Genomic DNA, 55,651 nt, shown 5'->3' on the forward strand with positions numbered 1-55,651 from the left:
CGCCCGCTCGCGCCGCGTCGTCGTCGGCCCGCGCGAGGCGCTGGAAACCCGGCGCATCTATCTGCGCGACGTCAACTGGTTGGGCGACCGTTCGCTTGCCGAGGAAGCGGCGGACGGTTTCGAATGTTTTGCCAAGGTGCGCTCCACGCGCCCGCCGCTGCCGGTAGTGCTGCGCGCCGACGACAACGGCGTCTATGTCGACCTGCTGGAGGGCGAGGCCGGGATTGCGAACGGACAGGCCTGCGTGCTCTACGATGCGCCCGGCAACGAAGCCCGCGTCTTCGGCGGCGGTTTCATCGACCGCTCTGAGCGTTCGGCGGAGGCCGAGGCGGCGCTGAAGAGCCTGATGGACGGGCTTGCTGCGTGAGTGTTTCGCTGCCCGACGGCGGAAAGCCGTCGGATCACGTTGCGACCAGCTCAGTTGATTGGCAAAGCCTATCCCAATCTCCGCCGTCATCTTCGGCCTTGTGCCGAGGATCTAAGCACGTATCAATGCGACCAGCGTCTCGGGCGGAAATTTATTCAAGCCATTCCTAAATGCCAACTCCGCTCGTGTGGAGCGGGATCCTCGGGACAAGCCCGAGGATGACGTCAGTAAAAAGGACAGGTTTGTCAGAGGTGTCAGAGGTTTGAGGCGCTCACGTCGCGATCGGCTCTTTCGCTTCCATGAACAGCTTCAGCGATTCCTGGTAGCCGAAGGTCAGGAGCTGGTCGACATAGGCGATCAGCCGGTCGGCCCAGTCGAAGCCCATATAGGCGGCGAGCCAGACCAGCAGCGCCGCGATGATCAGGGCGTAGATGAAGCTGCGCAGCACCATCAGCACGATCGCGAGCAGCACGAAGGCGATCAGCCCGTAGAAGATCGAGGGTGCCAGTGCAACGCCGTCCTGATGGGCGAGATAGCCCATATAGAGCGCGAAGATGATGCAGACCGCGGCACTCAGCCGGTCGCGGATCTTGCGGTGGGTATAGGACGCGCTTGCCATTCTCGATCTCCCTTTTGATGCGGGCGCTCAACGCTAAGAAACGCGGGCGTCGCAACCCGGTTCCCGATATCTCATGTTCAGCGATGATTGTCGATCAGGATAGCTCTGCAACCAGACGGTTCAAGACCAGCATGCCGGCGGGCGTCGCCCGCAGCCGGTGGTTGCCGATGCGTTCGACAAGGCCGAGGTCGATCAGGAAGGCCTCGCGCTCGACGTCGACCGATCGCCCGGACAGCGACGACCAGCGCGAAAGGTCGACGCCCTCCCTGACACGCAGCCCCATCAGCAGCAGTTCGTCCGCCTGTTCCTCGCCGGTAAGGGTGCTCTGTTCGGAAATGCCGTGGCCGGCTTCCTCAACCATCGAGAGCCAGGTTTCCGGGTGGCGTTCGGCGGCGGTCGCGATTTTGCCTTCGGTTGTCGCAAGCCGGCCATGCGCGCCGGGGCCGATGCCGGCATAGTCGCCATAGCGCCAGTAGGTGAGGTTGTGCAGGCTTTCCGCTCCCGGCCGGGCGTGGTTGGAAACCTCGTAGGCGGGCAGGCCGCGTTCCGCCGTCACCGCCTGCGTGATCTCGTAGAGCTCGGCGGCATGATCCTCATCCGGCACGGTAAGCTTGCCGGCCTTGTGCAGCGCGTAGAACGCCGTACCTTCCTCGATGGTGAGCTGATAGAGCGACAGGTGATCGGCGGCAAGGTCGATCGCGCGGTTGAGCTCCGCCACCCATTCTTCGATTGTTTGGCCGGGCCTCGCATAGATGAGGTCGAACGACATGCGCGGGAAGATTTCGCGGGCAAGCCCGATTGCGCCCAGAGCCTGCTCGACATTGTGCAACCGCCCGAGAAACCGCAACTGTCGGTCATCCAGCGCCTGCACGCCCATGGAAACACGGTTGACGCCGGCGGCGCGATAGCCGCGAAACCGCGTTGCCTCGACGCTTGAGGGGTTGGCCTCCAGCGTGATCTCGATCCCATCCGGCACATGCCATGCCTTGGCGACGGCATCGAGAATGCCGCCAAGCGTCTCCGGTTCCATCAGCGAGGGCGTGCCGCCGCCGATGAAGATGCTGGTGACCTCGCGCGGGCCGGAAAGAGCGCGCATATGGTCAATCTCGCGCGCGAAGGCGGCCATGAACCGTTCCTGGTCGACAGGCTGGTGGCGGACATGGCTGTTGAAGTCGCAATACGGGCATTTGGCCGCGCAGAACGGCCAGTGCAGGTAGACGCCGAAGCCCGGTTCGCCATTGTCACGGGCCATGGTTTGCGGTTCGCTCAGCGTGCCAGCCCCTTTTCCACGAACAGGCGGAAGGCGCGGGCGCGGTGCGACAGCGCGCCGCCATCCTCAGGCCCGCCATGGGTCTTCTCGTCGGTTTCCATTTCGCCGAAGGTCCGGTCATGGCCGGCCGGCATGAAGACCGGGTCGTAGCCGTGACCCTTGTCGCCGCGCGGCGGCCAGACCAGCGTACCCTCGACCTCGCCCCGGAAGGTTTCGGTATGGCCGTCGGGCCATGCGAGACAGAGCACGCAGACGAAACGGGCGGTGCGTTGTTCTGGCGTGGTGGCGCCCTTTTCGATCAGCAGTTTTTCGACCTTTTCCATCGCCATGCCGAAATCGCGGCTGCCGTCTTCCGTTTCCGCCCAGTCGGCGGTGTAGACGCCGGGCGCGCCATCGAGCGCGTCGACGGCGATGCCGGAATCATCGGCAAGGGCGGGCAGGCCTGATGTGCGGGCGGAGGCCAGCGCCTTGATCGCCGCGTTTTCCTCGAAGGTCGTGCCGGTCTCCTCGGGCACGTCGAAGCTCAGTTCCGCGGCCGATTTCGCGGAAAAGCCGAGCGGGCCGATCAGATCCGCGATCTCCGCGATCTTGCCGGCATTGTGGCTGGCGACGACGATGGTCTTGGTATCAAGTGTGCGCATGTCAGGTCCTGATGGCTTCAACTGGCTTTACTTCTTTCCGTCACCCCGGCCTTGAGCCGGGGTCCAGGGCGTCACGAACAAAGGGGCTTGAGTCCAATTAATCAAGCCAACCGTGCGGCCCTGGATGCCGGCTCAAGGCCGGCATGACGGCGGTTGGGGTCGCTAACCACCGTCACAAACCCCAGAGCTTGCCCTCGGCGCATTCCAGGCTGTTGCCGGCGGGGTCGCGGAAATAGATCGAGCGGGCGCCGTTCGGCCAGCGGAAGTCGCTTTCGATGGCGATGCCGTTCTCGTCGAGGCGATCGAGCATGGCGGCGAAATCGTCGTCCTTCAGCCGGAAGCAGACATGGCCCGGGCCGCGGCCGCCATGGGCGGGAACGGGCAGGGCGTCCGGCGCGGCAGGCTTTTCGGTTTCGTCCGGATTGAAGATCAGCAGAACGCCGGGGCCGCAGCGGTAGAAAATATGGCGGTTGCCGGCGCGGGAAATCTTCTCCAGACCCAGCACGCCGCCGTAAAATGCCTCGGCCGCGTCCAGATCGTCGACGTAGATTGCGGTTTCCAGAATGGCGGCGATCGGGCTTTCCATGGCGTTACGCGCCCTCGACGGTCTTCTTCTGGAGATCGACAAGCTCGGCGATGCCGTTTCTGGCGAGGTCCAGAAGCGTCAGGAACTCGTCCTGGCTGAACGGCTTGCCTTCGGCCGTGCCCTGGATCTCGACAATGCCGCCGGTGCCGGTCATCACGAAATTGGCGTCGGTTTCAGCCGAGGAGTCCTCGAGATAGTCGAGATCGATGACCGGCTGGTCGGCGAAGATGCCGCAGGAGATCGCCGCGACATGGTCTTTCAGCACCTTGCCGGTCTTGACCATGCTGCGGGCTTCCATCCATTTCAGGCAATCGTGAAGCGCGATCCACGCGCCGGTGATCGAGGCCGTGCGGGTGCCGCCATCGGCCTGGATCACGTCGCAGTCGACGCTGATCTGGCGCTCGCCCAGCGCTTCGAGATCGACGACGGCGCGCAGCGAGCGGCCGATCAGGCGCTGGATTTCCAGCGTGCGCCCGCCCTGCTTGCCGGCAGAAGCCTCGCGACGCATGCGCTCGCCGGTGGCGCGCGGCAGCATGCCGTATTCGGCCGTCACCCAGCCCTTGCCGCCATTGCGCAGCCACGGCGGCACGCGCTCTTCCAGCGAGGCGGTGCACAGCACGTGGGTGTCGCCGAACTTCACCAGGCAGGAGCCTTCGGCGTGCTTGGAGAAGCCGCGCTCGAACGAGACGTTGCGCATCTGGGTAAGTTGTCTGCCTGATGGCCGCATGGGGAGGTCCTTCCGGTTGCTTTTGGCCGCGTTCTACGAGCATGCGCCCGCTTTTGCAAAGAAAAACGCCTCGCCGGCGTGGGTCAATTGCGCGGCGATGCCTTCGCACTATATTAGGCGGGAAACCATTTCATGTTCCGGCAAAGCTTGGATGACCACGAAACGCAATATCAAGGCCGATATGCCCGCCATCTCGCTCGATGACCGTTCGCGCGAGGTGTTTCGCCGCATTGTCGAGACCTATCTGGAAAGCGGCGAGCCGCTCGGCTCGCGCAATCTGTCGCGGCTTCTGCCGATGTCGCTGTCGCCGGCCTCGGTGCGCAATGTCATGAGCGATCTCGAGGAACTCGGCCTGATCTACGCGCCCCACATCAGCGCCGGACGGCTGCCGACCGAAAGCGGCCTGCGCTTCTTCGTCGACGCCTATATGCAGATTGGCGATCTCGCCGAGGGCGAGCGCGCGGAGATTGAGCGGCAGATGGGCCGCGTCGGCACCGGTCAGCCGGTGGATACGCTCTTGGATGAGGCAAGCCAGATGCTCTCCGGCATGTCGCGCGGGGCAGGCCTGGTGATGACCTCCAAGAGCGATACCGTGCTCAAACATGTCGAGTTCATCCGGCTGGAGCCGACAAAGGCGCTGGCCGTGCTGGTGGGCGAGCACAACCAGGTCGAAAACCGGATCATCGATCTGCCCGCCGGCACCACCTCGTCGCAACTGACGGCCGCCGCAAACTTTCTCAATGCGCATCTCAACGGCCAGACCTTGCCGGAACTGAAGTCGGTGCTGACCCGGCTGAAGGACCAGGTGCGCCACGAACTCGACCAGTTGTCGCAGGATCTCGTGGGGCGCGGGCTCGCCGTCTGGTCCGGCAGCGCCGAGGATGGCAATCCGGGGCGGCTGATCGTGCGCGGGCGCGCCAATCTGCTGGAAGGCGTGGCGGACGCCGCCGATATCGACCGGCTGCGCATGCTGTTCGACGATCTGGAGAAGAAGGACAGCCTGATCGAGCTGATCAATCTTGCAGAAAGCGGTTCGGGCGTCAGGATCTTCATCGGCTCGGAAAACAAGCTGTTTTCGCTGTCCGGCTCCTCGCTGGTGGTCGCGCCCTATCGCGACAGCGACAATCAGGTCGTCGGGGCCGTCGGCGTTATCGGGCCGACGCGGCTGAATTATGCCCGGGTGGTGCCGATGGTGGATTACACCGCTCATCTGCTGTCACGGCTTTCCGGCACGCGCTGAGGCTTCAAACAGTATCACCCCATATCAGACCTTGATTTTTCAAGGCTGAACCTCGATATCGGGGCTCAAGAAATTCACCAATGGAATGAAATCTGCGGAGACGTCATGACCGACGAGACCAAGAAAAACGGAACTGACGAACAAATCAAGGAAACGGTGCTCGATCTCGAAGCCGAGATGGATGCAGCCGCCGCCGAGGATATCGCCGAGGAGGCTCAGCCCGAGCCCGATCCGCTTGAGGTCCTGAAGGCCGAGAACGAAAAGCAGCGCGACCAGCTTCTGCGCCTTGCCGCCGAAATGGAAAACCTGCGTCGCCGCACCGCCCGCGACGTCAAGGATGCCAAGGCCTATGCCGTGACCGCGTTCGCGCGCGACATGCTGGGCGTATCCGACAATCTGCGCCGCGCGCTGGATGCCATCCCGGAAGACAAGCGCACCGAGGAGATCAAGGGCTTCATCGAGGGCGTCGAGATGACCGAACGCTCGATGCTCTCGGGCCTCGAACGCCACGGCGTGAAGAAGATCGAGGCCGAGGGCGCGCGATTCGACCCCAATATCCATCAGGCGATGTTCGAGGTTCCGAACCCGGAAATTCCGTCCAACACGGTGGTTCAGGTCGTCCAGGCCGGCTACATGATCGGCGAGCGCGTACTGCGCCCGGCCATGGTCGGCGTCTCCAAGGGCGGACCGAAGCCGGAAGCCGCCCAGCCGGCTGACGAAGCGCCGAAGGACGAGTGATTGCGCCGGGGCGGCGGGCCTCGCGAGGCTTGCCCTAACGCTCCATCGTGAACCCGGCCTTGAGCCGGGATGAAGGGCGATGCGACGCGCGCTATGGTGATCGTTGGGGCCAAGACAAAGCGCCTGCCCTCAGTTTGCCAAAACCTTTCCCTTATACGGGCGTCATCCTCGGGCTTGACCCGAGGATCCAAGCATCTCGCCACGCGACTGGCGTCTGCGGATGTCGCCATGTTGTTGCGATAACCGGCGAAAATCCGCTCACTCTTCTCGCGACAGACGTGATTAGATGCTCGGGTCAGGCCCGAGCATGACGTAATTTATGGGGCGGGGCTGCAAAAAAGAGGGCAGAAACCTTACGCCGCAGACGAATCCGGGTCCGAATTCAAAAACGCGTAGATCGCGCTGTCGCTGTCTGAGGCGCGCAGTTTGCGGGTGAGCTCCTGGTCGCGCAAGAGGCGGGCGACGCGTGAGAGCGCTTTCAGATGGTCCGCGCCGGCGCCTTCCGGGGCCAGCAGCAGAAAGGCGAGGTCGACGGGTTGGTCGTCGAGCGCGTCGAAATTCACCGGGGTTTGAAGACGCGCGAATACGCCTGCAATGTGGTCGAGCTTCGGAAGCTTGCCGTGGGGAATGGCGATGCCGTTGCCCACGCCGGTCGAGCCGAGACGCTCGCGCTGCAGCACCACGTCGAAGATTTCACGCTCCGGTATCCCGGTCACGGCTTCCGCCCGGGCGGCGAGTTCCTGCAGCAATTGCTTCTTGGAATTGGCCTTGAGGGCGGGGATGATCGCTTCCTGTTTCAGCAGGTCGTCGAGTGCCATGTCCTGGTATCCTGGCGTGAGAAGCGGACGCCTTGCGGCGTCCGCCGGTTGAAGGTCAGCCCTGAATGCCGGCTGTGTCGATCCAGCCGATATTGCCATCCGGGCGGCGATACACGATGTTCAGCGTCTTGTTGTCCGGGTTGCGGAACAACATCAGCGGCTTGTCGGTCATGTCGAGCGCCATGACGGCGGTGGCTACGGCCATGGTGCGCACCTCGGCCTTGGCCTCGGCGACGATCGCCGGCGCGTAGTCTTCCGGGATTTCTCCGTCATCCTCGGGCGGCGTATCCATCACCGAATAGGCGAATTCGGCGGAGCCGGCATGGCCGTTGTGGTGATCCTTGAGCTTGCGCTTGTAGCGGCGCAGGCGCTTGGCGATCCGCTCGAAGGCTGCCTCGAAGGCGGCCTGGGGATCGTGCGCCTTGCCGGCTGCGTGCAGCACGGCGCCGCTGTCGAGGTGGACCTTGCAATCGGCCTCGAAGCCGCCGCCGGCCTTTTCAACGGTCACCTGGCTGGAATAGCCGCCGTCGAAATATTTCGTGACCGCTTCCTCGATCTGATCCTCGATTTTTTCGCGGAAAGCCTCACCGACTTCCATTTGTTTGCCCGAGACGCGAACACTCATGGTTATGCCCTTCTTCTTGTGTTTCCACGAGCCACTTTAGGCCAAGCTTCGATCTCCTCCAAGAGGGTCGGATGATTGGCCCGATTGGCAGTGCGATGACAAACGGTCATCAATATCTATTTGGGCTTTTTTCAGCCGTTTGCCAGCGGGAAATCTGCAATTCGTTCCGCGTTTTTCGTGCCGTCCGTCCGTTGGGCTCGCCTTATCCGGCGCCGGCGTCCGGTCACGAAACCATTCAAGTGTCGGTTCGCGCCCTTTGCGGCGGATGCTCTATCGTTCATGGACCGCGAAGTCAATGCGGGCCTTGTTTGTCCGTTCTAATCGGTTCAACCGGCCGCAACCCGCGCAAGCGCCCGCTTTTCCCGGCGGCGCTGGACGGAGGAGGGGATGTTCATCGCCTCGCGGTATTTGGCGACCGTCCGGCGGGCGAGTGTGATGCCGTCATTCTTCAGCACCGCGGCGATATCGTCGTCGGACAGCACCGCGGCCGGCGTCTCGTCGTCGATCAGCCGCTTGATCCTGTGGCGCACGGCCTCGGCGGAGTGGCTGGCCGCGTCGTCATCGGCGCCGGCGATCGAAACGGTGAAGAAATAGCGCAGTTCGAACAGCCCGCGCGGCGTGAGGATGTATTTGTTGGAGGTGACGCGGCTGACGGTCGATTCATGCATCTTGATCGCCTCGGCCACCGTCCTGAGATTGAGCGGGCGCAGATGGTCGACGCCATGCCGCAGAAAGCCGTCCTGCAGGTGCACGATCTCGCCGGCGACCTTCATGATGGTGCGGGCCCTTTGGTCGAGACTGCGGGTCAGCCAGTTGGCGTTCTGCAGGCAGGTGTTGAGAAAGGTCTGGTCCGCTTCCGACATGCCCCGCGACGCCTTGATCTCGGCCAGATAGGGGCGGTTGACCAGCACCCTTGGCAGCGTGTCGCTGTTGAGCTCGATCTGCCAGTCGCCGCCGGGCCGCGCTGTGACGATCACATCGGGCAGAACCGATTCGCAGGCATCGCTGGAAAAGGCGCTTGCGGGTTTCGGGTTCAGCCGGCGCAGCTCCGCCATCATGTCCAGCAGATCGTCGTCGTCGACGCCGCAGATGCGTCGCAGCTTCTGGAAATCCCGCCGCGCTGCCAGATCGAGATTGTCGACCAGCGCTTCCATGGCCGGGTCCAGCCGGCCGCGCTGCCTGAGCTGCTCGCGCATGCAGTCGGACAACGACCGGGCGAAGACGCCCGGCGGATCGAGCGATTTGAGCCTTTCGAGCACATGCGTCACATCATCGGTGCCGATGCCGATATTGCCCGCGATCTCGGATGGTTCTCCCCGAAAATAGCCGGCGTCATCGAGATAGTCGATCAGGTGGCGCGCGATCGCCTGGGCGCGCGCATCGCGGAAGGTCAGGGCGATCTGGTCGGTCAGATGGTCGCGCAGGCAGGGCCGGCTGGCGACGAACTCGTCGAGGTCGACATGGTCGTCGCCGCCCCCGCCGGGCATCGATTTCCACTGGCTCATCAGCTCTGGCGCGTCGGGTCGCGACGTTGGCGCATCCTCGGTGAAAGCGCTGTCGTAATTGCTGTCGAGGCTTTCCTTCAGCCGGTCGGAAGCCTGGCTGTCCTCCCGGAACCAGTCGCTTGACGGCTCCGGATTTTCGTGGGCCGGAAGCTCTGCGGCTTCGGGTCTCTCGTCCCCGTGGCCTTCTTCGCCGCCCATTTCCAGAAGCGGGTTCTTCTCCACTTCCTGCGCGATAAAGGCGGTGAGCTCCGCATGGGGCATCTGCAGAAGCTGGATCGACTGCATCAATTGCGGGGTCATGACCAGCGACTGGCTTTGTTTCAGAAACAGTTTGGCGCCAAGTGCCATGTAAACGCAAAACCCCCAAAAATGCGCAGCCGGCAGGGGCCGGCCATTTCAGGCCGGGAGATTGGCATAAAAATTGCTTGATGATCAAGGCCAAATCGTGCGCGCGGACGAGCGTCGTTCGATATCTTTAGAGGCTGAAATTGTCGCCGAGATAAAGTCTGCGCACATCGGTGTTGGCGACGATTTCCGAGGCCTTGCCGTGGGTCAGCACCTCGCCAGCGTGAATGATATAGGCGCGGTCGATCATGCCGAGCGTCTCGCGCACATTGTGATCGGTGATCAACACGCCGATGCCACGCTGTGTGAGATGTCGGATCAGTCCCTGGATATCGGAGACCGAAATCGGGTCGACGCCGGCGAAGGGTTCGTCAAGCAGCATGAAGGCCGGGTCGGTGGCCAGCGCGCGGGCGATCTCGAGCCGCCGCCGCTCGCCGCCGGAAAGCGCGACCGCTGGCGATTTCCTCAGCCGCGCGATGCCGAACTCTTCCATGAGCTGTTCGAGCTTGTCTTCGCGCTCGCGCTTGTTCAGCGGCGTGAGCTCCAGAACGGCGCGGATGTTGTTTTCCACCGTCAGGCCGCGGAAGATCGAGGCTTCCTGCGGCAGATATCCGACGCCGAGCCTTGCGCGGCGATACATCGGCAGGCCGGTAACATTGCGCCCGTGCAGCGCAATGCGGCCCTCATCCACCGGAACGAGGCCGGTGATCATATAAAAGCAGGTGGTCTTGCCGGCGCCGTTCGGGCCGAGCAGGCCAACGGCCTCGCCCTGGCGCACGACCAGCGACACGCCATTTACCACGCGGCGATTGCGGTAGGACTTGGTCAGGCCTTCGGCAATCAGCGTGCCTTCGTAGTTGACGGGCGGGCGGCCATTGTCGGTCTTCGGCTGCGCGGGGTCTGCGGCCGGGGCAGCCGGCCGCGGCGCTGCGGATTTTGCCTTGTTCACATGCACCCCCGGATCAGTTGCCGGGCCGCGATTGCGGGTTGAGGCGGATCTGGACGCGCTTGCCGCAGGCGTCAAGCTTGGCCTGGCTGGTCGCCATATTGACCGTTAGCTTGCAGCCGACAAAGACATTGCCGTTTTCCTTGAGCACGACTTCCTTGCCTTCCAGCACGAATTGCTGACTCGGCATGTCGAAATGGCCGGTATCGCCGGTCGCCGACTGGGTGTCGGTGTCGAGGCGAACCCCGCCGGTGAGATCGATCCGGTCGATATCGCCCTGGCCCGAGGCAATGCCGGTGGAGCCGCCTTCGTAACGCACCGTCATCTTGGCGGCGCGCACTGTGTTGACGCCCTGCACGGCAACGACATTGCCGGAAAAGGTGATGAGTTTGGTCGCATCATCGACCTCGAATTCATCGGCATCGATATCGATCGGCTGGTCGCCGGCGAGCTGGAAACCGGTGGTCTCGGTGGCCTGAGCAAAAGCCGTGTCGGCCGGCAGGCTGGCAAAACAGAGCGAGGCGATTGCGATCGCCGCCGGTGCCATGCCGGTTCTGAATTTCAAGATGCCCAAATCCATCGATAACCTCACTGATTGCCCTGACCGAGAGCAGACGGAGAAAGTGTAACATGAACACCGCCCCCGAACCGAATTTTCTGTCCGTTATCGGTGATATTTATGTTTCGGGCAACCACCGAGGCCTGCGGCGCGGTCACCGTGACGGGGTCGTCGCTCTGGAGCGTGCCGCCCTGGATGTCGATCGCGGCGGAATTGAACTCCGCATGCATGCCGTTCGAAAGCTTGATGGTGAAGGGCTCGTCGATATTGAGATACTCGGTCGCCCTGTTGTAAAGCGTGCGCGCCGCATCGACAACCGCCGTCACCGAATCCTCGACCGGCACCTGCGCCGTCACGTTTTCCAGAAGCACGGTGCTGTCATCGGGATTGGCGGCGGGCAGAAGCGCCCGGTCGGCCTTCAGCGAATAGGGTATGCCGTCGCGATTGCGGCCCGTTATGCCGGGGTTGGTCATGACGATCATCCCGTCTTCAATCGTGGCGGAGCCAAGCGAGACGTTGTCAGGCACTAGCGACTGCACGAAGGCCATGGCGATCAGCGCGATGGCGATCGCGAAGGCGGCGATCGGCAGCAAGATCTTCAACCGCCGCACGGTGCGCGTATGCTTTGCCGCCCTGCGGAAAGCCTGGTCGATCGATGCCCGGTCTGTTGCCTCGGAAACTGTCATGCCGTGTCGTTTCGGTGTCCATTGCGTGCGCGCACTCGAAGCCCCACGGTTATTATGTTTCGCGGTCGAGAACAAGCTGACCATCTAGGCATTGGCGGGGCCGCAATCAAGCAGCAAGCCGGTGCCTTGTGGCATCGCGGCGACATCCCGCCAGCAAGATGCGCCTGCTTGCCAAATCGCGTCATCTTGTGTCTTCGGCCACTTGAACTCGGTGACGCGTATAACGTAAACAGGTCGAGTTTGCGGCTTTCTCAGCCACAACGGATTTATAAAGGCGATGGGGCGGGGCGAAATCGTCCCGGGGCGGATCGGACTTGTTGACGGGCCATGGTCTGTGGGGCAGACTAATTGGCAATGAAAATCATGGATTTGAGGGGTCGAATGTGATCAAGTCGGAACTGGTTCAGATTGTTGCGGCGCGTAATCCGCATCTCTATCACCGCGATGTCGAGAACATCGTGAACGCCATTCTCGATGAAATCGCCGATGCGCTGGCCGCGGGCAACCGGGTCGAACTGCGCGGTTTCGGCGCGTTTTCGGTCAAGAACCGGCCTTCGCGCTCGGGCCGGAACCCGCGCACCGGCGATGCCGTGTTCGTTGAAGAGAAGTGGGTGCCGTTCTTCAAGACCGGCAAGGAGTTGCGCGAACGCCTCAATCCGGACCAGAAAAACGGCAATTGACGGCGGAAATTAAGAACAGGGCGCGCATCATGACCAAAAAACTGATCAACATTCTCATTCTGGTGCCGATCGGGGTCGTGCTTATCGTGCTTTGCGTGGCCAACCGCCAGTCGGTGACCATGGCGCTCAACCCCTTCAATGCCGCAGATCAGGTGCTCTCCGTCTCCGCGCCGTTCTTCGTCTATATCTTCATCGCCTTCATCCTGGGCCTCGTTTTCGGGTCGCTGGCCACATGGTTTTCGCAGCGCAAGCACCGCAAGACCGCGAAGGCCAAGAAGCGCGAGGCCGCGCAGTGGCGCGCCGAGGCCGACCGCCAGAAGACCCAGCCCGCGGAATTGCCGCAGACCCGTCCGCTCGACCGGCTGCCCTCGGCTTAAATCAGCGGCAGCCGACAAGACTTGCCATTTTCCCGGCAGGGCTGATAAACCGCGAGCTTTCGACCAATCCGGGATAACGGCCTCTCATGACGCCTCCGAAACAGGACAAGACACGCCGCAAGCCCGGCAGGAGCGAGCGTCGCAATGCGCCTTCGTCCAAGCCGCAGCGCGGCCAGGCCCCGCGCCGCCGCGACGAGGCCCGCGAACCGGCCGAGCGCAAGAGAAGTCAGCCGGAGCCGCAATGGGTTGCGATGAAGCCCGGCGAGCGGCCGGCGGAGCGCGTTCCCCATATTCTCGAATCGGTTTCGGCCGATGGCTTTCACCTGATCGACAGCGGCCACGGGCTGAAGCTCGAGCAATACGGCGACTACCGCATCGTGCGCCCCGAGGCGCAGGCGCTGTGGCCGCCGCTTCTGGACGAGAAGGTCTGGGCGAATGCCGATGCGGTGTTTACCGGCGATACCGATGAGGAGGGCATGGGCCGCTGGCAGTTCCCCAAGGCGGCACTGGGCGAGACCTGGCCGCTTCGGATCATGGATATCGATTTTCTCGGCCGCTTCACCGCCTTTCGCCATGTCGGCGTGTTTCCCGAACAGATCGCCCACTGGCAGTGGATGCGCGATGTGCTGGAGACTGCCGGACAGCGCGGGGGCGCAAAGCCGAAAGTGTTGAACCTCTTCGGCTATACCGGAGTCGCCTCACTAGTGGCCGCGGCCGCCGGCGCCGAGGTGACCCATGTCGATGCCTCGAAGAAGGCGATCGGTTGGGCGCGCGAGAATCAGGCGCTGTCGGGCCTCAACGACAAGCCGATCCGCTGGATCTGCGACGACGCGATGAAATTCATCGAGCGCGAGGAGCGGCGCGGCAACCACTACGACATCGTCCTCACCGACCCGCCGAAATTCGGCCGCGGCCCCAATGGCGAGGTCTGGCAGTTGTTCGAGCACCTTCCGAAAATGCTCGATCTCTGCCGCGCGATCCTGAAGCCCGATGCACTGGGTCTGGTGCTGACGGCCTATTCGATCCGCGCCAGCTTCCACTCGGTCCACGAACTGATGATGGAGACCATGCGCGGCTTCGGCGGCGTGGTCGAATCGGGCGAACTCGTCATCCGCGAGGGCGGGCTTTCCGGAACCGAGCCGGGCAGGGCGCTCTCCACATCCCTTTATGCGCGGTGGTTGCCACAATGAGCTTCGAGAAGGAACGCGCGCCGCGCGTCGGCACGGTCAAGGAGGTCACCAGCCTCTCCAACCCGATCATCAAGGATATCAGGGCGCTCAGCCAAAAGAAGCACCGCGAGGAAAGCGGCACCTTTCTGGCCGAGGGGCTGAAGCTGATCATCGATGCGCTGGAACTCGGCTGGACGATCCGCACGCTGATCTACGCCAAGGCTGCCAAGGGCAAGGCCCCGGTGGAAAAGGCCGCCGCCAAGACGGTCGCCTCCGGCGGGCTGGTGCTCGAAGTCTCCGAAAAGGTGCTTGGAGCAATCACGCGCCGCGACAATCCGCAGATGGTGGCCGGCGTCTTCGAAAGTCACTACAGGCCGCTTGCCGAGATCGCGCCGCAGAAGAACGAGACCTATATCGCGCTCGACCGGGTGCGCGATCCGGGCAATCTCGGCACCATCATCCGCACGGCGGATGCCGCCGGCGCATCCGGCATCATCCTGGTCGGCGAGACCACCGATCCGTTTTCGCTGGAAACGGTGCGGGCGACGATGGGATCGGTATTCGCGCTGCCGGTCTCGCGCGCCGAGCCGAAGGCCTTCCTCGACTGGGCGAGGAAAAGCGGCGCGGAAATCGTCGCGACCCATCTTGCCGGCTCCGTCGATTACCGCACCATCGATTATGCCAAGAAGCCGATCGTGCTGCTGATGGGCAATGAGCAGCAGGGCCTGCCGCCTGACCTTGCCGAGGGCGCGGACAGGCTCGCGCGCATCCCGCAGCAGGGCCGGGCCGATTCGCTCAATCTGGCCGTCGCCACCGCGGTGATGCTCTATGAAGCCCGCCGCCATCTTCTGTCGCTTGAGGAGCCCGGCCGATGAAGTTTTCGCTTTCCCGCCCGGGCCCCGCCGTCCTGTTCATCGTGATCGCCGTTCTCATCGACGCGGTGATCAAATACGCGGTCGAGGTCTATCTGCCGCTGCACCGAACCTATGACGTGCTGCCTTTTCTCGGCCTGTTCAAGACCTACAATCCGGGGATCGCGTTCTCGCTGCTCTCCGACACCAATGGCTGGGCGCTGGTGGCGATGCGGCTGGTGATCGTGGCGGTTGTGATCTATCTCTGGCGTCGCACCGCGCCGGGGCAGGTGTTCGCGCTTATCGGCTTCGCGCTGGTGGTCTCAGGCGCGCTCGGCAATATTCTCGATCATTTCATCTATGGGCACGTCGTCGACTATATCCGCTTCCATGTCGGCGACTGGACGTTTCCGATCTTCAATCTCGCCGACAGCTACATCACCGTCGGCGCGGTGATGATCTTCATCCAGGAGTTCCTGCTAAACGGATCGGGCAAGGACAGGGCCTGAGGGTCAGCGGCGGGTATATTAGCAGAAAACCTTGCCATTCAATGAGTTGAAAGGCCCTCTGGCCTGACACCGTTATTGGCGTTTCGTCAAAAGCGGCTGGACCTCGCCACCGCCATGTATTACAGTTTCTTCCAGTCGGGCGGTTGCCCGGATAGCACGGAAACGGCGCGGGGAGGCGTTGAGCCAGACCTTCTCCCGCCCTCAGAATACGGGATGCGGCTGTCACGAACCTGTCGCAGTAAAGTGCTTTATGACACCCAAGACAAATGATCCGGAACGTGCGATGACGATGGAAGTCCTTGATCTTCTGCAACCATCGGTCCCAGCAGACGCTTCGATCGCGGTGGCCGGTAACAACGTGCTTGGCCGCATCGGCAGTCTGGAGACCCGGATTGCCGAGACCGCCGCGGAGATCGATGCCGCTCAATCCATACGTTACCGCGTTTTCGTGGAAGAGATGCAGGCCCGCCTGCCGGAAGAGGCGATGCGCGCCAAGCGCGATTTCGACCGCTGGGACGATATCTGCGACCATCTTCTGGTCGTCGACCACAAGATCGAGGGCGTGCCCGAAGACCAGATCGTCGGCACCTACCGCCTGCTGCGCCACGAAGTGGCGATGGAGCATGGCGGGTTTTACTCCGATTCCGAATTCCAGACCGCCGACCTCGTCGCCCGCCATCCCGAAGTCCGCTTCATGGAGCTTGGCCGCTCCTGCGTGCTGCCCGATTACCGCAGCAAGCGCACGGTGGAACTGCTCTGGCAGGGCAACTGGGCCTATGCGCTGAAGCATGATATCGGCGTGATGTTCGGTTGCGCCTCCTTCCATGGCACCGATCCCGCTGACCACGCCATGGCGCTGTCCTTCCTGCATCACAACGCCCGCGCCACCGGCGACTGGGCGGTTGCCGCCCGGCCTGAACTCGCCGTCGACATGAACCTGCTGCCGGCGGAAGAGGCCTCCGGTCGTCGCGCGCTCACCGGCCTGCCGCCGCTGATCAAGGGCTATCTGCGTCTCGGCGCGATGGTGGGCGATGGCGCGGTCATCGATCACGCCTTCAACACCACCGACGTGCTGATCGTGCTTCCCATCAGTTCGATCTCGGACCGCTACCTGAACTACTACGGCGCCGACGCCGGTCGGTTCGCAAGCTGATCAGACTTCGGGCGTAAACCGCATAGCCCCCCAACAATCTCCCCCCTTGAGGGGGAGATGTCGCGAAAGCGACAGAGAGGGGTATGGGCATAAGCCGCAAGCGCTGTGCTCTCGGATAGGTTTCACCCCTCTCTGCCCCTGTCGGGGCATCTCTCCCTCAAGGGGAGAGATTGTGGGCTGCCAAGCCCCGGCGGCAATATGCCCCGTAAAATCGGCTGAACTTCCAGCAGGAACGCATCGGACCGCCTGCGATCACCCCCACCATCACGTTTTGCCCAGCTTTCTTGCCGCCGACACTTTCGAGCCGCAAGAAATCGTGACAGATGAAGAGGGCAATTCCCTTCATTTCGAGCGTGCGCCGTGGCAGACGATAATCGTATTCCGACCGAAGAACTGATCTCCGAGGAAAGCCGGGCATCGGCAACGCCGATGATGGAGCAGTATATCGAGATCAAGGCCGCAAACCCCGATCTGCTGCTGTTCTACCGGATGGGCGATTTCTACGAGTTGTTCTTCGACGATGCCGTCGAGGCGGCCCGCGCATTGTCGATCACGCTCACCAAGCGGGGCCAGCATCTTGGCCGCGATATTCCGATGTGCGGCGTGCCGGTTCATGCCGCCGACGACTATCTGCAGAAGCTCATCGGCCTCGGCTTCCGGGTCGCCGTTTGCGAGCAGACCGAGGACCCGGCCGAGGCCAAGAAGCGCGGCTCGAAATCCGTGGTCCGGCGCGACGTCACGCGGCTGGTGACGGCCGGCACGATCACCGAGGACAAGCTGCTCGCGCCCGGCGAAAGCAACTACCTGATGGCGCTGTCGCGAGTGAAGGGCGGCGAGGGGGAGAGCAATTACGGCCTTGCTTGGATCGATATCTCCACCGGCGTCTTCCGCGTCTGCGCCTCCTCAGAAGGTAGGCTCGCCGCCGACATCATGCGCGTGGAGCCGCGCGAACTTGTCGTCGCCGACACCGTGTTTGCCGATGAGAAGCTGCGCCCGATCTTCGACCTTCTGGGCCGCGCGGTCTCGCCGCAGCCGGCCGTGCTGTTTGACGGCGCGACCGCGCAGGACCGTCTTGGCCGGTTCTTCGGCGTTGCCACGCTCGATGGCTTCGGACGGTTCTCTCGGCCGGAGCTTTCCGCCGCTGCCGCGGCCGTCGCCTATGTCGAAAAGACCCAGATCAACGAACGCCCGCCGATCGGCATTCCCGAGCAGGACGGCGCGTCCGGCGCGATGTTCATCGACCCCGCCACCCGCTCCAATCTCGAACTGGTGCGCACCATGGCCGGCGGGCGCGACGGCTCGCTCCTGAAGGCGATCGACCGCACGGTGACGAGCGGCGGCGCGCGCCTTCTCTGCGAACGGCTGATGTCGCCGCTGACGGACGTCGACACCATCCATGCGCGGCTCGATTCGGTCGGTTTCTTTCTTGCCGACGTGGCGCGCTCGGATGCCGTGCGCGACCATCTGAAGCAGTTGCCCGACATGCCGCGCGCGCTGTCGCGGCTTGCGCTCGATCGCGGCGGCCCGCGCGATCTCGGCGCGATCCAGCGCGGTTTCACGGTTGCCCGCGCGATCGCCGATGTGTTATCCGGGGCTGAATTGCCGGCCGAACTTTCCGCAGCGCTGGCATCGCTTGAGGCGCTGCCGCATGACCTTGAGCAGCAGCTTGCCGCAACCCTTGACGAGGAGCTGCCGCTCCTCAAGCGCGATGGCGGTTTCGTGCGCGAAGGCGCGGACAACGCGCTCGACGAGGCGCGGGGGCTGCGCGACAAGTCCCGCCGGATCATCGCCGGGCTGCAGGCGCAATATGCCGAGGAAACCGGCGTCAAGGCGCTGAAGATCAAGCACAATAACGTGCTCGGCTATTTCATCGAGGTCACCGCCGGCAATGCCCGCGCGCTGACCGAGGGCGATGCGGCCAAGGCGAAGTTCATCCACCGCCAGACCATGGCGAACGCGATGCGCTTCACCACCGCCGAGCTCGCCGATCTGGAAAGCCGGATCGCCAATGCGGCCGGCGAGGCGCTGGCGATCGAGCTGGAAGCCTTCGAAACGCTCCGCCGCAATGTCGTGGCGGCTGCCGAAAGCCTGAAGCAGGGCGCGCATGCGCTCGCGATCCTCGATGTCTCGGCAGCCCTTGCCGTGCTCGCCGAGGCGGAGGCCTATTGCAGGCCGCAGGTCGACGGCACCACCGCCTTCGAGATCGAGGGCGGACGGCATCCCGTCGTCGAGCAGGCGTTGCGCAAGCAATCGGCAGGGCCGTTTGTCGCCAATGATTGCACGCTGTCGCCGGTTACGGGCGATAACGGCTGCCTCTGGCTGCTCACAGGTCCCAATATGGGCGGTAAATCGACCTTCCTGCGCCAGAACGCGTTGATCGCCATCCTCGCCCAGATCGGTGCCTATGTGCCGGCGGAAAAGGCCCATATCGGCATTGTCGACCGGCTGTTTTCGCGCGTCGGCGCCTCCGACGATCTGGCGCGCGGGCGCTCGACCTTCATGGTCGAGATGGTCGAGACGGCGGCGATCCTCAATCAGGCGGGCCCGCGCTCGCTGGTGATTCTCGACGAAATCGGGCGCGGCACGGCGACCTTCGACGGGCTGTCGATCGCCTGGGCGGCGGTCGAGCATCTCCACGACGTCAATTGCTGCCGGGGCCTGTTCGCGACTCATTTCCACGAACTGACCGCGCTTTCGGAAAAGCTTTCGCGCCTTGTGAACGCGACGATGCGGGTCAAGGAGTGGAAGGGCGACGTGGTTTTTCTGCACGAGGTCGGGCCGGGCGCGGCTGACCGCTCCTACGGTATTCAGGTCGCACGGCTCGCCGGCCTGCCCGCCGCTGTGGTCAAGCGGGCGAAGAACGTGCTGACGCGGCTGGAGGACGCCGACCGCAAGAACCCGGCCGCGAGCCTGATCGACGACCTGCCGCTGTTCCAGTCCGCCATGCGCGCGCCCGAGCCCGCGCCGAAAGCCTCCGAGGTCGAAGCCATGCTCGCCGATATCCGGCCCGACGACATGACCCCGCGCGAGGCGCTGGAAACGCTCTACGCGCTGAAGCGGAAAATGCAGGATGCCGTTTCCATTGATGAGTGATTTGCTTTAAGAAACCTGCGGCGGCGCAAGAACCGCCGATGAAAAGGCAGGTCTATGCAGACAAAACGGGCAGAGCAGCGCGAGCGCGCGGCGCAGAACACTGTTAAGAGCGCGCCGCCACAAGCCGATTCCTATGCCATGACGGAGGTGTTCGAACCTTCGGCGCTTCGCAATGAACTGCGCGCGATCGCGCGCAAGAATGACGGCAATCCGGATGCCGCGCGCCAGGCGATACTGGCGCGCCTCAAGGAGGTCAACGCCACCGGTCGCGCCCGCGCCTATGAATTGCTGAAAGCCGATGGCGGCGGGCTGGAATGCGCGCGGCGCATCTCCTGGCTCGAGGACCAGATGCTGATCGCGCTGCATGATCTGGTCACCCGCACGATCTTTCCCGATACCCGCAAGGAATTCGCGATCACCGCCGTCGGCGGCTATGGCCGCGACACGCTGGCGCCCGGCTCCGATATCGACCTTCTGTTCCTGATCGAGGAAACCGACCGGGCCGATACGCTGAAGGCGATCGAATATATTCTCTACATGCTCTGGGACATGGGCCAGAAGGTCGGCCATGCGACCCGCAGCGTGACGGAGTGCATCAAGCTTTCCAAGGCGGACATGACCATCCGCACCTCGATCCTGGAAATGCGCTACATTATCGGGCGCAAGGCGCTGGCCAACACGCTGGAGCGGCGCTTCGACAAGGAAGTGGTCGCCGATACCGGTCCGGATTTCATAGCCGCAAAGCTCGCCGAACGCGATCAGCGCCATCAGAAATCCTTCGATACCCGCTATCTCGTGGTCCCCAACGTCAAGGAGGGCAAGGGCGGGTTGCGCGACCTCAACACGCTGTTCTGGATCGCCAAATACTACTACCGGGTGCGCGATACCGCACAGCTTGTGGAGCTCGGCGTTCTGTCTCGCCAGGAACTGAAACTGTTCCTGCGCGCCGAGGACTTCCTGTGGACGGTGCGCTGCCACCTCCATTTCCTGACCGGCAAGGCCGAGGAGCGGCTGACATTCGACGTGCAGGCCGAAATCGCCGCCGCTCTCGACTATCAGGACCGGCCCGGACTTTCGGCAGTCGAACGGTTCATGAAGCACTATTTCCTGGTGGCCAAGGACGTCGGCGATCTCACCCGCATCTTCTGCTCCGATCTCGAGGAACAGCAGGCCAAGGCCTCACCGACGATCGGGCAGGTGGTCTGGTCGAAGCTCTACAAGCGGCAGCGCAAGATAGCGGGCTCGCTCGAATTCGTCTCCGACAGCGGCAGGATCGCGCTTGCCGAGCCGGACGTGTTCAAGAAGGACCCGGTCGCCATCATCCGCTTCTTCTATGTCGCGGTGATCAACGACCTCGAATTCCATCCGGACGCCTTGAAGGTGGTGACGCGCTCACTGTCCCTGATCAATGCCGAGCTCAGGGAAAACGAGGAGGCCAACCGGCTGTTCCTGTCGATCCTGACCTCGCGCAACGATCCGGCGCTCTATCTGAGGCGTATGAACGAGGCCGGCGTGCTCGGCCGCTTCATCCCCGAATTCGGCCGGATCGTGTCGATGATGCAGTTCAACATGTATCACCATTTCACGGTCGACGAGCATCTGATCCGTGCGGTCGCCGTGCTGTCGGAGATCGACAATTCGGGCGGGCACTCCGAGCTTCACCCGCTGGCCGCAAGGCTTATCCAGTCGGTCCAGGACCGGACGGTGCTCTATGTCGCGGTGCTGCTGCACGATATCGCCAAGGGCCGCAAGGAAGATCACTCGATCGCCGGCGCTCGCGTCGCGCGCAAGCTCTGCCCGCGCTTCGGCATGACGGCGAAGCAGACCGAACTTGTCGCCTGGCTTATCGAATATCATCTGCTGATGTCGATGACCTCGCAGACCCGCGATCTCAACGACCGCAAGACGGTTGTCGATTTCGTCGACAAGGTCCAGTCGCTCGACCAGCTCAATCTGCTGCTGATCCTGACCGTCTGCGATATCCGCGCCGTCGGGCCGGATGTGTGGAACGGCTGGAAGGGGCAGTTGCTGCGCACGCTCTATTACGAAACCGAGATCCTGCTTTCCGGCGGCTTCTCGGCCGTTTCCCGCAAGGCGAGGACCGAGCGCGCCGTCGAGCTGCTGGAGGATTCGCTCAACGGCTGGGAAGATGCCGAGCGGCGCAAATACGCCAATCTGCAATATCAGAACTATCTTCTCTCGGTGCCGCTGGAAGATCAGGTGCGCCATGCGCGGTTTATCCGCGAGGCTGACAAGTCGCGGCAATTGTTCTCCACCATGGTGCGCACCAATGCGTTCCACGATATCACCGAGCTCACGCTTCTGGCGCCGGACCATCCGCGTCTGCTGTCGATCATCGCCGGCGCCTGTGCCGCGACCGGGGCGAACATCGCCGATGCCCAGATCTTCACCACCACGGATGGCCGCGCGCTCGACACCATCCTTCTGAACCGCGCCTTCGATGATGACGCCGATGAGCTGCGGCGCGCCAACACGATCGGCAAGCTGATCGAGGACCTGCTGTCCGGCCGCAAGCACCTCAACCAGTTGATTGCCGCGCGCCAGCGCGAGCGCCGCTCGGTGCGGCCGTTCTCGGTGCCGACCCATGTGTCGGTGTCGAACAAGCTCTCCAATATCTTCACCGTCATCGAGATCGAATGCCTTGACCGCACCGGCCTGCTTGCCGATGTGACGCAGACGCTGTCGGAGCTTTCGCTCGATATCCAGACGGCGCGGATCACCACCTTCGGCGAGAAGGTGATCGACAGTTTCTACGTGACCGATCTCGTCGGCGCCAAGATCACCAGCGAGAGCCGGCAGGCGGCGATCGTCGAGCGGATGAAGGCGGTGCTCGAAGAGAAGGGCGACGATTACCGCAGGGGCATGCCGCCCGGCATGCTGCTGCCGGCCGAAAACGGCACGCGCGCGCGCCGCGTCGAGGCAAAGGACGGGCGCGAAAAATGAGCCTCGTCGGCAAGTTCGCCACCGTCGGCGGCGCCACATTCGCAAGCCGTCTGTTCGGGTTCGCGCGCGAAACCATGATGGCGGCAGCGCTTGGTAACGGCCCGATGGCCGACGTGTTCTACGCCGCCTTCCGCTTTCCCAACCTGTTTCGCCGGCTGTTTGCCGAAGGCGCGTTCAACGCCGCCTTCGTGCCGCTGTTTTCCAAGGAGATCGAGGAAAGCGGGGTCGAGGGCGCCAAGCGCTTCGCCGAGCAGGTTCTGGGCGTTCTGTTCACGGCGCTGTTCCTGATCACCGTGGTGATGGAACTGGCGATGCCGCTCCTTGTGCGCTTCATCATCGCGCCCGGCTTTGCCGATGATGCCGACAAGTTCGAGATGACGGTGCGGCTGTCCTCGGTGATGTTTCCCTATCTGATCTGCATGTCGCTGATGGCGATGATGAGCGGCATGCTGAATTCGCTGCACCGCTATTTCGCCGCCGCGATCGCGCCGGTGTTTCTCAATATCGTGCTGATCGCGGTGCTGGGCTATGGCGTCTGGGTCAAGGCCGATCCGCAGATGATGGCAGAATATCTTGCCTGGGGCGTGCTTGGCGCGGGCATCATCCAGCTCGCCGTCGTGTGGTTTGACGTCAGGCGCGCGGGCATGCGCTTCACCTTGCGCATGCCGAAGATAACGCCGAAGATCCGGCGGCTCGTCGCGCTCGCCGTGCCGGCGGCGGTGACCGGCGGCGTCATCCAGATCAACCAGTTGATCGGCCAGGCGGTGGCCTCCGGCAAGGACGGCGCGATCTCGGCGCTGCAATATGCCGACCGGCTCTATCAGTTGCCCCTCGGCGTCGTCGGCGTGGCGGGCGGCGTGGTGCTGCTGCCGGAATTGTCGCGGGCGCTGAAGGGCGGTAATTTCAAGGAAGCCGGGCACATCCAGAACCGCACCATCGAATTCGTGCTGTTCCTCACCGTCCCGGCGGCGTTCGGCCTGATGATGATCTCGACCGAGATCACGCGGGTGCTTTATGAGCGCGGCGCGTTCACGCCCGAGACCACGACGCTGGTGGCGGCGATCATGACGGTCTACGCCTTCGGCCTACCGGCCTTCGCGCTCACCAAGGCGCTGCAGCCAGCCTTCTATGCCCGCGAGAACACCAAGCTGCCGATGCGCTTCACCATGATCGCGGTCGCTATCAATTCCGTTCTCGCCATCTCGCTGTTTCCGATCCTCGCCGAACGCGGCATCGCGCTTGCCGAGGTGGTCTCGGGCTGGACCAATGTGGTTCTGCTGGCGACCACGCTTGTGATCTCAGGTCATCTGAAGTTCGACAGCCTGCTGATGCGCCGCATACCGCTGATCGTCCTGAGCGGCGCGGCGATGGCGGCGGCGGTGAAATTCACGGCGGTGAAGCTTTCGGCCTGGTTTGCGCCGGGGGCGCATTTCACGCAGCAGCTTGGCGGGGTGCTGATCCTGATCGCGATCGCCACGGTGGTCTATTTCGGCCTGGTGCTCGCTACCGGCGGTGTCAACCGGGCGCTGATCATGAAGCTCGTCCGCCGCCGCCGCGGATAGGACCGCTTCTCAGTTTGACGCGCCGCGCGCCGCGGTGCATAAGCGCTGCCAGCAAAACCCGACCAACCGGGCCTTCCACCCGTCCGAAAGAGAACTGACATGAGTGAATTCAAGCCGCAAATCTTCTCCGGCGTCCAGCCGACCGGCAATCTGCATCTCGGCAATTATCTGGGCGCGCTCAGAAAATTCGTGGCGCTTCAGGACAAGATGGACTGCATCTATTGCGTGGTCGACATGCATTCGATCACCGCGCAGCTTGTGCATGACGACCTGAAGGGGCAGACGCGCGCGATCACAGCCGCCTATCTCGCCGCCGGCATCGATCCGAAAAAGCACATCGTCTTCAACCAGTCGGCGGTGCCGCAGCATGCCGAACTGGCCTGGATCTTCAATTGCGTCGCCCGCATCGGCTGGATGAACCGGATGACCCAGTTCAAGGACAAGGCCGGCAAGGACCGCGAAAACGCCTCGCTCGGCCTGCTTGCCTATCCGAGCCTGATGGCGGCGGACATTCTTGTCTACCGCGCCACCCATGTGCCGGTCGGCGACGACCAGAAGCAGCATCTGGAACTGACGCGCGATATCGCGATGAAATTTAATCTCGATTTCGAGAAGAAAATCCGCGCGACCGGGACGGGCGTCGACATCACCGTTGGCGACCAGCCGGTGCACGCCTTCTTCCCGATGGTGGAGCCGTTGATCGAAGGCCCCGCGCCCCGGGTGATGAGCCTGAAGGACGGCACCAAGAAGATGTCGAAATCGGACCCGTCCGACCTGTCGCGCATCAACCTCACCGACGATGCCGAGACCGTGGCGCGGAAGATCCGCAAGGCCAAGACCGATCCGGATGCGCTGCCGAGCGAGGTCGAGGGCCTGAAGGGACGGCCGGAAGCCGACAATCTCGTCGGGATTTTCGCCGCGCTTTCGGACCGCACCAAGGCCGATGTGCTTGCAGAATTCGGCGGCCAGCAGTTCTCGCAGTTCAAGCCGGCGCTGGCCGATCTCGCCGTTACCGTGCTTGCGCCGATCACCGCCGAGATGCGGCGTCTCGATGCCGATCCGGGCCATATCGATGCCGTCCTGAAGGATGGCGGCGAGCGGGCAGGGGCCATCGCGCAGAAGACCATGAAGGACGTTCACGAGATCGTCGGTCTGCTCTGACAGGTCGCCGGCGCTTGATTTTCTGCGATCTATGATATGATGTCTGCTTGGCCGCCGGCATGGGCCGGCCCGGTCTGCCGCATTTTGCAGCCGGGCGGAAACGCCCGACCTCCGCCGGAATGCGGCGAAAGCGACGGGATGGAGCGTTTTCCTCGCGAACGCGCTCCAGCCGCAGTCTTGTCTTCAACAGCCGTGCGGGCTTTCTTGAGATTGGTGGGGTGACTCAATGGTTTCCAAACGTCTTTCCGGCGAGGCCGGACATCGCCGAAAATTCATGGCCATCGTCGACGATACGCCCGAATGCATCCGCGCCGTGCGCTATGCCGGCCGCCGCGCCAAGAATTCCAATGGCGGACTGGTGCTGTGCTACATCATTCCGCAGCACGATGCCCAGGAGTGGATCGGGGTTCAGGAAATCATCCGCGCCGAGGCGCGCGAAGAGGCCGAGGCGATCGCCAACCGCTCCGCCGAGAATGTGCGCGAGGCGATCGGCATCGATCCGGAAATCGTGATCCGCGAGGGCGACCGCGCCGAGGAGATCAATGCCGTGGTCGAGGAAGACCGGGATATCGCGATCCTGGTTCTGGCGGCCGGCCCCGCCAAGGAAGGGCCGGGGCCACTGGTCTCGATGCTCGCCGGACGCGGGAATGCGTTCACGATACCGGTCACGGTTCTGCCCGACGGGCTGGACGACGCCGATATCGATGCGCTCTGCTGACCCTTGCGTTTGCCCGCCCAAGGGCCGATATAGGAGCAAAGACGCCTTGCCGGCGCAAACCGGTGCCCGCTGGATGCGCTCCAGCCGCCCGAACTGATTTGGAGATGGATATGTTCATCCAGACGGAAACGACGCCCAATCCCGCGACCCTGAAATTCCTGCCCGGACGCGTTGTCATGGAAGCCGGCAATGCCGATTTCCGCAGCGCCGATGATGCGATCGTCTCGCCGCTTGCGACCCGGCTCTTCGCCGTGCCGGGCGTGGAAGGCGTGATGTTCGGCTATGATTTCGTTGCCGTGACCAAGGGCGCTCCGGAATGGCAGCACCTGAAGCCAGCGATCCTCGGCGCGATCATGGAGCATTTCCTGTCCGGCGCGCCGGTGATGGCCGAGGGCGCTTCGCCGGCGATCGATCCCGACAGCGACGAGGAATTCTTCGATGAAGGCGACGAGACCATCGTGGCCACTATCAAGGAACTGCTCGAAACCCGCGTTCGCCCGGCCGTGGCCCAGGATGGCGGCGACATCACCTTCCGCGGCTATCGCGAGGGCACGGTGTTTCTCAACATGAAGGGCGCCTGCTCGGGCTGCCCGTCATCCACGGCGACGCTGAAACACGGCGTCCAGAACCTTCTGCATCACTTCGTTCCCGAAGTGCGGGAAGTCGAAGCCGTCTGAGGATTGCAATGCTGATCTTGGCGCTCGATACGGCCCAGGCGGATTGCTCGGCCGTGGTATATGATTGCGCCTCGGGCTCAGTCATCGGCCGGTGCGTCGAAACCATCGGCAAGGGTCATGCCGAGCGGATGATGGCGGTGATCGATGCCGCGCTTACCGAAGCCGGCATCAAGCCCGCGGATATCGACCGCATCGCCGTCAATATCGGTCCGGGCTCGTTCACCGGGGTGCGCATCGGCGTGGCCGCCGCGCGTGCTCTGGCGCTGGCGGTGAAGGCCGAGTGCGTCGGCGTGTCATCGCTGGCTTCCATTGCGTATCAGCATCGCATGGCCCGGCCGGACAGCGCCGTGATGGCGACGCTCGATGCCCGGCGCGGCGAGGCCTTCGCCCAGGTTTTCGACGCCGACGGCAAGCCCCTGTCAGAACCCGCCGCCCATGCCTATGACGATCTCGCCGACGTTGCCCGGGAGCACTGGGCGCTCCCGGTCGGTACCGGCGCCATCGTCGCCGGTCTCGCCGAGCCGATGCCGGAAGACCGCGTGACCATCGAAACGATCGCCATTCTCGGCGCAAGCACTGAGCCCGGCCCGCCCGTCTCGCCGCTCTATCTGCGCGCCCCCGACGCCAAGCCGCAACTCGGCTTCGCCGTCGCTCGCGCGTGAGGAGGCCGCTTATGCCTCTCGCCGATACATCAGCCGCAAAGCCCCCCAATCTTCTCGCCCCGGAGGGGAGAGATGTCGCGACAGCGACAGTGAGGGGGGAGAGCCTCCACACGGGCGCCCTCACGCGACTGACGCACTGCTCCACCCTCACTGCCCCTTTCGGGGCATCTCTCCCGCCAGCGGGAGAGAATATCGGGAGCGAGCTCCGGCCTTCGGGTGTCGTCTCATCGCTGGCGAGATCGGCGAGGATGGTTGATGCCCTTGCTCGATCCATCTCCAGTCGCGAGCTTTGTTTCAACGGGGGAGGTGCCCGATGCTGCCTTCCTTCCTGAAGCGTAATCCCGAATTCGATCTCTTTCGGCTTGAGGATGAACATCTGCTGCCTGCCGCCGATCTGCATCGCAAGCGGTTCTCGCCGTCCTGGAGCGCGGGGGAGTTCCGCAAGCTTCTGGCGCAAAGCCCGGTTTACGGCTTTATCGTGCGCCCGGCGCAAGGGCGGGCGGAGGCGGCCGGGTTCGTGCTGGCGCGCAGCATCGGCGACGAATCGGAAATCCTCACGATCTGCGTCGACCGCCAATTTGCCCGCAACGGTCTCGGCTGGCGTCTGATGGTCGCGTCGATGCAGGAGGCGCGGGCGATGGGGGCTCACGCCATGCTGCTTGAGGTCTCGGCGGAAAACGCCGCGGCGCTGTCGCTCTATCGCAAGCTCGGCTTTGTCGAGGTCGGTCGGCGAAAGGCCTACTACACCCACGACGACGGGACGCGGACCACCGCGCTTGTCATGCGGCGCGATCTCGGCTAACCCGAGACCGTGAACGACGCTCGGTCGGCATTGCCGGCCTCAACCGCCGGTGCGCTCTCTATGAACGATCTGACCAAAACGCTTGAGGAAATCTGCGCCGAACGCGGCATGCGCATGACCGAGCAGCGCCGGGTCGTGGCGCGCGTTCTGCAGGAGGCGGAGGACCACCCGGACGTGGAGGAACTTCACCGCCGCGCCGCGCTGATTGATTCGCGCATCTCGATCTCGACCGTCTACCGCACCCTGAAGCTGTTCGATGACGCCGGCATCATCGCTCGCCACGATTTCCGCGATGGCCGCTCGCGCTACGAGACCCTTCCCGAAGAGCATCACGACCACCTGATCGACCTGAAGAGCGGGACGGTGATCGAGTTCCAGTCGCCCGAGATCGAGGCGCTTCAGGAGCGGATCGCCCGCGAATATGGCCTGAAGCTCGTCGATCACCGGCTCGAGCTCTACGGCGTCCCGATCAAGGGCAGGGGCGAGTGAGTCGGGCGCGATGATCTATCTGCGCTATGTCTACGTCGCTGTCGTTCTGTTCCTGACAACCATTATCCTGTCGCCATTGCAGATATTGGCGCTGTGGCGCGGCTGGAAGATCGCCCGCAAGCTGCCGCGCTACTGGCATGTCGTCGCCTGTTTCGTGCTCGGCATCCGCATTCATGTTTATGGCGAGATCGAGCGGCAGCGTCCGCTGCTGTTGTCGGCCAATCACACCACCTGGCTCGATATCGTGGTGCTGGGACGGGTCGCCGAGGTCTCCTTCATCGCCAAGTCGGAGGTCAAGACCTGGCCGATCTTCGGCCTGTTCGCGCGGCTGCAGAATTCGGTGTTCATCGAACGCGCCGACAAGCGCGGCACGGGACGGCAGGTGGGCTCGATCGCCGATCGGCTTGCCGGCGGCGAGATCATCATCCTGTTTCCCGAAGGCACGACGTCTGATGGCAACCGGATCTACCCGATCAAGTATTCGCTGTTCGGCGCGGCCTCCACCGCCGTTCCGCTGTCGCCTACGGGCAAGGTGCATGTCCAGCCGGTGGCGGTCGCCTATACCGGCATCAGGGGGCTGCCGATGGGGCGGTTTCTGCGCCCGATCGTCGCCTGGCCGGGTGATGTCGAGATGCTGCCCTCGCTTGCCGGCGTCATCAAGGCGCGCGCGCTCGATGTTGATGTCTGTTTCGGCGAACCCGTCGTGTTCGATGCCGAGACCCGGCGCAAGGAAGCTGCGGCGCAAGTCGAGGCACGCATGCGCAGGCTCCTTGCCGAGCGACTGCGCGGGCGCTGACCATTTTTTGATTTTGTCTTTTTTGATTTTCTCCGCGGTCAAAGCGCGTTAAAAGGCCGCCATGAGCGAACAGACAACACTTCCGGTCGACAATCAGCGCAAGGTCTTCATCAAGACCTATGGCTGCCAGATGAACGTCTACGACAGCGAACGCATGGGCGAGGCGCTGGCGGCCGACGGCTATCGGCCGACGGAGGTGATCGAGGATGCCGACCTCATCCTGCTCAACACCTGCCACATTCGCGAGAAGGCCGCCGAGAAGGTCTATTCCGCGCTCGGGCGTTACCGCGACCTGAAGGCGGAACGGGCGAAGCAGGGCCGCGAAACAATGATCGGGGTCGCGGGCTGCGTTGCCCAGGCCGAGGGCGAGGAAATCCTCCGCCGCGCGCCGGATGTCGATGTGGTCATCGGGCCGCAGACCTATCACCGCCTGCCGGAGGCGCTGCGCAAGGCCAAGACCGGCGAGCGCGTCGTCGATACCGAATATGCGGTCGAGGACAAGTTCGATTACCTGCCGAAGAAGGAACGCGGCGTTCGCCCGAAGAATGTTTCGGCATTCCTGACCGTGCAGGAAGGCTGCGACAAGTTCTGCACCTTCTGCGTGGTGCCCTATACCCGTGGTTCGGAAATCTCCCGCTCGACGAAACAGATTGTCGATGAAGCGCGCCGGCTTGCCGAAAACGGCGTGCGCGAGATCACGCTGCTCGGCCAGAACGTCAATGCCTGGCACGGCGAGAGCGCTGAAGGGGCCGACTGGGGCCTTGGCGATCTGCTGTTCCACCTTGCCGAGATCGATGGCATCGAGCGGCTGCGCTACACCACCAGCCATCCGCGCGACATGGATAACCGGCTGATGCAGGCCCATCGCGACCTGCCGAAGCTGATGCCCTATCTGCATCTGCCGGTGCAGGCCGGTTCCGACCGTATCCTGAAGGCGATGAACCGCCGCCACACGGCGGAGGAATATCTGGCGCTGATCGAGCGCATCCGCGCCGCCCGCCCGGATATCGCTATGTCTGGCGATTTCATCGTCGGCTTTCCCGGCGAGACCGAGGAGGATTTCCAGGCGACGCTCGCGCTTGTCGACAAGGTGCGCTACGCCCAGGCCTTCTCCTTCAAATATTCGCCCCGTCCCGGCACGCCCGGCGCGGAGCTTGGCGATCAGGTGCCGGAGGCCGAAAAGGCCGACCGGCTGCAGCGGCTTCAGGCGATGCTCACCCGCCATCAGCTCGAATTCGCGCAATCGCGGGTCGGCATGGAAATGGACATCCTGCTGGAAAAGCCCGGCCGCAATCCGGGCCAGCTCATCGGCCGTTCGCCCTGGCTGCAATCCGTCGTGATTGATGGCGGAGAGGCCGAAATCGGCGATCTGGTGCGGGTGCGCATCACCGATGCGGCCACCAACAGTCTCGCCGGCGTGCGGATCGCCTGATTGATGACAGTCCGATGAATTTGTCGGGGCGAAATACAAATCGCTTCACAAAGTTGAGAATCGCGATTAGCCTTCCTATATGAAGCTTGATTGGCGAACAGAGACTCACATTTCTGCCGTTTTCCTTCTGTCTTTGACTGAACGATCCCCTATGTATCGTATCGAAGAGGACGCTGCCGGCCTGAACCCGGACAGCGGAGCGCTTTGCGTTGAACCGAGGAGCAGAACCGCTTGACCGCTACTGAAATGGTTGTATCGCACGGAAAACCGGCCGGCCCGGATGCCAGCCACTTCGTGCTCACCTTCGAGAACAATCGCTATGCCAGCGAATTGTTCGGTCAGTTTGACGAGCATCTGAAATTGCTGGAAAAGGAGTTGGGCGTCGATGCCGTGGCGCGCGGAAACTCCGTGGCGCTGAGCGGTTCGACGCTCGCCACCCACCAGGCACGCCGGGCGCTGGATTATCTTTACGCCCAGCTTCAAAAGGGCGCGCAGCTGGAGAAATCCGATGTCGAAGGCGCGGTCCGCATGGCGCGCGCGGCTGACGACCAGTTGACCCTGCCGACACTGGAGCGCAAGGCCAGGCTTTCGATGTCGCAGATATCGACGCGCAAAAAGTCGATCGCCGCCCGCACCCCGGCCCAGGACGGATATATAAGGGCGATGGAGCGCAACGAACTGGTGTTCGGCGTCGGCCCCGCGGGCACCGGCAAGACCTATCTCGCCGTCGCCTATGCCGCCCAGCTTCTGGAGCGCGGCGCTATCGAGAAGATCATCCTGTCGCGTCCGGCCGTGGAAGCCGGCGAACGGCTGGGCTTCCTGCCGGGCGACATGAAGGAAAAGGTCGATCCCTATCTGAGGCCGCTTTATGACGCGCTTTACGACATGATACCGGGCGACCGGGTGGAGCGTGCGATGACGGCGGGCGTGATCGAGATCGCGCCGCTCGCCTTCATGCGCGGCCGCACGCTGACCAATGCGGCGGTGATCCTCGACGAGGCGCAGAACACGACCTCGATGCAGATGAAGATGTTCCTGACCCGGCTCGGCGAGAATTCGCGCATGATCGTCACCGGCGATCCGAGCCAAGTGGACCTGCCGCGCGGCGTCAAGTCCGGCCTTGTGGAAGCGCTCGACGTGCTGAAGGGCGTCGAAGGCGTGTCGACCACGCGCTTTACCGACAAGGACGTGGTCCGCCATCCGCTGGTGGCCCGCATTGTCGCGGCCTATGAAGGCCGGGGACGCGCGCCGCAGACCGATGAAGGCGGCGCCGCCTGACATGGCCGCATTCGATTTTCAGGTGAGCCGGGAGGCTGAGGGCTGGCCGGACGAGGCGCAGCTGGAAGCGCTGGTGTCCGACGTGATCCGGGTTGCAGCGCTCTATCTGGAAAAGGAGGAGGGGCAGCCGTTTCCAGCCCAACCCGTCGAATTGTCGCTGGTGTTTACCGACGATGAGGCGATACGGGAAATCAATGCGGAGTGGCGTGACAAGGACAAGCCCACCAATGTGCTGTCCTTTCCCGCCTTTCCGATAACGCCTGGCGCAATGCCGGGGCCCATGCTCGGCGATATCGTAATCGCGCGGGAAACCGTGGAGCGCGAGGTCGGGGAGCTCGACAAGAGCTTCGACGATCATCTTACCCATCTTCTGGTGCATGGATTTCTGCATCTTTTGGGGTATGATCACATTGAAAACGACGATGCGGAGGTTATGGAGCGTCTGGAGACTCGCATTTTGGCCACACTTGGCCTATCTGATCCCTATCAGGGCAGCGACCCTCTCTAACGCCTAAGGAACGATGAACCAGCAACAGATAGTGCCGCTCGGTGACAGCGGTCAGGATTCCGACGACGGATCCGAGCTCGACGAGCCTAACAGTCCGGAGACGGACAGAAATACTCAGAAATCGTCAGCCTCGCCCCTCAAGGGCCTTCTCCTGTACTTCAAGCGCAACGGGCACGGTTCTTCGCGCCTGCGCGAAGATCTTGAGGATGCGCTTTCCCCCGACAATTCCAGCGACAACGACTTCTCGCCCGAAGAGCGCGCGATGCTCAACAACATCCTGTCCTTCCGCGAGGTGCGGGTCGAGGATGTGATGGTGCCGCGCGCCGATATCGATGCCGTGGACCAGTCGATGACCATCGGCGAGTTGCTGCTGGTGTTTGAAAACTGCGGCCATTCGCGCATGCCGGTGTTCTGCGAAACGCTGGATGATCCGCGCGGCATGGTCCATATCCGCGATCTCTTGGCCTATCTCTCCAAGCAGGCGCGCGGACGAAGGCGCGGTCGTCCGGCGAACGCCCGCGAGGCCGCCAAGAACGGTACGTTGAAGGCGAACGAGGTCAAGCCGACGGAGAGGCAGACCAAGCCGGCCCAGAACGCGTTCGACCTCGGCAAGGTCAATCTCGACAAGACCATTGTCGAAGCCGGGCTGATCCGGCCGGTGCTGTTCGTACCGCCCTCCATGCTCGCCTCCGACCTGTTGCAGCGCATGCAGGCGGGCCGCACCCAGATGGCGCTGGTGATCGACGAATATGGCGGGACCGACGGCCTGGTGTCGCATGAGGATATCGTCGAGATGGTGATCGGCGAGATCGATGACGAGCATGATTCCGAGGAAGCGATGTTCACCCGCGTTTCCGACGATGTCTATCTCGCCGACGCGCGCGTAGAGCTTGAGGATATCGCCGAGGCGATCGGCCCCGATTTCGAGATCGGGGAGCACGCCGAGGATGTCGATACGCTGGGCGGGCTGATCTTCTCGACCATCGGCCGCATTCCGGCGCGCGGCGAGGTGATCCAGCTTTCGGGCTTCGAGGTTCATATTCTGGATGCCGATCCGCGCCGAATCCGCCGCGTCAGGATATTGCGCAAGCGCGGCCCGGCGCGCCGTCGTTCCGTTGCCCGCGCGGGTAGCCAGGAGGAGGGGCGCGATCAATCCCGGCATGAGGAGCATGACGTGTCCTATGACGAGGACACCGACAGCGAAACGCCTGACGAGCGATAGGCGGCGCTGACCGAGCGGAAGGACTGCTTCTTTGCAACGGCTTTCAGCCTATCTTGCAGACCTTTCGGGCTGGCCGCGGCGGTGGATGCTGTTTGCCGCTGGCGCGGTGGCCACCTTTGCGCTGGCGCCTTTCGGGCTGACGCCGGTGATGTTCATCGCCTTGCCGCTTATGGTGATGGTCATGGACGGCGCGCTTTCGGACAAGGCGCTGAGGCCGCGCCTCAGGGCCGGCTTTGCGGTCGGCTGGTGGTTCGGCTTCGGCTACTTCGTTTTCGGCCTGTGGTGGCTTGGCGTCGCGATCTGGAAGGATGGCGCGTATTGGGCGCTGCCGCTTGCCGTTCTCGGCTTCCCGGCGGGGCTTGCGCTGTTTTACGGACTGGCGGGGGCGCTGGCGGCTTCTTTCTGGCGGCCCGGGCCTTTGCGCCTGATCGCGCTCGGCGCGGCGATGGTCGCGGCGGAGTGGCTGCGGGGCCATGTCGCGACCGGTTTTCCCTGGAACGCGATCGCCTATACCGCCGTGCCGACGCCGCTGTTCATGCAGGCGATCCGGTTGACCGGGCTCTATGTGATGAGCGGCCTTGCCGTCTATGTGTTCGCAAGCCCCGCGCTTCTTGCCGCACGATCCGGCCGGCGTATCGGACTGGCGCTGGCCGTCGTTTTCGTGGCCGTCGATATCGGCTATGGCTGGTACCGGCTCGCTACCGTGCAACCTGCCGACGGGCGCGAGGTGGGGCTTCGGCTGGTTCAGCCGGCTTTTGAGGAGGTCGACTGGCGCACGGAGGAAGGCCGCGAGCGGGTGTTCGCCACGCTGCTGGAGCTCTCTTCCGATCCCGCCGGATATACCGGAAAGAGCCCCGATATCATCATTTGGCCGGAAAGCGTCCTTCCCTTCACGATCGAAGCGCGGCCCGATGCGCGCACCGCGATCGGCGAGATGCTGAAGCCGGGACAGACGCTTGTGTTTGGCGCGGCAAGCTTTGCCGGGCGCAAACCCGATGGCTGGCCTGAATTCTACAACGCCGTCTATGTGGTGGATGATGCCGGGAGAACCGTTTCCGTTTCCGGCAAGACCCATCTCGTGCCCTTCGGCGAGTACCTGCCATTCGAGGATTTCTTCCGCGCGATCGGGCTGGAGGCGCTGACGACACTGCCGGGCAGCTATGTTCCTGTTGATAACCGCCAGATGCTGCTGCTCCCGGATGGCGCCGCGCTGTACCCGCTTATCTGCTATGAGGCGGTGTTCCCGCGGCTGGTGGAGGGGCAGGCGGCCGGTGCGTCAGCGCTGGTAAACGTAACCTATGACGCCTGGTTCGGGCGGACGCCCGGGCCCTTCCAGCACTTCGCCCAGGCAAGATTGCGGGCGGTCGAGGCCGGCAAGCCGTTGATACGCGTTGGCGAGAACGGCGTTACGGCGATCGTTGACCGATACGGCCGCATCATCGACCGGCTGCCATTTGACCGGCGTGGCGTACTCGATGGTAGGGTCAGCTTACGTTAGGAAATTGTGAGATATGCGCCGTCTCGCGTGTCCTTAAATTGCCACACTATTTGCTGAATTAGCAAATCTTTACTCATCTCATGGTTTTATATTTCGCGCAGAATTGACCGCTTTACTCCAAAATTGCATAGTGACCTCACTTGGCACTCAACTATGGCTTTTTGGTCGCTCAATCGACGGGTTGCATAACTCTCCGGCACAGTGACTGGGCCCTTATGTCAGGTTAAAAAAACAGGACGAACAATGACAGAAAACAAGAAGAAGCCGAACCCCATTGACGTGCACGTCGGGAGTCGGATCAGGTTGCGCCGGACAATGTTAGGAATGAGCCAGGAGAAACTCGGCGAGAGCCTTGGCATCACCTTTCAGCAGATTCAGAAATACGAAAAGGGCACCAATCGCGTTGGCGCCAGCCGACTGCAGAACATTTCGACCATCCTCAACGTTCCGGTCTCATTCTTTTTCGAGGACGCACCCGGCGAACAGGGCGTTGGCGCTGCGGGAATGGCGGAGGCTTCGAGCTCGAGCTATGTGGTCGATTTCCTCTCGTCTTCGGAAGGGCTTCAGCTGAACCGGGCCTTTGTGAAGATCAACGACGCCAAGGTTCGGCGTCGGCTGGTGGATCTGGTCAAGTCGCTGGCGGCTGAAGCGGAATGAGGTAACGGGCTGATTTTGACGCATTGTGGGGGAGAGCGCTCCGCTCTCCTCGGGTCAAGGCATGCGTCAAAATTCACCTGGCTTTGAGGACATAAAGATATACTGATATCGTTGTGCGCTTGTCATAGCCACGCGAAGCGTTTATCAAAATCGGGCCAATTTCTATGTGGGGAATCCCGATGCGCGCCAACTATCTTTTCACTTCCGAATCCGTTTCAGAAGGCCATCCGGACAAGGTCTGCGACAGAATTTCCGATGAAATTGTCGACCTCGTCTATCGCGAGGCCGTGAAGACCGGCGTCGATCCCTGGTCGGTGCGCGTCGCCTGCGAAACACTGGCCACCACGAACCGCGTCGTCATCGCCGGCGAGGTCCGCCTGCCGCCGAGCCTGATGAAACTGGACAAGAACGGCAAGGAGATCGTCAATCCCTCGCGGTTCAAGTCTGCCGCGCGCCGCGCCATCCGCAATATCGGCTACGAGCAGGACGGCTTCCACTGGAAGACCGCACGCATCGATGTGCTGCTGCACGCCCAGTCCGCCCACATCGCCCAGGGCGTCGACAGCGCCGCCGACCGGCAGGGCGACGAAGGCGCCGGCGACCAGGGCATCATGTTCGGCTTCGCCTGCCGCGAAACCCCGGAACTGATGCCGGCGCCGATCTACTACGCCCACCGTATCCTCCAGACCCTGTCGGAAGCGCGCAAGGGCGGCGAGGGCGAGGTGGCAAAGCTCGGGCCCGACGCCAAGAGCCAGGTCACCGTGCATTACAAGGACGGTAAGCCGGCCGCCGTGACATCGATCGTGCTTTCGACCCAGCATTTCGACGAAAGCTGGGATTCGCAGAAGGTTCGCAGCGTGGTCGAGCCCTATATCCGCGAAGCGCTCGGCGAACTGCCGATCGCCGATGATTGCGTATGGTACATCAACCCGACCGGCAAGTTCGTCATTGGCGGGCCGGACGGCGATGCCGGGCTTACCGGCCGCAAGATCATCGTCGATACCTATGGCGGTGCGGCCCCCCATGGCGGCGGCGCGTTTTCGGGCAAGGACACCACCAAGGTCGATCGCTCGGCGGCCTATGCCGCGCGCTATCTGGCCAAGAACGTGGTCGCGGCCAATCTCGCCGAGAAATGCACCATCCAGCTTGCCTACGCGATCGGCGTCGCCCAGCCACTGGCCGTCTATGTCGACCTGCACGGAACCGGCAAGGTAACCGAGGAAGAGGTGGAGAAGGCGATCCGCGCCGTGATGGACCTGTCGCCCTCCGGCATTCGCCGCCATCTCGACCTCAACAAGCCGATCTACGCCAAGACCGCTGCTTACGGCCATTTCGGCCGCAAGGCCGGGCGCGACGGTTCGTTCTCCTGGGAACGGCTCGATCTGGTGAAGCCGCTGAAACTGGCTCTGAAAGGCTGATTGCGTAAGGTGACCGGCGACAATCAGAATTCAACCGGGCGGGCGTTTTTCGGCCGCCGCAAGGGCAAACCTCTGCGTGAGCGGCAGGCGCGCAACCTCGCCGAGCTGTTGCCCACGCTCGCGATCGATCCCGGCACGCCGGCACCCGCCGATCTCCGCGACGCTTTCGCGTCGCCGGTGGAGCGGGTGCGGCTCGAGATCGGCTTCGGCGGCGGCGAGCATCTGTTCCACCGCGTCGAGGAAAACCCGGCAACCGGCTTCATCGGCGTCGAGCCCTTCGTCAATTCCATGGCAAAGCTGCTTGGCCGTGTCGAGGAGCGCACGCCGGGCAATCTCAGGCTCTATGATGACGACGCCGTCGATATTCTGGACTGGCTGCCCGATGCCTCGATCGACCAGATCGATCTGCTCTACCCGGACCCGTGGCCGAAAAAGAAGCACTGGAAGCGCCGCTTCGTCTCGCAGCGGAACCTTGAGCGGTTCCACCGGGTGCTGAAGCCGGGCGCGATGTTCTGCTTTGCATCGGATATCGACAGCTACATCAACTGGACGCTGCTGCATTGCCGAAAGCATGGCGGCTTCGAGTGGCAGGCGCGCGGGGCTGCCGACTGGCTGACGCCCTACGACAACTGGCCGGGAACGCGTTACGAGGACAAGGCGAAGCGGGAAGGGCGCGGCAGCGCCTATCTGACGTTCATACGGCGTTGAGGAAAGCCCGAAGGTTGAATGCGGGGCGCTTCAGTGCAGCGTGACCGTCTTCAGGTCGTCTTCCATTGCCTTGAAGAACACGCTGGTCCGGTTTTCGGTCAGAAGCAGCAGCGCGCCATCCGCGCTGAAAAGGGCCCAGAGCTTGTCCGCGGTCTTGAGGTTGGCCGCGTCCGGGAAATGGCGCAGCGCTTCGGTCCGCTCGAATTCGCGGAAATAGCCGAGATGCCCCGTGCCGAATTCTGCGAGACTTTCGAGGGATTGTTCCGCACCCGGGATTTTCATGAAGCGATTTCCTGCAAAAGACTTGAGACATTCAGGCAGACCGTCCGCAAAGGTCGGAAGCCCGTTGTTTTTCCAAGCCTATTGTGAAACGGAAATCTTAATTTTTCGTACCTCCTGAGGATGTTGCGCGAGGTCGATCGACAATAATCCGCGCTCCAGGCCTGCGCGGATCACCTCCATGCCATCGGCAAGCGCGAACTGGCGGCGGAACTGGCGACCGGCGATGCCGCGAAACAGGTATTCGCCCTCGTCGCGTTCCTCCGCCTTGCCGCTGACGATCAGCACCGAGCCCTCGATCACCACATCGAGCTCGCTTGCGGCAAAGCCGGCAACGGCGAGCGTCAGGCGCAGAAAGCCGGGTTCCGCGCCGCCGGGAAACCAGGCGACATCGAAGGGCGGGTAGCCGGATGCGCCTTTCAGGCTGTCCTGTCGGTCGATGAGCCGCGGGTCGAATCTGAGGTCAATTCTGGGCATGGTCGTTTCCGTCTTTTGCCTTGCAGTTTGCCAAGCGCGGTTCGCCTTGACAATCCGCGAACGAGTGTCCATTCACAGCGCCTGCCTGTTCAATTCGGATTTATATAATGAGCCCACGGAAAATCATAATCGATACCGATCCCGGCCAGGACGACGCGGCTGCCATCATGCTGGCGCTCGCAAGCCCCGAGGAGATGGAGGTGCTCGGTATCACGGCCGTGGCCGGCAATGTGCCGCTCGCCAGAACCGAGCGCAATGCCCGCATCGTCTGCGAGCTTTCCGGGCGCCCGGATATCAGGGTCTTCGCCGGCTGCGACAAGCCGATGCGCCGTCCGTTGGTCACGGCGGAGCACGTGCACGGCTCGACGGGGCTGGACGGCACGGCGCTTGCCGAGCCGACAATGCCGCTCCAGAAGCAGCATGCTGTCGATTTCATCATCGAGACGCTGCGCGCAGAGCCCGAAAAGTCGGTTACGCTCTGCACGCTCGGCGCGCTTACCAATGTTGCGACGGCGTTTGAGAAGGCGCCGGATATCGTGGACCGCGTCCAGGAAATCGTGATGATGGGCGGCGGCTATTTCGAGGGCGGCAACATCACGCCGTCCGCCGAATTCAACATCTATGTCGACCCCGAAGCCGCCGATATCGTGTTCCGCTCGGGCATACCGATCGTGATGATGCCGCTCGACGTCACCCATCAGCTGCTCTGCCTGAAGGAGCGCGTCGACCGGATCGAGGCGATCGGGCGTCCGGCCGCGAAGGCGATGGCGGAGATGCTGCGCTTCTACGAGCGCTTCGATGTCGAGAAATACGGCTCCGATGGCGGGCCGCTGCATGATCCGGCGGTGACGGCCTATCTCATCCGCCCAGAGCTTTTCTCCGGACGGCACTGCAATGTCGAGATCGAGACGCAGTCGCCGCTGACCTTGGGCGCGACCGTCATCGACTGGTGGCGCGTTACCGACCGCAAGCCCAATGCGCTGGTCATCGGAAAGGCCGATGCCGACGGCTTCTTCGCGCTGCTGACGGAGCGGCTGGCGCGGCTTTGACGCCTCGAAAGGATCAGCCGGCGAGCTTCGCCGGCTTCGGCCCGCCATAGGCCCAGTCGAGCAGTTCGACGGTGTGCAGGATCGGCGTCTTTGTGCCGCTGGCGATCTGGGTGATGCAGCCGATATTGCCGGTCGCGATGATATCCGGCCTCAGCGCCTCGATATTCTTCACCTTGCGGGTCTTCAGCCTGGCCGAAATCTCCGGCTGCATGATGTTGTAGGTGCCCGCAGAACCGCAGCACAGATGCCCTTCGGCCGGTTCCCTGACGGCAAAGCCGGCGGCCTCCAGCAGCAGTTTCGGCGCGGCCTTGATCTGCTGGCCGTGCTGCATGGAACAGGCCGAGTGATAGACGACGGTGACGCCCTTTCGCGGCTGGTCGTCGAGCGCGAGCCCTGCCAGATATTCGGTGATATCCTTCGCGAGCGCCGAGACGCGGGCGGCCTTTTCGGCATAGGCTGGGTCCTGCGCCAGCATATGGCCGTAATCCTTGATCGTGGTGCCGCAGCCCGACGCGGTGATGATCACGGCGTCCAACCCGCCGGCCTCGATCTCGCGCGTCCAGACATCGACATTGCGCCGGGCCTCGGAAAGCGCCTGCTCCTCGCGGCCCATATGATGGACCAGCGCGCCGCAACAGCCTTCACCCTTCGGCACCACCACCTCGATGCCGAGCCGGGTCAACAGTCGGACGGTCGCCTCGTTGATGGCGGGATCGAGCACCGATTGGGCGCAGCCCGTCAAAAGCGCCACACGGCCTCGCTTTTCGCTCTCGGGCTTGTGCGAGGCGGGTTCGGAGATCGCGGAGGGACGCGGCAGTCGCTTGGGGGCCAGCTTCAGCATCGCCTCGAACGGCTTCAGCGCCTCGCGCCCGGAGAAGAGCCCGGCGAAGGGGCGGCCGAAGCGCGCGAGGTGCAATGCCGCCCGGAACCGTCTCGGATAGGGCAGCACTGCGGCCAGCACCGCGCGGGTGAACCGGTTGAGCGGCGGGCGTTTGTAGGTCTTCTCGATATGCACCCGCGCATGGTCGACCAGATGCATGTAATCGACACCTGAGGGGCAGGTGGTGACACACGAAAGACAGGAGAGACAGCGATCGATATGGGTGACCGTTTCCCTGTCCGCCGGCCGGTCGTTCTCCAGCATGTCCTTGATCAGGTAGATCCGCCCGCGCGGACTATCGAGTTCGTTGCCAAGGGTGACGTAGGTTGGACAGGTGGCGGTGCAGAAGCCGCAATGCACACATTTGCGCAGGATCGATTCGGCTTCGGCGACCTTCGGGTCGGCAAGCTGTTCGGCTGAAAAACTTGTATGCATGGATCAGACAAGCCAGCTTTGCGGGTTCGCGATCGGCTCGTTGCGGTTCACCTTCTGCAGACCGACGACCACGCGCACGATCACCCAGATGCCGGTGGCCACAAAACCGAGCATGCCGATCAGCACAAAGGTCAGCACAAACGAAATCGCCGAAAACAGCAGCGCGATCCAGAATGTGCGGATCGCCCAGGTGTAATGCGTCTTGAGCCAGTCTTCCGCCTTGTCGCGGTTCAGATAGGCCGCAATCAGGCCGATCACGCCGGCGACGAAAATCACGCAGCCGACAAGATAAAGAATGTAGATGAGAATGACGTTGTTCTTGGTCGGGTCCATCCAGCCGTCGCCGAAGCGCTTGGGCGCGTCATATTGCGGGTCGCTCATGCTGCCATCTCCTGTCTTACCATCTTGCCGGGATTGAAAATGCCCCTGGGGTCGAGTTTAGCGCGGATGCGGGCCTCAAGCGCCGCGATGGCCGCCGGCTGCGGCTCGAAGGCGGGCGTCAGCGCGCGCGCTGTCGGGTCGGCGCGCACCAGCGTGGCATGTCCGCCGCCGTGCTTCTTCAGCAGCGCGCGCAGAATATCCGCTTCCGGCGCCCCATCCATCCGCATCCACACCAGTCCGCCCTGCCAGTCGTAGAAGGCGTCCACCGCCGCCTCCAGCCGCATCGCGCCGACCAGCGCCGCCGCCTCGGATGGCGTGACGCTGACGCGCCAGAGCGGTCGGAGCGAGCGGTCCTGATAGGGCGCGACATCGCGGATTTCGCGCCACAGGGTTTGCGTGTCTTCAGTGCCGATCCGGGTGAGGGGGCCGAAGGGCTCGGCATAGGCGGCAAGCTTGTCGAGGCGGGCCGACACCGAATCCGGCAGGCCTTCGAGCCGCAGACAGGTGGCGCTGTCGCCTGCGATCCCGTCGTTCAGAAATGCGGACCTCACGCTATAGGGCAGGTGGCTGGCGCCCGAGACTTCGAGCGGCAGCGCCATCGCCGCGGCCATCAGCTTAACCGCGTCCTCTTCGGTAAGGTCGGAGACAATCAGCGTGGCGGCGGATTTGGGCGCGGGGAGAACCTTGAAGGTTACCTCGGTCAGAAAACCGAGCGTGCCGTGCGAACCGGCGATCAGCCGCGCGAGATCGAGACCGGTGACATTCTTCATCACCCGTCCGCCCGCGCGGATCGCCTCGCCGCGGCCATTGATGAAGCGAGCGCCGAGAAGGTGGTCGCGGGCAGCCCCTGCCAGCGCGAACCGGCGCGGGCCCGAGACATTGGCCGCGAACACGCCGCCGATCGTGGGCGCGCCCTGGCTGCCCATGATGCCGCGATGATCCATCGGCTCGAAGGCCAGGAACTGGCCGTTTTCGGCAAGCGCCGCCTCGATTTCGGCAACCGGCGTGCCGGCCTTCGCAGTCATCACCATTTCGGAGGGTTCGTAGGCCACGATGCCGGAAAGTGCGCGGGAACTCAGCGTAACGTCCGCCGCAACGGGATTGCCGAAGCCGGACCGGGTATCGCCGCCGCACAGGCGCAGCGGCGCGCCGCTGTCGTGATGGCGGGCGATGATCGCGGCCGCTTCGGCCTCGCTTTCTGGCGCTAGAAACTCAGTCATCGCGGCCCTCCAGCGGAAACACCTTGGAGGGGTTCAGCGACCATTCGGGATCGAAGGCGGCGCGCACGGCCATCTGCTGGCGCAGGTCCACGTCGCCATACTGGTGGCGCATCAGGTCGCGCTTCTCGATGCCGACGCCGTGTTCGCCGGTGAGGCAACCGCCGGCCTCCACGCAGAGCTTCAGGATTTCGGCGCCTGCCTCCTCGGCGCGCTGAGCGTCCTCCGGATCGTTGATATTGTAGAGGATCAACGGGTGCATGTTGCCGTCGCCGGCGTGAAACACGTTGGCGACGCGCAGGCCGTAGCGGTCGGTGATCTCGCCGGTCTTCTGCAGCACGTAGGAAAGCTGGCTGAGCGGCACGGTGCCGTCCATGCAGATATAGTCGGCGATCCGCCCGGTCGCGCCGAAGGCGGATTTCCGGCCCTTCCAGATCAGCGCCGCCTCGGTGGCCGACTGGCTGCGGCGCACGGCCATGACGCCATGGGTCTCGGCGATCGCCACGATGCGGGCAAGCATCGCCTCCATTTCTTCCTCGGAACCCTCGACCTCGATGATCAGAAGGGCGGCGGCATCGAGCGGATAGCCGGCATGGGCGAAGGCCTCGCAGATTTCGATCGCCGGCTTGTCCATGAATTCGATGGCGACCGGGATGATGCCGGCGGCGATGATGTCTGTCACGCAGGCGCCGGCGCTTTCGGAGGAGGGAAAGCCGAACAGGACCGGCCGCGCGCCTTCGGGCTTTGCCAGCAGCCGGACGGTCGCCTCGGTGATGATGCCGAGCTGGCCCTCCGATCCGCAGACCAGCGCCAGCAGGTCGAGACCGCCCGAATCCAGCATCTTGCCGCCGAGCTCGATGACCGTGCCGTCGACCAGCACGAGCTTGACGCCGAGCAGGTTATTGGTGGTGACGCCGTATTTCAGGCAATGCGCGCCGCCGGAATTCATGCCGATATTGCCGCCGATCGTGCAGGCAAGCTGGGAACTCGGGTCGGGCGCGTAGAAAAAGCCTTCCGGCGCGACGGCCTCCGAGATCGCGATATTGGTGACGCCGGCCTGCACCACGGCGGCGCGGTTCGGCAGGTCGATGTCGAGGATATTGTTCATCCGCGACAGGCCGAGGATTACGGCATCCTCCTGGCCGATCGCGCCGCCGGAAAGCGAGGTTCCGGCCCCGCGCGGCACCACGGGAATGCCGTTGTCATGGCAGTAGCGCAGAACCTTGGCGACATCCTCGGTCGTCTCCGGCAGGCAGACCGCCAGCGGAATGCGATGATAGGCGAGAAACGCATCGGTCTCGAACGGCACCAGCTCGCGCGCCTCATGCACCAGCGCGTTTTCAGGCAGAAGCGCCTTCAATTCCTCGATGATGGTCTCGCGCCGCGCCAGAATGCCGGCATCGGGTTCGCGAAACGCGATTGTGCCTGTCAAAGCGGACCTCCAGATCGTGTCCGGGCTTGGCTTCCGGACGCCGCACAAAACGGGATAATCGCAGCATCACGGCTGCAACTCATTCTCTAACATTGGCCTGACTGCGAGACAAATGCTAATACTTGTTCCGCAAAGGCAACAATCGCGGTGATTATGAAAAATCTGCAGGATCTGGAAGTGTTCGCGGAGGTGGCCGCGACCGGTAGCATGAGCGATGCGGGCAGGGCGCTGAGGCTCTCGCCGGCCGTGGTGTCGAAAAGCATTCGCCGCCTGGAAGACCAACTCGGGGTGCGCCTGTTGCAGCGCACGACGCGGATGATCACCCTGACGGAGACCGGACGCGGCTTCTACGAGCGCCTGCTGCCCGTGCTGGCCGGGATCGAGGAGGCCGAGGCCTTCGTCGAAGGCCATACGTCGGCGGTTCGGGGCCGGCTCAGGATTTCGGCGCCGACTTCGTTCGGGCGGATGCATATCGCGCCGCATCTGGCGACCTTCATGAATGCCCATGAGGGGCTGGAAATCGAGCTCATTCTCAGCGATGCCTTCGTTGACATCGTCGCGGACGGCTTTGACCTTGCGGTGCGGATCGGCGAGCTTTCGGATTCCACGCTGGTTGCCCGCAAGCTCGCCCCGGTTCGTCGCGTGCTTTGCGCCTCGCGCCAGTATGTCGAGCGCTTCGGCGCCCCCCAAAGCCTGGAAGCGCTGGAAGATCACGTCTGCCTGCCGGCGCATAATGGCGAATACTGGCGTCTTGAAGGTCCTGAGGGGCCGGTATCGTTCCGTCCGGTCGGGCGGCTGGTGACGAATTCCAGCGAGGTTATCCGCGAGGCGGTGCTCGCCGGCATGGGCATCGCGCTGAGGTCGACCTGGGATATCGGGCCGGAACTGGCGGCGGGCGAACTCGTCCATGTGCTGCCGGAGTATAAAAGCCCGGACAATGTCGGGCTTTTCGCGGTCTATGCCTCCAGGAATTTCCTGCCGGCGAAGGTGCGGTTGTTCATCGACTTCATGGCCGGGCTCTACGGCCCGTCCCCCTATTGGGACAAGGCCGTGCTGTGACACTCGGTCAGGCGATGATCAACACGCCGGTGATCAGCGAGATCAGAATGACCACGAGTACGATGAAGATCAGAATCCGGGCGATGCCTGCGGAAAGGCCCGCAACGCCGCGAAAACCCAGCAGGCTTGCGACAGCCGCGATGATCAACAGTATCAGAATCCATTCAAGCATGATGTGTCCTCTCAATATTGGCCGATCCGGCATTTCGACATGTCAACGGCGGCGGCGGCGCTAAAGTTCCGGAGAGGGATATCGGACTTGACAGAAGTCACGCGGAGGACGATTCTCTTTGTTGCGCGCGTGTGCAATCAAAATTCACAAAAGCTTCACGCATCCGTCAGAAACGGTCTGCAATCGTGTGTTAAAGCACACGATCCCGATCGTATTGGTCCCGATTCGCCGGAAGGAACGTCATGCCATCAAGTGAAAACTTGGCAGATGAAATCGATGAAGCCCGCCAGCAATATGCGGCGCTGTGCTACCGGCTGGCCAAAACCAAGAAAAAGAAGACCATCGAGGTTCTGCTGATCACCAGCCGCGACACCGGTCGCTGGGTGACGCCGAAGGGCTGGCCGATGGCCAACAAGGCGCCGCACGAGGTGGCCGAGCAGGAGGCTTTCGAGGAAGCCGGCATCAAGGGCAAGGTTTCCGACAAGCCGGTCGGCAATTTCCGTTATCTCAAGCGCCTCGACGATGGCACATCCGTCACCTGCATCGTCGAGATTTTTCCGCTGCGGGTGCGCAAGGCGAAGGCCCGGTTTCCGGAGCGCGATGAACGCGTGCGCAAATGGGCAAGCCCCGAAGAGGCGGCCGAAATGGTCGACGAGAGCGAGTTGAAATCGCTGCTGATCGATTTCGCCGGTCGTCTGGGCGGCTAGTTGCACTCATTCCCCTGACTGTGCAAAAACTGCGCTAGCCAGTTTATCAACGCATCGTCACGGCGTGCGTCCCCTTCATGCGAGCCTGCCCCATGCGCGCAAATTACCGCCTGCAACGCCTGTTTGTCGAAGCCGATCTCGGGCCCGATGCCGAGATCGAAGCTGACAAGAATCAGTTTCATTATCTCGCCCATGTCCTGCGCGCCACGGAAGGTATGGAACTGCTCGCCTTCAACGGCAGGGATGGCGAGTGGCTGATGCGGCTTACCTTCCCTACGCGCAAGAAGATCACGCTTTCGGCCGTCGAGCAGACCCGTCCGCAACCCGCGCCCTCCGATCTCCATTACCTGTTCGCGCCGCTCAAGACCGGACGCATGGATTACATGGTGCAGAAGGCTGTCGAAATGGGCGCCGGCATCATCCAGCCGGTGATGACCCGCCATGTGCAGGGCAAGGCGGCCAAATCCGAGCGCCTTGCCGCCAACATCATAGAGGCGGCCGAGCAATGCGGCGTGCTGAGCGTGCCGGAACTGCGCGAGCCCGCCAGGCTTGAAGAGATTCTCGAGAACTGGGAGCCCGGCCGGCAACTGATCTTCTGCGACGAGGGGGCGGAAACCCAGAACCCGCTTGCGGCGCTAGAAACGGTGGAGGCCGCGCGGCTGGCGCTGATCGTCGGGCCGGAAGGCGGGTTTTCGGACGAGGAGCGATCACTTTTGCGTGGCCTGTCCTTCGTCACGGCGATTCCGCTCGGGCCGCGAATCCTGCGGGCGGATACCGCTGCGGTGGCCGCGCTCGCCGTTATCCAGGCGACGATCGGCGACTGGCGCTGATGCCGGTTCGGTCGCGGACCCGATAGGGTTTTCGCGCGTTTCATCATCAATCAAAGAAATTGACTTGATTGCCCCGGCGATCCGGTTCAAGAGCGGATTGCGCGGGCTCAGGCCCTGACGACGAAGGCGGTTGCTCCATTCACTGAAATGCGAAACCGCTCTATCTGTTTGTGTTGAGAACGAGGAAGCTTGCATGGCCCGTGACACATCCGACGGGACGCCGATTACCGGCAAGGCGGAACTGGTCGCCTATCTGGAAGCCGGGTGCAAGCCTGAGTCCGATTTCCGGATCGGCACGGAGCATGAGAAATTTCCGTTCTTCAAGGGCAGCAACGCCCCCGTTCCCTATGAGGGCGAGCGCTCGATCTCGGCGATCCTGAAGGGCATGAAGGACAAGCTCGGTTGGGACGCCATCATGGATGGCGACAACATCATCGGCCTTGCCGAGCCCCATGGCATGGGCGCGATCTCGCTCGAGCCGGGCGGCCAGTTCGAGCTTTCCGGCGCTGCTTTGAAAACCCTGCATGAGACCTGTCGCGAATCGAACCGGCATCTGGCCGTGCTGCGCGGCGTCGCCGAACCGATGGGCATCGGCTTTCTCGGCATTGGCGGCAGTCCGAAATGGACGCGCGCGGAAACCCCGCGCATGCCGAAATCGCGCTACGAGATCATGACCCGCTACATGCCCAAGGTCGGCAGCCAGGGTCTCGATATGATGTATCGCACCTGCACCATCCAGGTGAATGTCGACTTCTCCTCCGAGGCCGACATGCGCCGCAAGATGGCGCTGTCGCAGAAGCTGCAGCCGCTTTCCACTGCGCTGTTCGCCTCGTCGCCGTTCACCGAGGGCAAGCCCAACGGCCTGCTGTCATGGCGCGGCGATATCTGGCGCGATACCGACAACAATCGCGCCGGCCTGCTCGATTTCGCCTTCCGCGACGACTTCACCTTCGAGCGCTATGTCGACTGGGCGCTTGATGTGCCGATGTATTTCATCATCCGCGACGGTCGCTACCGCGATTGCACCAATATCACCTTCCGCCAGTTCATGGATGGCGCGCTGAAGGGCGAGATCGATGAATGGCAGCCCACAATGGGCGACTGGACCAACCATATCTCGACGCTGTTTCCGGATGTGCGGCTGAAGCGCTTCCTGGAAATGCGCGGCGCCGACGGCGGCACATGGCGGCGCATCTGCGCGCTGCCGTCCTTCTGGGTCGGTCTGCTCTATGATCACGGCGCGATGGATGCCGCCGAGCAATTGACGGCCGAGTGGAAGGTGGAGGACATCCACCGTCTGCGCGATGACGTGCCGCGCCTGGCGCTGAGGGCCGAAATCGGCGGGCGTCCGCTGGTGGATGTCGCCCGCGATGTCGTCAATATCGCCCGCGCCGGCCTGAAGTCGCGCGGCAACCTTAATGGCGATGGTCAGGACGAAAGCGTGTTCCTCAACCCGCTCGACGAGATCATCGCCAAGAAAACGACCTTCGCCGAGGACCTGCTGTCGCTCTACCACGGTCGCTGGAAAGGCTCCGTCGATCCGCTGTTCGAGGAATTCCAGTACTGATTTTTCGGGCATGGACGGCTTCCGCGCGCCCCGGTATTCTGAGGACGCGATCTGGAGGTTCGAATGGGCGTTACCGGCATTGGCGGTTTTTTCTTTCGCGCGCATGACCCGGAGATGCTCGGCGCTTGGTACGCCGAACATCTGGGCGTAGGCGCCGGGAGCGGCGGCCCCTGGCAAACCGCTGCCGGTCCCTTGGTCTTTGCGCCGTTTCCGGCGACCAGCGACTACTTTCCCGAAGACCGGGATTTCATGCTCAACTTCCGGGTGGATGATCTGGATGCGCTTTTGGCGCGCCTTGCCGCTGCCGGCATCGAGGTCGTCACAAATCCCGATTGGGACATGCCGGGCGTCGGCCGCTTCGCGCGGATCCATGATCCGGAAGGCAATCCGATCGAACTCTGGCAACCTGATTGAGGCAAAAGCGCACAAAAAAGCCCGGAAACACAGGTGCTTCCGGGCAAAATGCAGAGTGAAGGCTGAACCACCCTGCGGGGAAAATGACGTCTTTTCAGGCCGTGGTTGGGACATACGGCCTTCAAATAACGCCAATCCGGATTGCCGCCGTCAGGGGCGGCAGGGCCCCGCCGCCAACGCAGCGGAGCGTGATCTTGTGGCCCTAGAAGGTGGCCGGAATGCGTTCACACATACATGCGCGCGGCGCGACTGGCGGCTGCCTTGCGCAGCTCGGCCATCGGGTCTTCTGAGAGCGGCGCCATGTGGGCGCGATTGATTTCGTGGCGTGATAGCCCGATATCCTTCAGCAGCGCATCGTCCATCTCGGCCATACGGTTTACGGCCAGTCGGTTTTTCGCAAAGCGACGCGCAGCGCCAGCAAAGGCGCTGATGCCAGACCAGAGTGAGTGCATGATGCCGATCCGACTTGCGGATGTCCTTTCAATCAACGACATTGTCGCCTCCTTGGTGTGCGCTTAAGCTCTTGGGCTTCGCGCGGCTTGCGGGCGGAAGCCGCATGGCTTCCTTTCAAAGCGAACAAACGCTATTCTCCCCCAGACAGCCACCCGTTTCTTGCCGGTGGCGCTGAGCCGCTGCTCGCTTCGTCGTGTTACAAAGTGACGATTTCTTATTGATCAGTCCAACGAATGTTTCTAATATCACTCATCATAGAACTTGATGGGTGTGAATATGGTAGCGCCACTCGATATCGATCAACTCCAGACCTTCGTCGCGATCGTGGATTACGGTTCGTTCACGCGGGCGGCCGAACACGTCTTCAAGACGCAATCGGCCGTCTCTATGCAGATGCGTCGTCTGGAGGAACGGATCGGCAAGCAGCTCTTCACCAAGGACGGCCGCGGGGTAAAGCTGACGGACGAGGGCGACAAGCTTCTGAACTACGCCCGCCGGATCATCCGTCTCAACAACGAGGCAATCACCGCCTTTGACGAGAACCGGCTTCAGGGCTCGCTCAGGATCGGCACGCCGGATGATTACGCCGACCGCTACATGCCGGACATCATCAACCGGTTCGCCAGAAGCCATCCCAATGTCGAGCTCTATATCGTCTGCGAGGATTCTGTCGATCTCGCCGAACGGCTGAAGCAGGGCGAGCTGGATCTGGCGCTGGTGACGCATAATGCGCGCACCCGCCAGTCGGAGGTGGTGCGCACTGAGGCGCTATGCTGGGTGGCCTCGGCCAACCATCCCCTGCCGGTGGACCGGCCGGTGCCGCTCGCCGTCGGACGCCGCGATTGCTGCTGGCGCGATCTGGCGGTCAAGGCGCTGGATGGGGTGGGGCGCGAGTACCGCATCCTGTTCACAAGCTGGTCGGCAACCGTGCTGGCTTCGGCGGTTCTGGCCGGCATGGCGGTTTCGGTGCTGCCGGAATCGGCGGTGAGGAACGGCATGCGGGTGTTGACGCCGGCGGATGGCTTCCCCACGCTGGAGCCGGTTCAGATCGGCTTGATGAAGAGGCCGGGCGCGCCGGCCTCGCTCACAACGGCGCTCTCCAACCACATCATCGCCTCGCTCGACAATATCAGCCAGGCGGAAATGATGCCGGACATGGAACCGGAAAGAGCCCAGCCGCGCCTGACGCGCACCAAGCCCGGCCAGATGCTCGCGAGTTGGTGAGAGGCTTTATACGATTCGCTTCAAGTTCTGCTGCACTTTCAAAAGGGCGGGCAGGTAAGTTTCGATCAGGCTTTCGGCGGGCACACGGGTCACCGCCATGCCGGTGTTGAGTGCTGCCACTGTGCGCCCGCGTCCGTCGAGGACAGGCACGGCGATGGCGCGCAGGCCGGTCTCCACCTCCTCGTCGATCAGGCAGTAGCCGTTGCGATGCACCGCTCTGACGCTTGCCATGATATCATCCGGATCGGTCAGGCTTTTGGGCGTGCGCGGGGTGAGGTCGGCGCGCGCGATCAGGGCGCGGGCCTCCGCTTCGGGAAGCGAGGCCAGCAGCACCCGGCCCATGGATGTGGCATGGGCGGGAAGGCGCGAACCCGGCATCAGCCCGATCGACATCACCCGGCGCTGGGCGGCGCGGGCGATGTAGACGATCTCGGTTTCATCGAGGATCGCCACCGAGCAGGACTGGCCGATCTGCTCCGAAAGCTGGTCGAGCCAGGGCTGGACCCGTTGCGGCAGCGGTAGCGCGTTAAGCGCGCTCATGCCGAGGCGCAGGGCCTGCGGGGTCAGCGCGAAATACTTGCCGTCATAGCTGGCATAGCCCTCGGCATGGAGCGTCAGCAGGCAGCGCCGCGCGGTGGCGCGGTCATAACCGGTCGCCGCTGCAACCTCGGCGATCGACAGCCTGGGCGTCGACGCGCCGAAGCAGGTGATGACGCGCAGTCCCTTGGCGAAGGAGGCGATATGATCCGTCGACTTGAGCATCAGTGGTCTCATCGTGAACAATGGTCACATTGTGCACAAGTGCCGCCGGTCTGCAATGGCGGCAGGGCGGCGTCCGTGCGCCGCCCATCTGTCGTCAGACACGCTCCAGCGCGATCGCGATGCCCTGACCGACGCCGATGCACATGGTCGACAGCGATTTCTCGCCGGGCTTGAGATCAAGCATCGCCGTGCCGGTGATGCGCGCGCCCGACATGCCGAGGGGATGGCCGAGCGCAATCGCGCCGCCATTCGGGTTCACGCGCGGGTCGTCATCGGCGATCTTCAGGTCGCGCAGCGTGGCAAGGCCCTGCGAGGCGAAGGCCTCGTTGAGCTCGATCACGGCGAGGTCATCCGTCGAAAGGCCGAGGCGGGCTAACAACTTCTTCGAGGCGATGGCCGGGCCGAAGCCCATGATCCGGGGCGCAACGCCAGCCGTCGCGCCGCCGAGCACGCGGGCGATCGGAGTCAGGCCGTGCTTCTTCGCTGCTTCCGCGCTTGCCACGATCAGGGCCGCCGCGCCATCATTGACGCCGGAGGCGTTGCCGGCGGTGACCGTGCCATTTTCGCGGAACGGGGTTTTGAGCTTCGCCAGCGCTTCCAGCGTGGTGTCGGGGCGGGGGTGCTCGTCGGTATCGACAACCACCGGATCGCCCTTGCGGCGCGGGATCGAGACCGGGGTGATCTCCCGCGCCAGCCGGCCGGAGGCGATTGCTTTGCCGGCCTTCTGCTGGGAAGCGAGCGCGAACCTGTCCTGGTCCTCGCGGCTGACCGTGAAATCCTCGGCGACGTTCTCGCCGGTCTCCGGCATCGAGTCGACGCCGTACTGCGCCTTCATCAGCGGATTGACGAAACGCCAGCCGATGGTGGTGTCGTAGATTTCGGCCGAGCGGCTGAAGGCGGTTTCGGCCTTGCCCATGACGAAGGGCGCGCGTGACATCGATTCGACGCCGCCAGCCACCATCAGCTCCGCTTCGCCGGCCTTGATCGCGCGGGCTGCGGTGATCACCGCATCCATGCCCGAGCCGCACAGCCGGTTCATCGTGGTGCCGGAAACGCCATCGGGCAGGCCGGCGAGCAGCAGCGCCATGCGGGCAACATTGCGGTTATCCTCGCCCGCCTGGTTGGCGCAGCCATAGATCACGTCGTCGATGGCTTCCCAGTTGACGCCTTCATTGCGCGCCATCAGCGCCTTGAGCGGGATCGCGGCCAGATCGTCGGTGCGCACTGAAGAGAGCGCGCCGCCATAGCGGCCGATCGGGGTGCGGATATAGTCGCAGATATAAACGTCCTTCATGATCAAACCTCCGGTGCCTTCAGGTCCTTCACATCGCCCTCGATATGAAGCGTGCCGCCGGTGACCGATTGCAGCTCTTCAACCGACAGCCCCGGCAGCTTTTCCCGCAGGATGAAGCGGCCGCCGGCGATATCGACCACGGCGAGCGATGTGTAGACGCGGGTCACGCAGCCAACGCCCGTCAGCGGCAGAGAGCAGCGTTCGACCAGCTTGGGCTGGCCCTTCTTGGTGGTGTGTTCTGTCAGCACCGCAACGCGGCCGGCCCCGTGGACCAGATCCATCGCGCCGCCGACGGCGGGCACGCCGCCCTTGCCTGTCGACCAGTTGGCGAGGTCGCCATTTTCTGCAACCTCGTATGCGCCCAGAATGGCGACGTCGAGATGGCCGCCGCGCACCATGGCGAAGCTGTCGGCATGGTGGAAGAAGGATGTGCCCGGCTTCAGCGTGATTGCCTTCTTGCCGGCATTGACCAGATCCCAGTCCTCCTCGCCTTCGGGCGGGGCGCCGCCGAAATCCAGCACGCCGTTTTCGGTATGGAAGATCGCCTGCTTGCCTTCCGGCTGGTATCTGGCGACCATTTCGGGAAAGCCGATGCCGAGATTGACATAGGCGCCGTCCTCGATGTCCTGCGCGGCGCGCCAGGCGATCTGGGCGTTGGAGAGCTTGATGTCGGAAAAGTCGTTCATGGGTAACGCGCCTCCTCGCGCATCAGGACTTCCTCCTGAACCGGGTGCGGAACCTCGACCACGGTATCGACGAAGATGCCGGGGGTGATGACGTGCTCCGGGTCGATGCCGCCGAGCGGCACCACATGGGAGGCCTGCACGATCGTCTTCGCCGCCGCCATCGCCATCAGCGGCGAGAAGTTGCGGGCGGCCATGCGATAGGTCAGGTTGCCATGAGGGTCGGCGCACTCGGCCTTGATCAGCGCGAAGTCGGCCTTCAGCCACCGCTCGCGCACATAATGCCGGCCCTCGAATTCCTCGACCGGCTTGCCCTCGGCAAGCTCGGTGCCGTAGCTGGTGGGCGTGTAGAAGGCCGGAATGCCGGCGCCGCCGGCGCGGATACGCTCGGCAAGTGTGCCTTGCGGCACGATCTCCAGCTCGATCTTGCCCGCGAGATAGCGTTCATTGAACACCGTCGCATTGGACGAGCGCGGAAACGAGCAGATGATTTTTGAGACGCGATCCTGCTCGATCAGCGCGGCCAGGCCGATATGGCCGTTGCCGGCATTGTTGTTGATCACGGTCAGGTCGCGCGCGCCCTGGTCGATCAGGGCGTGGATCAGTTCGATCGGCGAGCCGGAACCGCCGAAGCCGCCGATCATCACGGTCGCGCCGTCGAAGATATCGGCGACAGTGTCCTTCAGGGACGTCGCTGTCTTGTCCATGTGCTGGATCTCCTTCCATCGAGGCGTTTTTAAAGGCAGCGGGCGGGGACAGCCAGACGAAAAGTTCATAGTGCGATCTTTGTTCAACAGAGGCGCAAAACTGTGCGCATCGTGAACTTTTGCGATGCCGCCTTCTCAGCGCTCGCGAAAATTTGCTGCAACCGCACAAACAAGTGACGATTTTTAAAAAACGTCATCTTTTTCGATGAGAGAACACGTTTTTGCCATAAAAATGACATGAGAGGTCTTGCGAAATGACAATCAACTTCACATCTCGCCATTACTTTCAATCAATCATATTGCAGGAGCGTCCATGTCTCGCCTGTCGGAATTTCCCATTACGCAACGCTGGCCGGCCGAGAACCCGGATGTCATCCAGCTCTATTCCCTGCCGACGCCCAACGGCGTGAAGGTCTCGATCGCGCTGGAAGAGATGGAATTGCCCTATGAGGCGCATCGCGTGTCGTTCGATACGGACGATCAGATGACGCCGGAGTTTCTGTCGCTCAATCCCAACAACAAGATCCCCGCCATCATCGACCCGGAAGGCCCGGAAGGAAAGCCGATCGGTCTGTTCGAATCGGGCGCGATCCTGCTCTACCTCGCCGAAAAGACCGGTCGCCTGATGCCCAACGATCCGGTGGGGCGCTACGAAGTAATCCAGTGGGTGATGTTCCAGATGGGCGGCATCGGCCCGATGTTCGGCCAGTTCGGCCACTTCTACAAGTTTGCCGCCGACAAGGTGGCGAACAATCCCTATCCGGTGCAGCGCTATACCAATGAATCGCGCAGGCTTCTCGGCGTTTTGGAAGGGCGGCTGCGCGATCGCAAGTTCATCATGGGCGAAGAACCTTCCGATTACAGCATCGCCGATATCGCGATCTTCCCCTGGGTGCGCGGCCTGTCCGTCCATTATGAAGCGCAGGAAGCGCTGAAACTCTCGGATTTCCCGTGCGTTTCCGAATGGGTCGAGCGCTGCTCCGATCGGCCGGCGAGCGTGAAGGGCTTCATGGTGCCGCCCGCCGTCTGATCCTTGTTCCCCTGACAATTGATCTCGGGCGCGGCCTTCGCCGCGCCCTTTTCATTGGTTCTGCATTCAGCATGGAACCGCTTCGGCAAACGGCACGTTTCATGGACATCCCAAACACGGATGCCAACCGAGGAGAAATCCATGACCAAGCAGAAAACGCTCGACGACCTGTTTCTTGATACGCTGAAAGACATCTATTTCGCCGAACGCCAGATCCTGAAGGCGCTGCCGAAAATGGCCCGCGCGGCAAGTTCGGAAGACCTGGCGGAAGCCTTCCGCAACCACAAGGAGGAAACCGAGGGTCAGGTGGAACGCCTGCAGCAGGTGTTCGAAATCCTTGGCAAGCCGGCCCGCGGCAAGACCTGCGAAGCGATTCAGGGCATCATCGCCGAAGGCGAGGAAATCATCGAGGAATTCAAGGGCGCGCCTGCGCTCGACGCCGGCCTGATCTCGTCCGCTCAGGCTGTCGAACATTACGAGATGGCCCGCTATGGCACGCTGCTCGCCTGGGCCCGCCAGCTTGGCAAGAAGGATGTGGTCAAG

General features: G+C 63.1%; 59 protein-coding genes (2 of these 59 cut by a window edge). 36 read left to right on the forward strand and 23 right to left on the reverse strand.

Annotated elements, in window-relative coordinates:
• On the forward strand, nt 1-367 hold the 3' portion of the coding sequence (mnmA, locus tag V6765_RS07155; RefSeq protein ID WP_448427588.1) for a tRNA 2-thiouridine(34) synthase MnmA. 827 nt of this gene lie to the left of the window's left edge; 367 of the gene's 1,194 nt are visible here — the last part of the coding sequence; its start codon lies beyond the left edge, outside the window; the stop codon is at nt 365-367.
• A 271-nt stretch (nt 368-638) separates the two neighbouring features.
• On the opposite strand, the gene V6765_RS07160 is transcribed toward mnmA, so the two are convergent.
• The 5 genes from V6765_RS07160 to rph all read right to left on the reverse strand — a co-directional run bounded on the left by V6765_RS07160 (nt 639) and on the right by rph (nt 4,210).
• On the reverse strand, nt 639-986 hold the full coding sequence (locus V6765_RS07160; RefSeq protein WP_448427431.1) for a hypothetical protein: 348 nt from the start codon (nt 984-986) through the stop codon (nt 639-641).
• 94 nt (nt 987-1,080) lie between these two features.
• Nucleotides 1,081-2,238 carry a radical SAM family heme chaperone HemW gene (hemW, locus tag V6765_RS07165; RefSeq protein ID WP_448427432.1) on the reverse strand — a complete coding sequence of 386 codons (1,158 nt, stop codon included), beginning with the start codon at nt 2,236-2,238 and terminating at the stop codon, nt 1,081-1,083.
• A gap of 14 nt (nt 2,239-2,252) precedes the next feature.
• A complete protein-coding gene (gene rdgB, locus V6765_RS07170) occupies nt 2,253-2,897 on the reverse strand; it encodes an RdgB/HAM1 family non-canonical purine NTP pyrophosphatase (protein ID WP_448427433.1) in 645 nt (214 codons plus the stop codon).
• 172 nt (nt 2,898-3,069) lie between these two features.
• Nucleotides 3,070-3,483, reverse strand: a complete 414-nt coding sequence (locus V6765_RS07175; RefSeq protein WP_448427434.1) for a VOC family protein — start codon at nt 3,481-3,483, stop codon at nt 3,070-3,072.
• 4 nt (nt 3,484-3,487) lie between these two features.
• Nucleotides 3,488-4,210 carry a ribonuclease PH gene (rph, locus tag V6765_RS07180; protein WP_448427435.1) on the reverse strand — a complete coding sequence of 241 codons (723 nt, stop codon included), beginning with the start codon at nt 4,208-4,210 and terminating at the stop codon, nt 3,488-3,490.
• A 151-nt stretch (nt 4,211-4,361) separates the two neighbouring features.
• Here rph and hrcA point away from each other — a divergent pair, with 151 nt between their 5' ends.
• Both hrcA and grpE read left to right on the forward strand, forming a co-directional pair.
• On the forward strand, nt 4,362-5,450 hold the full coding sequence (gene hrcA, locus V6765_RS07185; protein WP_448427436.1) for a heat-inducible transcriptional repressor HrcA: 1,089 nt from the start codon (nt 4,362-4,364) through the stop codon (nt 5,448-5,450).
• 105 nt (nt 5,451-5,555) lie between these two features.
• Nucleotides 5,556-6,188 (forward strand): nucleotide exchange factor GrpE, encoded by a 633-nt coding sequence (grpE, locus tag V6765_RS07190; RefSeq protein ID WP_448427437.1) that lies wholly within the window; start codon nt 5,556-5,558, stop codon nt 6,186-6,188.
• Between the two features lie 353 nt (nt 6,189-6,541).
• On the opposite strand, the gene ptsN is transcribed toward grpE, so the two are convergent.
• The 6 genes from ptsN to V6765_RS07220 all read right to left on the reverse strand — a co-directional run bounded on the left by ptsN (nt 6,542) and on the right by V6765_RS07220 (nt 11,672).
• Nucleotides 6,542-7,006 carry a PTS IIA-like nitrogen regulatory protein PtsN gene (gene ptsN, locus V6765_RS07195; RefSeq protein ID WP_448427438.1) on the reverse strand — a complete coding sequence of 155 codons (465 nt, stop codon included), beginning with the start codon at nt 7,004-7,006 and terminating at the stop codon, nt 6,542-6,544.
• Between the two features lie 55 nt (nt 7,007-7,061).
• A complete protein-coding gene (hpf, locus tag V6765_RS07200) occupies nt 7,062-7,631 on the reverse strand; it encodes a ribosome hibernation-promoting factor, HPF/YfiA family (RefSeq protein WP_448427439.1) in 570 nt (189 codons plus the stop codon).
• A gap of 326 nt (nt 7,632-7,957) precedes the next feature.
• Entirely contained in the window at nt 7,958-9,484 is a 1,527-nt protein-coding gene (rpoN, locus tag V6765_RS07205) for an RNA polymerase factor sigma-54 (protein ID WP_448427440.1), read from the reverse strand.
• 127 nt (nt 9,485-9,611) lie between these two features.
• Nucleotides 9,612-10,436, reverse strand: a complete 825-nt coding sequence (gene lptB, locus V6765_RS07210; RefSeq protein ID WP_448427441.1) for an LPS export ABC transporter ATP-binding protein — start codon at nt 10,434-10,436, stop codon at nt 9,612-9,614.
• Nucleotides 10,437-10,443: 7 nt separating this feature from the next.
• The gene (locus tag V6765_RS07215; protein WP_448427442.1) at nt 10,444-10,992 is read right to left on the reverse strand and encodes an LptA/OstA family protein; all 549 of its coding nucleotides are present in this window, start codon (nt 10,990-10,992) and stop codon (nt 10,444-10,446) included.
• Nucleotides 10,993-11,015: 23 nt separating this feature from the next.
• Entirely contained in the window at nt 11,016-11,672 is a 657-nt protein-coding gene (locus tag V6765_RS07220; protein ID WP_448427443.1) for an LPS export ABC transporter periplasmic protein LptC, read from the reverse strand.
• Between the two features lie 383 nt (nt 11,673-12,055).
• On the opposite strand from V6765_RS07220, the gene V6765_RS07225 reads away from it, so the two are divergent.
• The 24 genes from V6765_RS07225 (at nt 12,056) to trmB (ending at nt 38,056) form a co-directional block, all read left to right on the forward strand.
• Complete coding sequence (locus tag V6765_RS07225) at nt 12,056-12,352, forward strand: integration host factor subunit beta (RefSeq protein ID WP_230720625.1); 297 nt, start codon at nt 12,056-12,058, stop codon at nt 12,350-12,352.
• 29 nt (nt 12,353-12,381) lie between these two features.
• Complete coding sequence (locus V6765_RS07230; protein ID WP_448427444.1) at nt 12,382-12,729, forward strand: LapA family protein; 348 nt, start codon at nt 12,382-12,384, stop codon at nt 12,727-12,729.
• Between the two features lie 86 nt (nt 12,730-12,815).
• The gene (locus tag V6765_RS07235) at nt 12,816-13,919 is read left to right on the forward strand and encodes a class I SAM-dependent methyltransferase (RefSeq protein ID WP_448427445.1); all 1,104 of its coding nucleotides are present in this window, start codon (nt 12,816-12,818) and stop codon (nt 13,917-13,919) included.
• Entirely contained in the window at nt 13,916-14,773 is an 858-nt protein-coding gene (locus V6765_RS07240; RefSeq protein ID WP_448427446.1) for a TrmH family RNA methyltransferase, read from the forward strand. Before V6765_RS07235 ends, V6765_RS07240 begins: the two co-directional genes overlap by 4 nt.
• Complete coding sequence (lspA, locus tag V6765_RS07245; RefSeq protein ID WP_448427447.1) at nt 14,770-15,258, forward strand: signal peptidase II; 489 nt, start codon at nt 14,770-14,772, stop codon at nt 15,256-15,258. The genes V6765_RS07240 and lspA overlap by 4 nt, the downstream gene beginning before the upstream one ends.
• A 289-nt stretch (nt 15,259-15,547) precedes the next feature.
• Nucleotides 15,548-16,411 carry a GNAT family N-acetyltransferase gene (locus V6765_RS07250; protein WP_448427589.1) on the forward strand — a complete coding sequence of 288 codons (864 nt, stop codon included), beginning with the start codon at nt 15,548-15,550 and terminating at the stop codon, nt 16,409-16,411.
• Nucleotides 16,412-16,771: 360 nt separating this feature from the next.
• On the forward strand, nt 16,772-19,504 hold the full coding sequence (gene mutS, locus V6765_RS07255; RefSeq protein ID WP_448427448.1) for a DNA mismatch repair protein MutS: 2,733 nt from the start codon (nt 16,772-16,774) through the stop codon (nt 19,502-19,504).
• Nucleotides 19,505-19,558: 54 nt separating this feature from the next.
• Complete coding sequence (locus tag V6765_RS07260; RefSeq protein WP_448427449.1) at nt 19,559-22,468, forward strand: [protein-PII] uridylyltransferase; 2,910 nt, start codon at nt 19,559-19,561, stop codon at nt 22,466-22,468.
• A complete protein-coding gene (murJ, locus tag V6765_RS07265) occupies nt 22,465-24,030 on the forward strand; it encodes a murein biosynthesis integral membrane protein MurJ (protein ID WP_448427450.1) in 1,566 nt (521 codons plus the stop codon). Before V6765_RS07260 ends, murJ begins: the two co-directional genes overlap by 4 nt.
• 99 nt (nt 24,031-24,129) lie before the next feature.
• A complete protein-coding gene (gene trpS / locus V6765_RS07270; RefSeq protein WP_448427451.1) occupies nt 24,130-25,191 on the forward strand; it encodes a tryptophan--tRNA ligase in 1,062 nt (353 codons plus the stop codon).
• A 226-nt stretch (nt 25,192-25,417) separates the two neighbouring features.
• Nucleotides 25,418-25,909, forward strand: coding sequence for a universal stress protein (locus tag V6765_RS07275; RefSeq protein ID WP_448427452.1), 492 nt, complete (start codon nt 25,418-25,420; stop codon nt 25,907-25,909).
• Between the two features lie 110 nt (nt 25,910-26,019).
• Complete coding sequence (locus V6765_RS07280) at nt 26,020-26,586, forward strand: NifU family protein (RefSeq protein WP_448427453.1); 567 nt, start codon at nt 26,020-26,022, stop codon at nt 26,584-26,586.
• Nucleotides 26,587-26,594: 8 nt separating this feature from the next.
• Nucleotides 26,595-27,248: a tRNA (adenosine(37)-N6)-threonylcarbamoyltransferase complex dimerization subunit type 1 TsaB gene (gene tsaB, locus V6765_RS07285; protein WP_448427454.1), complete on the forward strand. Its 654-nt coding sequence runs from the start codon at nt 26,595-26,597 to the stop codon at nt 27,246-27,248.
• Between the two features lie 313 nt (nt 27,249-27,561).
• The gene (locus tag V6765_RS07290) at nt 27,562-28,050 is read left to right on the forward strand and encodes a GNAT family N-acetyltransferase (protein ID WP_448427455.1); all 489 of its coding nucleotides are present in this window, start codon (nt 27,562-27,564) and stop codon (nt 28,048-28,050) included.
• 60 nt (nt 28,051-28,110) lie between these two features.
• Nucleotides 28,111-28,539 carry a Fur family transcriptional regulator gene (locus tag V6765_RS07295; protein ID WP_026173597.1) on the forward strand — a complete coding sequence of 143 codons (429 nt, stop codon included), beginning with the start codon at nt 28,111-28,113 and terminating at the stop codon, nt 28,537-28,539.
• Between the two features lie 10 nt (nt 28,540-28,549).
• On the forward strand, nt 28,550-29,335 hold the full coding sequence (locus V6765_RS07300; protein ID WP_448427456.1) for a lysophospholipid acyltransferase family protein: 786 nt from the start codon (nt 28,550-28,552) through the stop codon (nt 29,333-29,335).
• Between the two features lie 61 nt (nt 29,336-29,396).
• Nucleotides 29,397-30,767 carry a tRNA (N6-isopentenyl adenosine(37)-C2)-methylthiotransferase MiaB gene (gene miaB / locus V6765_RS07305; protein WP_448427457.1) on the forward strand — a complete coding sequence of 457 codons (1,371 nt, stop codon included), beginning with the start codon at nt 29,397-29,399 and terminating at the stop codon, nt 30,765-30,767.
• 246 nt (nt 30,768-31,013) lie between these two features.
• Complete coding sequence (locus V6765_RS07310; protein ID WP_448427590.1) at nt 31,014-32,045, forward strand: PhoH family protein; 1,032 nt, start codon at nt 31,014-31,016, stop codon at nt 32,043-32,045.
• A 1-nt stretch (nt 32,046) separates the two neighbouring features.
• Nucleotides 32,047-32,553 carry an rRNA maturation RNase YbeY gene (ybeY, locus tag V6765_RS07315; RefSeq protein ID WP_448427458.1) on the forward strand — a complete coding sequence of 169 codons (507 nt, stop codon included), beginning with the start codon at nt 32,047-32,049 and terminating at the stop codon, nt 32,551-32,553.
• A 13-nt stretch (nt 32,554-32,566) separates the two neighbouring features.
• On the forward strand, nt 32,567-33,775 hold the full coding sequence (locus tag V6765_RS07320; RefSeq protein WP_448427459.1) for a hemolysin family protein: 1,209 nt from the start codon (nt 32,567-32,569) through the stop codon (nt 33,773-33,775).
• A 31-nt stretch (nt 33,776-33,806) separates the two neighbouring features.
• Nucleotides 33,807-35,273, forward strand: coding sequence for an apolipoprotein N-acyltransferase (lnt, locus tag V6765_RS07325; RefSeq protein ID WP_448427460.1), 1,467 nt, complete (start codon nt 33,807-33,809; stop codon nt 35,271-35,273).
• A gap of 243 nt (nt 35,274-35,516) precedes the next feature.
• Nucleotides 35,517-35,930 (forward strand): helix-turn-helix domain-containing protein, encoded by a 414-nt coding sequence (locus V6765_RS07330; protein WP_230720642.1) that lies wholly within the window; start codon nt 35,517-35,519, stop codon nt 35,928-35,930.
• 179 nt (nt 35,931-36,109) lie between these two features.
• On the forward strand, nt 36,110-37,348 hold the full coding sequence (metK, locus tag V6765_RS07335; RefSeq protein WP_448427461.1) for a methionine adenosyltransferase: 1,239 nt from the start codon (nt 36,110-36,112) through the stop codon (nt 37,346-37,348).
• Nucleotides 37,349-38,056, forward strand: a complete 708-nt coding sequence (trmB, locus tag V6765_RS07340; RefSeq protein WP_448427462.1) for a tRNA (guanine(46)-N(7))-methyltransferase TrmB — start codon at nt 37,349-37,351, stop codon at nt 38,054-38,056.
• A 30-nt stretch (nt 38,057-38,086) separates the two neighbouring features.
• Here trmB and V6765_RS07345 read toward each other — a convergent pair whose 3' ends face one another.
• Both V6765_RS07345 and V6765_RS07350 read right to left on the reverse strand, forming a co-directional pair.
• Complete coding sequence (locus V6765_RS07345) at nt 38,087-38,338, reverse strand: BQ00720 family protein (protein ID WP_230720645.1); 252 nt, start codon at nt 38,336-38,338, stop codon at nt 38,087-38,089.
• 78 nt (nt 38,339-38,416) lie between these two features.
• Complete coding sequence (locus V6765_RS07350; RefSeq protein WP_448427463.1) at nt 38,417-38,812, reverse strand: Hsp20 family protein; 396 nt, start codon at nt 38,810-38,812, stop codon at nt 38,417-38,419.
• A 104-nt stretch (nt 38,813-38,916) separates the two neighbouring features.
• Here V6765_RS07350 and V6765_RS07355 point away from each other — a divergent pair, with 104 nt between their 5' ends.
• Entirely contained in the window at nt 38,917-39,861 is a 945-nt protein-coding gene (locus V6765_RS07355) for a nucleoside hydrolase (protein WP_448427591.1), read from the forward strand.
• A 13-nt stretch (nt 39,862-39,874) separates the two neighbouring features.
• Here the strand turns inward: V6765_RS07355 and glcF are convergent, their stop codons facing one another.
• From glcF to V6765_RS07375, 4 genes are read right to left on the reverse strand one after another with little or no spacing between them, the layout of a single operon-like run.
• The gene (glcF, locus tag V6765_RS07360; protein WP_448427464.1) at nt 39,875-41,176 is read right to left on the reverse strand and encodes a glycolate oxidase subunit GlcF; all 1,302 of its coding nucleotides are present in this window, start codon (nt 41,174-41,176) and stop codon (nt 39,875-39,877) included.
• A 3-nt stretch (nt 41,177-41,179) separates the two neighbouring features.
• Nucleotides 41,180-41,557, reverse strand: a complete 378-nt coding sequence (locus tag V6765_RS07365) for a DUF4870 family protein (protein WP_448427465.1) — start codon at nt 41,555-41,557, stop codon at nt 41,180-41,182.
• Nucleotides 41,554-42,777 (reverse strand): glycolate oxidase subunit GlcE, encoded by a 1,224-nt coding sequence (gene glcE, locus V6765_RS07370; RefSeq protein ID WP_448427466.1) that lies wholly within the window; start codon nt 42,775-42,777, stop codon nt 41,554-41,556. Before glcE ends, V6765_RS07365 begins: the two co-directional genes overlap by 4 nt.
• The gene (locus tag V6765_RS07375; RefSeq protein ID WP_448427467.1) at nt 42,770-44,206 is read right to left on the reverse strand and encodes an FAD-linked oxidase C-terminal domain-containing protein; all 1,437 of its coding nucleotides are present in this window, start codon (nt 44,204-44,206) and stop codon (nt 42,770-42,772) included. The genes glcE and V6765_RS07375 overlap by 8 nt, the downstream gene beginning before the upstream one ends.
• A 153-nt stretch (nt 44,207-44,359) precedes the next feature.
• On the opposite strand from V6765_RS07375, the gene V6765_RS07380 reads away from it, so the two are divergent.
• Nucleotides 44,360-45,265 (forward strand): LysR family transcriptional regulator, encoded by a 906-nt coding sequence (locus V6765_RS07380; RefSeq protein WP_448427468.1) that lies wholly within the window; start codon nt 44,360-44,362, stop codon nt 45,263-45,265.
• A gap of 7 nt (nt 45,266-45,272) precedes the next feature.
• On the opposite strand, the gene V6765_RS07385 is transcribed toward V6765_RS07380, so the two are convergent.
• Nucleotides 45,273-45,437: a DUF1328 family protein gene (locus V6765_RS07385; RefSeq protein WP_018065521.1), complete on the reverse strand. Its 165-nt coding sequence runs from the start codon at nt 45,435-45,437 to the stop codon at nt 45,273-45,275.
• A 260-nt stretch (nt 45,438-45,697) separates the two neighbouring features.
• Between V6765_RS07385 and V6765_RS07390 the strand changes: the two genes are divergently transcribed.
• From V6765_RS07390 to V6765_RS07405, 4 genes are all read left to right on the forward strand, one after another.
• A complete protein-coding gene (locus V6765_RS07390) occupies nt 45,698-46,144 on the forward strand; it encodes an NUDIX hydrolase (protein ID WP_448427469.1) in 447 nt (148 codons plus the stop codon).
• Nucleotides 46,145-46,236: 92 nt separating this feature from the next.
• The gene (locus V6765_RS07395; RefSeq protein WP_448427470.1) at nt 46,237-46,974 is read left to right on the forward strand and encodes a 16S rRNA (uracil(1498)-N(3))-methyltransferase; all 738 of its coding nucleotides are present in this window, start codon (nt 46,237-46,239) and stop codon (nt 46,972-46,974) included.
• Nucleotides 46,975-47,167: 193 nt separating this feature from the next.
• Entirely contained in the window at nt 47,168-48,541 is a 1,374-nt protein-coding gene (locus tag V6765_RS07400) for a glutamate--cysteine ligase (protein ID WP_448427471.1), read from the forward strand.
• A 63-nt stretch (nt 48,542-48,604) separates the two neighbouring features.
• Nucleotides 48,605-48,955 carry a VOC family protein gene (locus V6765_RS07405; RefSeq protein ID WP_230720654.1) on the forward strand — a complete coding sequence of 117 codons (351 nt, stop codon included), beginning with the start codon at nt 48,605-48,607 and terminating at the stop codon, nt 48,953-48,955.
• A 224-nt stretch (nt 48,956-49,179) separates the two neighbouring features.
• Here V6765_RS07405 and V6765_RS07410 read toward each other — a convergent pair whose 3' ends face one another.
• Entirely contained in the window at nt 49,180-49,449 is a 270-nt protein-coding gene (locus V6765_RS07410; RefSeq protein WP_448427472.1) for a DUF1127 domain-containing protein, read from the reverse strand.
• Nucleotides 49,450-49,684: 235 nt separating this feature from the next.
• Here V6765_RS07410 and V6765_RS07415 point away from each other — a divergent pair, with 235 nt between their 5' ends.
• Nucleotides 49,685-50,632 carry a LysR substrate-binding domain-containing protein gene (locus V6765_RS07415; RefSeq protein WP_448427473.1) on the forward strand — a complete coding sequence of 316 codons (948 nt, stop codon included), beginning with the start codon at nt 49,685-49,687 and terminating at the stop codon, nt 50,630-50,632.
• A 6-nt stretch (nt 50,633-50,638) separates the two neighbouring features.
• Here V6765_RS07415 and V6765_RS07420 read toward each other — a convergent pair whose 3' ends face one another.
• The 4 genes from V6765_RS07420 to V6765_RS07435 form a co-directional block, all read right to left on the reverse strand.
• Nucleotides 50,639-51,394, reverse strand: coding sequence for an IclR family transcriptional regulator domain-containing protein (locus tag V6765_RS07420; protein WP_448427474.1), 756 nt, complete (start codon nt 51,392-51,394; stop codon nt 50,639-50,641).
• Nucleotides 51,395-51,488: 94 nt separating this feature from the next.
• Nucleotides 51,489-52,688, reverse strand: coding sequence for a 3-oxoadipyl-CoA thiolase (gene pcaF / locus V6765_RS07425; RefSeq protein ID WP_448427475.1), 1,200 nt, complete (start codon nt 52,686-52,688; stop codon nt 51,489-51,491).
• 2 nt (nt 52,689-52,690) lie between these two features.
• Nucleotides 52,691-53,374, reverse strand: a complete 684-nt coding sequence (locus V6765_RS07430; RefSeq protein ID WP_448427476.1) for a 3-oxoacid CoA-transferase subunit B — start codon at nt 53,372-53,374, stop codon at nt 52,691-52,693.
• Nucleotides 53,371-54,078: a 3-oxoacid CoA-transferase subunit A gene (locus V6765_RS07435; protein ID WP_448427477.1), complete on the reverse strand. Its 708-nt coding sequence runs from the start codon at nt 54,076-54,078 to the stop codon at nt 53,371-53,373. The genes V6765_RS07430 and V6765_RS07435 overlap by 4 nt, the downstream gene beginning before the upstream one ends.
• A 313-nt stretch (nt 54,079-54,391) precedes the next feature.
• Between V6765_RS07435 and V6765_RS07440 the strand changes: the two genes are divergently transcribed.
• Together V6765_RS07440 and V6765_RS07445 are read left to right on the forward strand one after the other, a co-directional pair.
• Nucleotides 54,392-55,108, forward strand: a complete 717-nt coding sequence (locus V6765_RS07440; RefSeq protein ID WP_448427478.1) for a glutathione S-transferase N-terminal domain-containing protein — start codon at nt 54,392-54,394, stop codon at nt 55,106-55,108.
• A gap of 141 nt (nt 55,109-55,249) precedes the next feature.
• A protein-coding gene (locus V6765_RS07445; protein WP_018065509.1) for a YciE/YciF ferroxidase family protein crosses the window boundary here: on the forward strand, nt 55,250-55,651 show its 5' portion. It continues 96 nt past the right edge of the window; 402 of the gene's 498 nt are visible here — the first part of the coding sequence; the start codon lies at nt 55,250-55,252; its stop codon lies off the right edge, out of view.

The organism is Martelella sp. FOR1707 (genome assembly GCF_053484265.1).

Excerpts from the sequence above, each read along its gene's own strand:
- V6765_RS07160 (WP_448427431.1), bottom strand. The coding sequence starts at position 986 with ATGGCAAGCGCGTCCTATACCCACCGCAAGATCCGCGACCGGCTGAGT.
- hemW (WP_448427432.1), bottom strand. The coding sequence starts at position 2,238 with ATGGCCCGTGACAATGGCGAACCGGGCTTCGGCGTCTACCTGCACTGG.
- rdgB (WP_448427433.1), bottom strand. The coding sequence starts at position 2,897 with ATGCGCACACTTGATACCAAGACCATCGTCGTCGCCAGCCACAATGCC.
- V6765_RS07175 (WP_448427434.1), bottom strand. The coding sequence starts at position 3,483 with ATGGAAAGCCCGATCGCCGCCATTCTGGAAACCGCAATCTACGTCGAC.
- rph (WP_448427435.1), bottom strand. The coding sequence starts at position 4,210 with ATGCGGCCATCAGGCAGACAACTTACCCAGATGCGCAACGTCTCGTTC.
- hrcA (WP_448427436.1), top strand. The coding sequence starts at position 4,362 with ATGACCACGAAACGCAATATCAAGGCCGATATGCCCGCCATCTCGCTC.
- grpE (WP_448427437.1), top strand. The coding sequence starts at position 5,556 with ATGACCGACGAGACCAAGAAAAACGGAACTGACGAACAAATCAAGGAA.
- ptsN (WP_448427438.1), bottom strand. The coding sequence starts at position 7,006 with ATGGCACTCGACGACCTGCTGAAACAGGAAGCGATCATCCCCGCCCTC.
- hpf (WP_448427439.1), bottom strand. The coding sequence starts at position 7,631 with ATGAGTGTTCGCGTCTCGGGCAAACAAATGGAAGTCGGTGAGGCTTTC.
- rpoN (WP_448427440.1), bottom strand. The coding sequence starts at position 9,484 with ATGGCACTTGGCGCCAAACTGTTTCTGAAACAAAGCCAGTCGCTGGTC.
- V6765_RS07220 (WP_448427443.1), bottom strand. The coding sequence starts at position 11,672 with ATGACAGTTTCCGAGGCAACAGACCGGGCATCGATCGACCAGGCTTTC.
- V6765_RS07230 (WP_448427444.1), top strand. The coding sequence starts at position 12,382 with ATGACCAAAAAACTGATCAACATTCTCATTCTGGTGCCGATCGGGGTC.
- V6765_RS07235 (WP_448427445.1), top strand. The coding sequence starts at position 12,816 with ATGACGCCTCCGAAACAGGACAAGACACGCCGCAAGCCCGGCAGGAGC.
- V6765_RS07240 (WP_448427446.1), top strand. The coding sequence starts at position 13,916 with ATGAGCTTCGAGAAGGAACGCGCGCCGCGCGTCGGCACGGTCAAGGAG.
- lspA (WP_448427447.1), top strand. The coding sequence starts at position 14,770 with ATGAAGTTTTCGCTTTCCCGCCCGGGCCCCGCCGTCCTGTTCATCGTG.
- V6765_RS07250 (WP_448427589.1), top strand. The coding sequence starts at position 15,548 with ATGGAAGTCCTTGATCTTCTGCAACCATCGGTCCCAGCAGACGCTTCG.
- V6765_RS07260 (WP_448427449.1), top strand. The coding sequence starts at position 19,559 with ATGCAGACAAAACGGGCAGAGCAGCGCGAGCGCGCGGCGCAGAACACT.
- murJ (WP_448427450.1), top strand. The coding sequence starts at position 22,465 with ATGAGCCTCGTCGGCAAGTTCGCCACCGTCGGCGGCGCCACATTCGCA.
- trpS (WP_448427451.1), top strand. The coding sequence starts at position 24,130 with ATGAGTGAATTCAAGCCGCAAATCTTCTCCGGCGTCCAGCCGACCGGC.
- V6765_RS07275 (WP_448427452.1), top strand. The coding sequence starts at position 25,418 with ATGGTTTCCAAACGTCTTTCCGGCGAGGCCGGACATCGCCGAAAATTC.
- V6765_RS07280 (WP_448427453.1), top strand. The coding sequence starts at position 26,020 with ATGTTCATCCAGACGGAAACGACGCCCAATCCCGCGACCCTGAAATTC.
- tsaB (WP_448427454.1), top strand. The coding sequence starts at position 26,595 with ATGCTGATCTTGGCGCTCGATACGGCCCAGGCGGATTGCTCGGCCGTG.
- V6765_RS07290 (WP_448427455.1), top strand. The coding sequence starts at position 27,562 with ATGCTGCCTTCCTTCCTGAAGCGTAATCCCGAATTCGATCTCTTTCGG.
- V6765_RS07295 (WP_026173597.1), top strand. The coding sequence starts at position 28,111 with ATGAACGATCTGACCAAAACGCTTGAGGAAATCTGCGCCGAACGCGGC.
- V6765_RS07300 (WP_448427456.1), top strand. The coding sequence starts at position 28,550 with ATGATCTATCTGCGCTATGTCTACGTCGCTGTCGTTCTGTTCCTGACA.
- miaB (WP_448427457.1), top strand. The coding sequence starts at position 29,397 with ATGAGCGAACAGACAACACTTCCGGTCGACAATCAGCGCAAGGTCTTC.
- V6765_RS07310 (WP_448427590.1), top strand. The coding sequence starts at position 31,014 with ATGGTTGTATCGCACGGAAAACCGGCCGGCCCGGATGCCAGCCACTTC.
- ybeY (WP_448427458.1), top strand. The coding sequence starts at position 32,047 with ATGGCCGCATTCGATTTTCAGGTGAGCCGGGAGGCTGAGGGCTGGCCG.
- V6765_RS07320 (WP_448427459.1), top strand. The coding sequence starts at position 32,567 with ATGAACCAGCAACAGATAGTGCCGCTCGGTGACAGCGGTCAGGATTCC.
- V6765_RS07330 (WP_230720642.1), top strand. The coding sequence starts at position 35,517 with ATGACAGAAAACAAGAAGAAGCCGAACCCCATTGACGTGCACGTCGGG.
- metK (WP_448427461.1), top strand. The coding sequence starts at position 36,110 with ATGCGCGCCAACTATCTTTTCACTTCCGAATCCGTTTCAGAAGGCCAT.
- V6765_RS07345 (WP_230720645.1), bottom strand. The coding sequence starts at position 38,338 with ATGAAAATCCCGGGTGCGGAACAATCCCTCGAAAGTCTCGCAGAATTC.
- V6765_RS07350 (WP_448427463.1), bottom strand. The coding sequence starts at position 38,812 with ATGCCCAGAATTGACCTCAGATTCGACCCGCGGCTCATCGACCGACAG.
- glcF (WP_448427464.1), bottom strand. The coding sequence starts at position 41,176 with ATGCATACAAGTTTTTCAGCCGAACAGCTTGCCGACCCGAAGGTCGCC.
- V6765_RS07365 (WP_448427465.1), bottom strand. The coding sequence starts at position 41,557 with ATGAGCGACCCGCAATATGACGCGCCCAAGCGCTTCGGCGACGGCTGG.
- glcE (WP_448427466.1), bottom strand. The coding sequence starts at position 42,777 with ATGACTGAGTTTCTAGCGCCAGAAAGCGAGGCCGAAGCGGCCGCGATC.
- V6765_RS07380 (WP_448427468.1), top strand. The coding sequence starts at position 44,360 with ATGAAAAATCTGCAGGATCTGGAAGTGTTCGCGGAGGTGGCCGCGACC.
- V6765_RS07385 (WP_018065521.1), bottom strand. The coding sequence starts at position 45,437 with ATGCTTGAATGGATTCTGATACTGTTGATCATCGCGGCTGTCGCAAGC.
- V6765_RS07395 (WP_448427470.1), top strand. The coding sequence starts at position 46,237 with ATGCGCGCAAATTACCGCCTGCAACGCCTGTTTGTCGAAGCCGATCTC.
- V6765_RS07400 (WP_448427471.1), top strand. The coding sequence starts at position 47,168 with ATGGCCCGTGACACATCCGACGGGACGCCGATTACCGGCAAGGCGGAA.
- V6765_RS07405 (WP_230720654.1), top strand. The coding sequence starts at position 48,605 with ATGGGCGTTACCGGCATTGGCGGTTTTTTCTTTCGCGCGCATGACCCG.
- V6765_RS07410 (WP_448427472.1), bottom strand. The coding sequence starts at position 49,449 with ATGTCGTTGATTGAAAGGACATCCGCAAGTCGGATCGGCATCATGCAC.
- V6765_RS07415 (WP_448427473.1), top strand. The coding sequence starts at position 49,685 with ATGGTAGCGCCACTCGATATCGATCAACTCCAGACCTTCGTCGCGATC.
- V6765_RS07420 (WP_448427474.1), bottom strand. The coding sequence starts at position 51,394 with ATGCTCAAGTCGACGGATCATATCGCCTCCTTCGCCAAGGGACTGCGC.
- pcaF (WP_448427475.1), bottom strand. The coding sequence starts at position 52,688 with ATGAAGGACGTTTATATCTGCGACTATATCCGCACCCCGATCGGCCGC.
- V6765_RS07430 (WP_448427476.1), bottom strand. The coding sequence starts at position 53,374 with ATGAACGACTTTTCCGACATCAAGCTCTCCAACGCCCAGATCGCCTGG.
- V6765_RS07435 (WP_448427477.1), bottom strand. The coding sequence starts at position 54,078 with ATGGACAAGACAGCGACGTCCCTGAAGGACACTGTCGCCGATATCTTC.
- V6765_RS07440 (WP_448427478.1), top strand. The coding sequence starts at position 54,392 with ATGTCTCGCCTGTCGGAATTTCCCATTACGCAACGCTGGCCGGCCGAG.